The following is a 56,989-nucleotide window of genomic DNA, read 5'->3' as shown; positions in this document are numbered from 1 at the left end:
GGATTCTTACCTTGGACTCATGGCAGACAACAGCGTGCACAGCTACCGGATCGACATCCCCCAGGCCCAGCTGGACGACCTCCACACCCGCCTGGACCTGACCCGCTGGCCTGACGAACTGCCGGACGCGGGCTGGGAGTACGGCGCCTCGCTGCCGTACCTCCGCGACCTCGCGACCCACTGGCGCAGCGGTTACGACTGGCGCAAGCACGAGGCCGCCCTCAACGAACTCCCGCAGTTCGTCACGGAGATCGACGGCGCCCAGGTCCACTTCCTGCACATCCGCTCCGCGAACCCGGACGCCCTGCCGCTGATCCTCACGCACGGCTGGCCGGGCTCGATCGTGGAGTTCCTCGGCGTGATCGAGCGGCTCAGCGACTTCCACCTCGTCATCCCCGCCATCCCCGGCTTCGGCTTCTCCGGCCCGACCCGCGAGAAGGGCTGGAACGTCAACCGGGTCGCCCGCGCCTGGGCCGAGCTGATGCACAGGCTCGGCTACGAGCGGTACGGCGCCCAGGGCGGCGACCTCGGCGCGCTGATCTCGCCCGCGCTCGGCCGGATCGCCCCCGAGTCGGTCGTGGGCATCCATGTGAACGCCGCGTCGGTCGGCTTCATCCCGCTCGGCCCGGTCAGCGACGAGGAACAGGCCGAGCTCACCGGCAAGGAGCGGCAGAGCCTCGCGGCCATCGCGGAGTTCACCACCGACGGCTTCGGCTACAACGCCCTGCAGTCCACCCGCCCGCAGACCCTGTCGTACGCCCTGACCGACTCCCCCGTCGGCCAGCTCGCCTGGATCATGGAGAAGTTCCAGGCGTGGACGCACTCCTCGGCCGCGCTGCCCGAGGACGCGGTCGACCGGGACACGCTGCTGACCAACGTGATGCTGTACTGGCTGACGGGGACAGCCGGTTCGGCGGCCCGGATGTACTACGAGAACAGCCATGTCGGCGACTGGTTCCCGGTCACGAACTCCGGTGTGCCGACCGCCGTGGCCAACTTCGGCGAGGACGTGGCGATCCGCCGCTGGGCCGAGCAGGCCAACACCCTCGTCCGCTGGACGGAGTTCGAGCGCGGCGGCCACTTCGCGGCCCTGGAGGTCCCGGAGCTGCTGGCCGGCGACGTCAGGGAGTTCTTCGCCTCGCTGCGGTGAACCGGGGCCGTCAGTAGGGCAGTTGGGGGACGTCGAAGCAGGTGTCGTCCATGTCGCCCTGTGACACCCATCCCGTACCGTCCTGCCACCGGGCCACCGACAGACACGTCCTGCGGGTCGTCGGTGGCTCGGCCAGCCGCTCGAACCGGACGGGGACGAGCAGCCCGTCGGCGGTGTAGCCCTCGCTGCGATTCAGGTACGCGTCCACGCACGCGCGCGTGACGCCGCGCCCGCCCTCGGCACAGTCCTGGGCGGCCTCCGTGAACCACATGGCGGCCGCCCACCCCTCCAACTGCCACTGGGAGTGCGTCTCGAGCCCCTTCGTGGCGTCCCGGAACTCCCCTACGGCCTCCTGGTCCGTGTCCTCGAAGTTCCGGCTGGACCCGGTCGCCCACAGGGCGTTGCGGCAGGCCGGGGAGTCCCTGTAGTCGTCGGGGACGGCCGAGGTCCAGTTCTGCACGTTGGTGACCTTGGCGGTGACCCGGGCGCCGACGTCGTCCATCGCCTTGCACAGCTGGGCGTTGCCGTGCGCGTCGATCGCGTCGAAGACCAGGTCGGCGCCCTGCTCCTTCAGGTCGGCGGCGACGGCGCGGAAGTTGGGCAGCGCGAAGTCGACCTGCTCGCTGACGACCCGGTATCCCTCGGCCTTGAGCCCCCGCTCGACGAGCCGGGCGTAGGCGGCGGAGGATGCCTGGTTGTACGAGACGACGGCCGCGGTACGGGCCCCGTGCTCGCGCTTGAAGTAGCGGTAGACCTCCGTGCCGCCGTACTGCTTGCCGTCCCATCCGGTGGTGCCGTCGCGGGGCGCGAGGCTGCCGTAGATGCCGTACAGGTGCGGCCAGGTGTCGTAGGCGTTGCCGATGGGCTGGCCGCCGACGTCGGGCACGCGCGCGCGGGAGACGCGGGAGGCGCCCGCGTAGTCGAGGGCGGTGGTGGCGACGAGGGCCACCACCTCGTCCTCGTCGAGCAGTTGGTGCACACAGGTGTTGTTGCCGACGCCGCTGCCGCCGTCGTCGCACTCCCGCACCTCGACCGGCCGCCCGCCGATGCCCCCGCGCGCGTTGAGGCGCTCGAAGTAGGCCTTGGCGCCGTCACGGGGGCCTACGAAGGTGTCGCCGCCGACCGGACTGGTGGCGCTGGTGATGATGCCGACGCGGATCGGTGTGCCGTTGCTCGGCGCGGGACTGGCACGCCCCCGCCCCTCGAAGTCGCTCTCCGGCAGCCGGCTCCCGCAGGCCGCGCTCAGGGCGAGCAACAGCACCGCGGCGACGGCCTCAGCAGCCCGGGAGGGCCGACGCCGACGCATTGCCGCTCAGCGCGACCAGGGCGCACAGCGTGCTGACGGACACCTTCCAGGTGCCGTCGTCCTCGACCGCGGTCCCGGTGGTGTTCGGCAGGGCGGTGGCGCCGTTCATGAGCAGCGCGTACGTCACGGTCGCCTTGGTCGGCGCGGTGAACTCGACCTCGGTGACCTCCGCCTGCACCTGCGCGCCGCGCTCGTCACCGCTGAAGGCCGCCATGACCGGGCCCATCGCCTCGCCGTTCTCCAGGACGGCCTGCTTCTGCTTCGTGGAGGTCTTCGGGTCGAAGAACTTCTCCCAGTTCTCCTTGACCTCCTTCTCGGCCGCCGCCCGGTCGGCCGGCCCACTGGCCGGTGCGCTCGTCTCCGGCGCGCTGCTCGTCATCTCGGGGGTCGGAGTGGGAGGCGTGCTCTCGCTCCCGCCACCGCTGTCGTCGCTGCAGGCCACGAAGGCCGGGGCGAGGAGGAGCACCAGGGCGGCCAGCGCCGCCGTACCCCGTCCCGCCGGCCGTGGGCCGCGGCCCCGCCGTGCGTTCCCCCGCCTGAGGTCGCTCCCGAGAACCATCTGGCTCACCACCGGGTGTCGGTCCGGGCCGTGTGCGCCCGGTGCTTTCAGGGTCAGCTTCCAGAAGGCATAGTGCAAGCGATTGGCGGACTTGGACAGACAGCCAGGCACGCGACATGTGGGAGCCAGAGATGCGGACAGCCCGACTGCGGACCGTGCACCCCGTTCTGTGGGCCGGCTGGGCCGCGCTGGCCGCGGGCGCGGTGCTGTGCGTCATCGGCTGGTACGGCGTCTCCGGCGAGCGCTTCGCGGAACGCCAGCTCCCCTACCTGGCCTCCTGCACGGTCCCGGGCGCCGCGCTGATCATCGCCGGGGCGGTCCTCCTCACCCATGGCCGCAACACGATCGCCGCCCTGCGGGTGGAGGAGCTGTACGGCCTCCTGGTGGCCGCCGAGCCCGCCGACGCCGAGGAGTCGGGGCCGGTGACCGCACCGATCGCCGTCAGCGGCGACCTGCTGATGGTGCCGGGCGGCACGCTGTGGCATCGCGCGGACTGTCCCCTGGTCTCCGGGAAGGCCGAGGCCGTGCCGGTGGACACCAAGCTGGTCGCGAGCGGCGAACTCGGTCCCTGCCCCATCTGTGAGCCCGCCGAAGAAACCGACTGATGTCGTCCCTCACCTACGACCTCACCCTCGCCGGGCTCTCGGTCGGCAGCGCCGCCGCGCTCACCGGAATCGGCCTGATCGTGACGTACCGCGCGACGGGTGTACTGAACTTCGCGCACGGGGCGATCGCGATGGTGTGCGCGTTCGTGCTGCGGCAGTGCGTGGTGGAGTGGGGCTGGCCGCTGTGGGCGGGCGCGACGGTGACGCTGCTGGTCCTGGCGCCAGGCCTTGGCGTGCTGCTGGAGCGTTTCGTCTTCCGTCCCCTCTCGGTGCTGGGCAGCGACCCGGCGCAGACCCTGGTCGCGTCCATCGGGGTGTTCGTGCTGCTGGTGGGCGGGGCGGCGCTGGTGTGGGGGCAGGGGGCGCGGGACGACGCGCCGGAGCTGGTGTCGTCGGACCCGTGGGGCCAGTTGGCGGTCGTCCTGGTGCTTGCGGCGGCCGTCGGAGCGCTGACCCACTGGACCCGCTTCGGCCGGGAGCTGCGGGCCGTGGTGGACGACCGCCAACTGGCCGTCCTGGGCGGCATCGACGCGGACCGGGTGGCCGCGGCGGGCTGGGCGTTCGGTTCGTTCACTGCGGGCCTGACGGGGGTGCTGCTGGCGCCGTACGTGCGCCTGGACCCGTACGGCCTGCCGCTGCTGGTCATGGAGGTCGTGGCGGTGGCGGTCGCGGCCCGGATGCGCAGCCTGCCCGTGGCGGTGCTGGTGGCCCTGGCGATCGGGGTGGCACAGAGCCAGTTGACGCGGCTGCACCCGTCGGGCTGGGGAGAACCGCTGCTGCAGGCGGTCGGCGCGAACCTCTTCGTGGTCGCCCTGCTGATCGCGGCGCTCGCCCTGCCGAGGATCGGCACCCGGGACGCCCTCCCCCGCACGGCGACGGCCCGCGTGCCGACACCCCCCGGCGCGTGGATCGTGGCAACCGTCCTGTTCCTCCTCCCGCTGGGCTTCGCGGGCTCGGACCTGCACACAGCGGTCCAGGTACCGGCGCTGGGGGTGATCCTGCTGTCCCTGGTCGTGGTGACGGGCAGAGGCGGCCAGATCTCACTCGGCCAGGCTGCGTACGCGGGCCTGGGCGCCCTGTTCACGGCATTGCTGGCGGCGGGCCGCTTCCCCGGCCTGCCGCGGCTGCCGGAACTGGCCGCACTGGCGGTGGCGGTGGTCCTGGTCGCCCCGCTGGGCCTCCTGACCGGCTGGCCGGCCATCACCCGCCAGGGCCTGGCACTGGCCCTGGCCACCTTCGCGGTCGGCGTCGGCGTGAGCCGCTTCGTCTTCGCCCAGCCGTACGCCACGTCGGGTCTGACCCTGAGCCGTCCGCCGGGCTTCGACGGCGACCGGGCCTACTACGTCCTGGAGCTGGCGCTGCTGACCGTGGCTCTGCTCGCCACGCGCCTGCTCCGCCGAGGCCGCACGGGCAGAGCCCTGGCAGCGATGCGCGACCACGAGGCCGGCGCCTCGGCGGCCGGCGTCCAGGTCCCGTCCCTGAAACTCCTCGCCTTCGTGGCGGGCGCCGCCCTGGCCGCCCTGGGCGGCGGCATGCTCGGCATGGGCCTGCGCGCCTTCGACCCGGGCGCCTACGACCCCGTCCGCGGGCTCCTGTGGTTCGCGGCGGTGGTGGTCCTCGGCGCGGACAGCACCCTGGGGGCACTGGCGGCAGCGGCACTTCTGGTGGGCCTGGACGCGGGGGCACGGGGAGGCGTGGCGGCGGCGCTGATCGGCGTACTGGCGGTACTGGTGGGCCGCTTCCCGGGCGGCCCGTACGAGGCGCTACGGGCGGCGACGGAGAGACTGCGGCTACGGCGGAACGCGGAGCTGACACCGCTCGGCGAGCGGGTACGGCTCAGCCTGCGGCCGCTCGCGCAAAGGCACGCGCGCGTACCGGGCTCGACAGAGGCGACGGGACAGGACACGACGACGCAGCCGGGACCGACAGCGCAGGCCGGGCAGCCGGCACAGGCGTCGCAGCCGAGCCGGGTACAGCAACCGGCGCAGGCAGGTCGCCCGGCGCCCGCCAACACACCCGCTGCACCCGCGGCGCGCGCCGCAGCCGCCGACGGCGCTCACCCCTCACCAGGGTCACCCGCACCCGACGACGAAGGCAGTACGGCCAGTACGGGCGGTGCGGGCGGTGCGGGTGGGCACACAAACCCGGCCGAAGTACGGGTGGTGCTCAAGGTCCGCCGTCTCAAGGCCCGCTACGACGGCTTCACCGCCCTGGACCACATCGACCTCGACATCCCCCCAGGCCGGGTCACCGCGATCATCGGCCCCAACGGCGCCGGCAAGAGCACCCTCTTCCACTGTCTGGCCGGAACCCTCCGCCCCACCACCGGCTCCATCCACCTCGGCAACCGTGACATCACCCGTCTCCCCGCCCACGCCCGCACCCGTCTCGGCATCGCCCGCACCTTCCAGCAACTGGCGATCTTCCCGTCATTGACCGTGGCCGAAAACGTTCGCATCGGCGCCGAGCAGGGACGCACCCCCGATCCGACGGCAACAGAGCGCGCCCTCAGGCTCCTCGGCCTGGACGGCCCGCTCCGGGACCTCCCCGCCGCCGGCCTCCCCACCGGAACCCTGCGCCGCGTGGAACTCGCCAGAGCCCTCGCCGCCGACCCTCGCGCCCTCCTCCTCGACGAACCCGCCGCCGGCCTGGACACGATGGAGGTGACCGCACTGACCCGCGTCCTGAAGGCCCTGGCGGCCGACGGCACGGCGCTCCTCGTCGTGGAGCACGACCTCGACCTGGTGGCCGACCTGGCGGACGTCGTGCACGTCATGACGGCCGGCCGCATCGTCGCCTCGGGCCCGCCCGACCACGTCCTGGACTCCCTGAGGACGGCCGCCCCATGACGACGTCGACCATCTCCCTCCGCCACGCGCGCGTGCGCTACGGCCCCCTGGAGGCCCTCCACGGCGTCACGATCGCCGCCCCCGCTCCCGGGGTCACCGTTCTGCTGGGCCGCAACGGCAGCGGCCGTACGACGGCTCTGCGCGCCCTCGCGGGCACCGTGCCGCTCTCTGCGGGCGCCGTCGTGTGGGACGGCACCGACGTGACCCGCCTGCCCGCCCACGAGCGTGCCCGCCGCGGCCTGTGCCTGGTCCCGGAGCGGCAGGCGGTGTTCGGCTCCCTCACGGTGCGCGAGAACCTGGAGCTCGCCTCACCGTCGTACGACGAGGTCCTCGACGCCTACCCCCAGCTCGCCGCCCTCCTGCCGCGCCGCGCCGGCACCCTCTCCGGCGGTGAGCAGCGGATGCTCGCCCTCTCCCGCGCGCTGCTGGCACGCGCACGCGTGCTGCTCGTCGACGAACCCACGCAAGGCATGTCACCGTCGGTCGCGGCCCGCACGTACGACCTGCTGAGCGGCCTCCACGCGTGCGTGGTCGTCGCGGAACAGCGGCTGCCGCCCGTGCTGCACGGCCGTCCGGCCCTGGTCCACGAACTGCGCCGCGGCACGGTCGTGTTCAGCGGAGAGGCGGCCGAACTGGACCCGCCGGCAAGGGCGGACCGAACACCGCCACCGCCCGGGTCGCGCCCTTCGGGATGACCAGCAGCGTGCCCACGTTCAGCCGGCCCGGATGACGGCCGATCATCTCCTTGTTGGCCTCGTACAGCGCCCGCCAGCCGCCCCGCACACCGTACCTGCGGGCGATCCCCGACAGTGTGTCGCCGGGCTTCACCGTGTGCATACGGCCCTTGAGCCCGTACCGCTCGGAACAGACCGGCCAGGCCTCCCACCCCTGCACGTCCAGCACCTTCTGAGCGACGGCGATCTGCTGCTCACGGGTGGCGAGATCCGCGCGCGGGGCGTACTTCAGACCGCCGAACTCCTCCCAGGTGGGCTGCCAGAACTGCAGCCCGCCGTAGAAGCCGTTGCCGGTGTCGACGTCCCAGCGTCCGTTGCTCTCGCACAGGGCGACGCAGCTCCAGGGCCACCCGTCACGGGCGCAGTCGTACGCCACGGGGGCGGACGGCGGACCGGCGGCCGGGGGCGGCGGGGACGCGTACGCCAGGGCGGGTGCCGCTCCGGCGAGGAGGCAGGCGGAGAGGAGGAGTCCGATCGGCTTGCGGTACATCGCTCCATGCTGAGCAGGGCCTCACGTGCGGCCGTCGAGACGCGGCGAGAGCGCTCAGGGCCCCACCCGGTCGGCGGACCGACCGGGTGGGGCTCCGTACCCGGGAGGGGGGTGCTGCTCAGAGTTCGAGCCGCTGCCCGGGCACGATCAGATCGGGATCACCGCCGATGACGGCCTTGTTGGCGGCGTAGATCCGCTGCCAGGTGGTCCCGTGCCGGGCGGCGATACCGCTCAGCGTGTCGCCCTTGCGGACGGTGTAGTCGCCACGGGACGCACTGCGGTCCGTGTGGCTCTCGGAGCGGGCCGGCGCCTTCGACGGCTTGGACGGGGCATCCGATGAGGATTCGGCGGCGGCCGAACCGGAGGAGACCGAGGGTGCGCTGCCGTACGCCCCGGCCCGGGCGGAACAGATGGGCCACGCGCCCCACCCCTGGGCGCGCTGGACCTTGGTGGCCACCGCGATCTGCTGGGACTTGGTGGCCTTGTCGGCGGTGGGCGCGTAGGCCGCGCCGCCGTAGGCACGCCAGGTGCCGTAGGAGAACTGCAGGCCGCCGTAGTAGCCGTTGCCGGTGCTGATGTGCCAGTTGCCGCCGCTCTCGCACTGGGCGATGCGGTCCCACACTCCGCTGTCGGCCGCCGCGGCATTGCCGGTCGCGGCCAGCAGTCCGAGAGGGGCGAGCAGGGCCGCCCCGGCGAGGACCGCCGTCGTACGCGTCTTACGAGCGTTGTCGCGAGTGGTATCGGCACATTCGGACATGTAAATCCCTCTCGAAGGACCCGGGATCCCCCAAGGCGGGGCGCTCTCCCTGCACAGGGGCAGGGCCGTCGCGCTCCGCCCCGTCCGCCGGAGGCTGGTGCTGCGAGCTGGCTTGGTGCGGCCGGCGGACGAACCCGAGCGGTGCTCGTTGCACACGGCCGAGGAATCTAGGGAGGGCGACCGCCCGGTATCAACCAACTCCTTGTCATTCCAGGCCAGTTAGACGTTACCGTGGGTATCGGCTTTTTTCGGCCACCCACTTCATTCGCCGATTTCCTGATTTATCGACCACTCGCCTCGGTGATCTGTGACCCACTTCACGCAACCAACTTCCTTGGATTTCCTAGCAATTGACGATGAGTGCCCGATTCCGGACCTGGCGTGACCCTGCGCGCCGGATGGTTCGATTCCGTTCGCCCTGGAGCGTGACTCCCGCCACAGATCGCCCGTTGTCTTCTTCATGAGCCCGGGACCCACCCGGGCACCGCTTCCCGAGGGAGTCACCCGTGCCGCGCATGCTCGACGTCAGCGACGAGGTTCGCGCCGAGATCGGCGACGATGAGGCCGACCGGCTGCTCGCCGGCGACAACGCCCCCGGCAGTTACGACTGCACGTCCTGCCGCACCCCGGGTGACTCCGAGGCGGAGCGCACCAGCACCGTGCTGTTCATCGGCGACGAGACCGCCGTCCTCGCCTTCGCCCACGCCACCTGCCTGCCCTCGCAGGTCGTCCAGGTCACCGAGGAGCAGCTTCAGGGCGCCGTCCGCTCCATCAACGGCGACAGCTCCGACCTGTCCGCCGAGAAGGCCGTACCCGAGCAGGCGGTCCTCGGTGTCACCAGCGGACTCGTCCTGATCGCCGGGGAGTTGCACCCGGCGCTGGTGGTCGAGCCGACGGCGCCCATCGTGCGGCCCGGTTCGGCCGGAGCCGGCGACGACTTCCTGCCGCTGCTCATCGAGCAGGGATTCATGCCGGTGACGGAGCTGACCGAGGTGCCGCCGGTGCTGCACGGGTGGTCGGTGCTGCTGGCGATGGGCCAGCTGCACGCGGTGCTCCAGCCGGGCAGCTCGGGCGGGCAGCCGGTCGCCTGGTGGCAGGCGCATCAGCCGCTGCAGGTGACGGAGAGCTGGCGGGCCGCCGCGAACAAGCACCAGCAGGTGCTCATGTTCGCGGCGCCGGTGGGGTCGATCGGGCGTCAGCCTCGTGAGGATCTGCTGCGGGACGCGATCGACAAGGCCGCGGCGAATGGAAAGTTGGTCGCTTCGGCACTGCCTCTTGCCGGGACGTGAGACGCCTGGCCGAAGGGGACTGCGCGACTGTCGGCGACTGCGGGTGGTTCGCGGTTGCTCGCGCCCGCGCGGCGGAGCCGCAAATCGATGCAGCCCCGCGCCCCTGAAAGCGACCACCGAACCGCATCCCAAGATGCCCGGGGTCGTTTGGACATACGTGCACACCTACGACGTTCCCCGCCGCCAGTCCTTCGCCTCAGTTCCGGCCTCCCGGACCGCCCCGGACCCTCTTGACGGCCCATCGGCCACGCCGATCTACAACGCGCTCTACGCGGAGTACGTCAGGTCGTTCCGGTCCCTTCCGGGTGACCGGAGCGGCGAGGAGGAGCTGGGGTTCACCGCGTTCGGGAGCGTCCCGTACCGGTCCGACTCGTACGGGGGCGGGTACCGGCCGGGGTCGTTCAGCAGCTCGTACAGCGCCTACAGCGCGGGGGCGCACAGTGCCCGGGCCGGGCAGCAGCAGTCGCAGTGGCAGCGGGTCGGGCAGATCGGACAGCACGGGACGATGGTGCAGCATGTGCCCGCCGCGCTGCCGCCCGGCCAACGGCGCGGGTACTGACGTAAGACATCGGAAGGGCGGTCCCGAGCGGGACCGCCCTTCCGATGTCTCGACGGCTACTTCTTCTTCGCGCCGCGCTTCTCGCGCACCCGCACCGAGATGTGGATCGGGGTGCCCTCGAAGCCGAACTCCTCACGCAGCCGGCGTTCGATGAAGCGGCGGTAGCCCGCCTCGATGAAGCCGGAGGCGAAGAGGACGAAGCGCGGGGGCTTGGTGCCGGCCTGGGTGCCGAAGAGGATGCGCGGCTGCTTGCCGCCGCGGATCGGGTGCGGGTGGGCGGCGACGAGCTCGCCGAGGAAGGCGTTGAGGCGGCCCGTCGGGACCCGGGTCTCCCAGCCGGCCAGCGCGGTCTCGATCGCCGGGACCAGCTTCTCCATGTGACGGCCGGTGCGCGCCGAGACGTTGACCCGGGGCGCCCAGGCGACCTGGCCGAACTCGGTCTCGATCTCCCGCTCCAGGTAGTAGCGGCGCTCCTCGTCGAGGGTGTCCCACTTGTTGTAGGCGATGACCATCGCGCGCCCGGCCTCGACGGCCATCGTCACGATCCGCTGGTCCTGCACCGAGATGGACTCGGAGGCGTCGATCAGGATGACCGCCACCTCGGCCTTCTCGACGGCGGCGGCGGTGCGCAGCGAGGCGTAGTAGTCGGCGCCCTGCTGGAGGTGGACGCGCTTGCGGATACCGGCGGTGTCGACGAACTTCCAGGTGACGCCGCCGAGCTCGATCAGCTCGTCGACCGGGTCACGGGTGGTGCCGGCCATCTCGTTGACGACGACGCGCTCCTCGCCCGCCACCTTGTTCAGCAGGGAGGACTTGCCGACGTTCGGGCGGCCGATGAGCGCGATACGGCGGGGGCCGCCGATCCCGGCGCCGCCGAAGCTCTGCTCGGGCGCCTCCGGCAGCGCCTCCAGGACGGCGTCGAGCATGTCGCCGGTGCCGCGGCCGTGCAGCGCGGAGACGGGGTGCGGCTCGCCGAGGCCCAGCGACCACAGATAGGTGGCGTCCGCCTCCCCGCTCGGCCCGTCGACCTTGTTGGCGCACAGCACGACGGGCTTGCCGGCCTTGCGCAGCAGCCGTACGACGGCCTCGTCGGTGTCGGTGGCGCCCACCTTGGCGTCGACGACGAACACGACGGCGTCGGCGGCCTCGATGGCGAACTCGGCCTGCGCGGCCACGGAGGCGTCGATGCCGAAGACGTCCTGCTCCCAGCCGCCGGTGTCGACGACCTTGAAACGGCGGCCCGCCCACTCGGCCTCGTAGGTGACGCGGTCGCGGGTGACGCCCGGCTTGTCCTCCACGACGGCCTCGCGGCGGCCGATGATGCGGTTGACCAGGGTCGACTTGCCGACGTTCGGGCGGCCGACGACGGCGAGGACGGGCAGCGGTCCGTGACCGGCCTCCTCGATCGCGCCCTCGACGTCCTCGAGGTCGAAGCCCTCTTCCGCGGCGAGCTCCATGAACTCCGCGTACTCGGCGTCGCCAAGCGCTCCGTGGTCGTGCTCTGCGGCAGAGCCCTCGGAGTGGATGTGGTCGTTCATGAAGTCCGTACCTCGTCGTTCATCGTGGTGATCGGTGGACCGGTCGGTTTCTGTCCGGCTGATCCACTACTCAGTGTCGCCTAGCGGCCGGTCAGCCGCCTGGCGTTTTCCAGGTGCGCGGTGAGCTGCTTCTGGATGCGCTCGGTCGCCTCGTCGAGCGCCTTGCGGGTGCGCCGCCCGCTTCCGTCGCCCGCCTCGAACGGGTCTCCGAAGACCACGTCGACGCGGCTGCGCAGCGGAGGCAGCCCCTTTATCAACCGTCCCCGCTGCTCGGAACTTCCCAGCACGGCGACCGGGACGATCGGGGCGCCGCCGCGCACGGCGAAGTACGCGAGCCCGGCCCGCAGCGCGGCGAAGTCGCCCTCGCCGCGGGTGCCCTCCGGGAAGATCCCGAGGACACCGCCGGCCGACAGCACGTCGAGCGCCTGGGTGATGGCCGTGCGGTCGGTGCCCGAGCGGTCGACCTTGACCTGCCCGATGCCGAGCAGGAAGGGGTCGAGCGGGCCGATGAACGCTTCCTTCTTGATCAGGAAGTGTGTCGGCCGGGGCGCGACGCCCATGACCATCGGACCGTCGATGTTGTGGGAGTGGTTGACGGCGAGGATCACCGGGCCGGTCGCGGGGACCTTCCAGGCGCCGAGGACGCGCGGCTTCCACAGCCCGTACATCAGGCCGACGCCGATCCGCCGCCCGACCTCGGCGCCCCGCAGGGAGGGCGCCTTCGCCGTGGTGCCCGCGGTCACTTCCCGGCCCGCTTCTCCTCGACGAGGGTGACGACGCACTCGATGACCTGCGCGAGCGTGAGCTCGGTGGTGTCCACCTCGACCGCGTCGTCCGCCTTGGCGAGCGGCGAGGTCTTACGCGTGGAGTCGGCCGCGTCCCGCTTGATCAGGGCCTCGCGGGTGGCGTTGACGTCCGCGCCCTTGAGCTCGCCGCTGCGGCGGGCGGCACGGGCCTCCGGGGAGGCGGTGAGGAAGATCTTGAGGTCGGCGTCGGGCAGCACGGTCGTACCGATGTCCCGGCCCTCGACGACGATGCCCTGCTCCGCGGAGGCCGCGATGGACCGCTGCAGCTCGGTGATCCGCGCCCGCACCTCGGGCACCGCGCTCACGGCGCTGACCTTGGAGGTGACCTCCTGGGTGCGGATCGCTGCGGCCACGTCGGTGCCGTCGACGGTGATCGTCGGGTCGGCCGGGTCGTTCCCTGAGACGATCTCGGGCTTGCCCGCCACCGCGGCGATCGCGCTCGGGTCCTCGATGTCGATCCCGTTGGTCACCATCCACCACGTGATCGCCCGGTACTGGGCGCCGGTGTCCAGGTAGGCCAGACCGAGCTGCGCCGCGACGGCCTTCGACGTGCTCGACTTGCCGGTGCCGGAGGGACCGTCGATGGCGACGATCACGGGCTGGGCGGCGCCGTTTTCCACGGGGGGACACCTTCCTGGTGCGGTGTGGTGGGGAGTGCGGGGCGCGATGGGGCCCCGCACAAGGGTACTGGCTCGCCAGAGGCCTCCTTACGGCCGGAGGGCCGCGGACGGCTACTGCCGGATGGCCCAGCCCCGCTCCCGCAGCGCCGCGCTCAGCACAGGCGCCGCCTGCGGCTCCACCATCAGCTGCACCAGACCCGCCTGCTGCCCGGTCGCGTGCTCGATGCGGACGTCCTCGATGTTGACCCCGGCCCGTCCCGCGTCCGCGAAGATCCGGGCCAGCTGGCCGGGCTGGTCGTCGATGAGCACGGCCACGACCTCGTACGTCCGCGGGGCGGACCCGTGCTTGCCGGGTACCCGCACCTGGCCCGCGTTCCCACGCCGCAGCACATCCTCGATGCCGACGGCGCCCTCACCGCGCTTGGCCTCGTCGGAGGACTGCAGCGCCCGCAGTGCCTGCACCGTCTCCTCCAGGTCGGCGGCGACGTCGGTGAGCAGGTCGGCGACCGGCCCGGGGTTGGCGGAGAGGATGTCGATCCACATCCGGGGGTCGGAGGCGGCGATCCGGGTGACGTCCCGGATGCCCTGCCCGCACAGTCGTACGGCGGCCTCCTCGGCGTTCTCCAGGCGCGCGGCGACCATGCTGGACACCAGGTGGGGCATGTGGGAGACGAGCGCCACGGCACGGTCGTGGGCGTCCGCGTCCATGACGACCGGTACGGCACGACAGTGCGAGACCAGCTCCAGGGCCAGGTTCAGGACCTCGGTGTCGGTGTCCCGGGTCGGGGTCAGCACCCAGGGGCGGCCCTCGAAGAGGTCGCCGGTCGCGGCCAGCGGGCCGGACTTCTCGCGGCCCGACATGGGATGCGTGCCGATGTACGAGGCCAGGTCCAGGCCCATCGCCTCCAGCTCGCGCCGCGGGCCGCCCTTGACGCTGGCCACGTCGATGTAGCCGCGGGCCACGCCCCGGCGCATGGCGTCGGCGAGCACTCCGGCGACATGGGCGGGCGGGGCGGCGACGATCGCGAGGTCGACGGGCCCCTCGGGCGCCTCGTCGGTCCCGGCGCCGAGCGCGGCGGCGGTGCGGGCCTGCTCGGGGTCGTGGTCGGCGAGGTGGACCTGGACGCCCCGGCCGGCCAGCGCCAGCGCGGCGGACGTACCGATGAGGCCGGTGCCGATGACGAGTGCGGTTCTCACTGGGCGATGTCCTTGCGCAGAGCGCCCGCGGCACCCAGGTAGACGTGGTTGATCTCGGCACGGGGCCGGTCGGACTCTATGTGCGCGAGGATCCGCACGACCCGGGGCATGGCGCCCTCGATGTCCAGCTCCTGGGCGCAGATCAGGGGTACGTCGACGATGCCGAGCTTGCGGGCCGCGGCGGCCGGGAAGTCGCTGTGCAGGTCCGGCGTGGCCGTGAACCAGATGCTGATCAGGTCGTCCGTGTTGAGCTCGTTGCGCTCCAGGACGGCGGTGAGCAGGGCTCCGACCTGCTCGTCCATGTGGCCGGCTTCGTCCCGTTCGAGTTGGACGGCGCCCCGGACCGCTCGTACCGCCACGGCTCTGCTCCTCGCTGATGTACGGCTCTTGGTCCATCCAGCCTAGTCAGCCCGCGTCGGACCGGTGTGCGCCGCCCGATCGCTGAGACGCCTGCGCGTCGAGCTCAGACACCTGCGCGTGGAGAGGCCTACAGCTTCTGCTGCCTGACGAGCTCGTCGAGGCTGGCCGGCACCCGGCCGTTCGGGGTCAGCTTGTCGACGGCCTGCGGCAGCACCTGCGCGAGCTCGTCGGCGGCCTGGTCCGTGGAGACGCCCGCGTCCTTGGCGACCTGCTGGAGGGTGTCGTCGGGCAGCGCCTGCTGGATCTGCGCGCCGGTCACGGGCTGATTGGCGCCGCTGCCGACCCAGGAGTCCTTCTGCGCGGCAAGACCGGACTTGGCGAGGATGTCGAGCAGCCCGCCGAGGGACCCGCCCAGGGAGCCACCGCCCTGACCGCCCTGGCTGCCGCCGAGGGCCGAGAGCAGCGCACCGAGCATGTCGGCGCCGCCGCCTCCCTTGCCGCCCCCGAGGAGGCCGCCGAGCAAACCCCCTATGTCGTTGCCCGCCATGGTCACGCCTTTCGCGAGGGGTCGGATCTTTGCCAATGTCACCCAGATTGCCCTAATCCGCTACTTGAGGTGGGAACGCGCCCGTGCGCCTCTGGACTCATGGCCCAAGGTCCGCTCTCATGGCAGGAAGCTCGCCTCGGGGGAGGCCCTTTCATGAAGCGTTCCGGACCGCTGTTCACCCTTCTCGCGGGTCTGCTGGTAGGCCTGTTCATGCTGTCGCTCAACGCGACGACGGGTGAGAAGACGGCATCCACGGCCGTACGGGAATCGCCCAGCACCAAGGCGAGTCCGAGCCCCACCCCGACGGCACAGTCGCCGTCCCCCTCTCCCTCCCCGTCGAAGTCGCCGATCCCGGACGCCGACTACGCGGGCCGCACCGACGACGACTCCTCCGCGATCGCCGTCTCCCTGCGCGACGGCCGGGCGATCGCGTACTTCTGCGACGGCCGCGACAAGGAGTCCTGGCTCAAGGGCGATGTCGAGGACGACGGCACGATGAAGCTCACCGCCAAGGGCGGCGCCGTGCTGAACGGGACCCTCAAGGAGGGCAAGCGGATCAGCGGCACGGTCGACATCGGCGGCGGGCACTACACCTTCACCGCCGACAAGGCGATCAAGCCGTCCGGGCTGTACCGGGCGACCGCCACCGTGCGGGACGCGAAGTTCGACGGCGGCTGGATCGTGCTGAAGGACGGCACCCAGGTCGGCATCCTCAAGAAGGACGGCAAGCCCTCCCCCGCACCCGAGATCGACCCGGAGACCGGCGTGGTGACGGTCGACGGACAGCAGCTCACGGCCCGCCCCGTCACCCCCTGAACTCCAGTCCGTACGAGGGAGCCGACATGACCGTCGACCCGAACGCCGCCACCCAGGGATTCCCGTCCCCCCGGCCCCCCGAGCCACGCCCGCACCCGGCCCGCTATCTGGTCCCGGCGCTGGTGGCCGCGGCGGTGGCCGTCGCCCTCGGCGTCTACGGCAAGGTCCACGACCCGGCGGGCACCGCCTTCAACCTCGCCGGCTTCAGCAGCACCGGCGCGGTGAAGTCGTGGATGGCCACGGTCGCGGTCTTCTTCGCGGTCGTCCAGTTCTTCTCGGCGCTCATGATGTACGGCAGGCTGCCCGGCCCGGGCTGGTCGGGCACCCTGCACCGCTGGTCGGGCCGCGCCGCCTTCCTCGTATCGGTCCCGGTGGCGGTGCACTGTCTGTACGCGCTCGGCTATCAGACGTACGAAACGCGCGTTTTCTGGCACTCCCTCCTGGGTTGTTTCTTCTTCGGTGCATTCAGTGCCAAGATGCTGCTGCTCCGTTCGGAGCGCCTTCCCAACTGGCTGCTGCCGATCGTCGGCGGGCTCGTCTTCACCGCGCTCACGATCGTCTGGCTGACCTCCGCCCTCTGGTTCTTCCGCACCTTCGGAGTTACGACATGACGATGCAAGGCCCGACGCGACGCTCGGTCCTCCTCGCGACGGGCGCGGCGGCGTTCACCGTCGGCTGCGGCGAGTACGGCAACGAAGGCGACTCCGGTTCCGACACGGTCGAGGCCTCCGCCGGTCAGGAACTGGCGAAGACCAGCGACATCCCGGTCGGCGGCGGCAAGATCTTCAAGGACGAGAAGATCGTCGTCACCCAGCCGAAGGAAGGCGAGTTCAAGGCCTTCACCAACATCTGCACCCACCAGCAGTGCCCGGTCGCGAGCGTCGAGGGCGGCACCATCAACTGCACCTGCCACGGCAGCAAGTTCAGCATCACGGACGGCTCGGTCGAGAACCCGCCCGCGACCCAGCCGCTCGCCGAGAAGAAGATCGCGGTCCAGGGCGACTCGATCCGGCTGGCCTAGTCCCAGAGCGCGCCCAGCGTCACCAACTCGCTCTGGTACTCGATCCGGTCGGCCCACTCCACGGGCCATACGTCGGCCCCGTGGTACGCCCCCGCGAAGGCACCCGCGAGACATGCGATCGAGTCGGAGTCACCCGACGTGCAGGCGGCCCTCCGCAGGGCCGTCACCGGCTCGTCGACGAACAGCAGGAAGCACAGCAGCCCGGTCGCCAGCGCCTCCTCCGCGATCCAGCCCGCACCGGTCGCCTGGCACGGATCGGTCTCCGGCGACACCGAACGGACCGCTTCCTGCAGCCGGTTGAGTACCTCCATGCACTCGTCCCACCCCCGCGCGATGAAGTGCTCGGGCGTCGGATCCTGGCTCCGCGTCCACAGATCACCGAGCCAGCGCTCGTGGTACCGGGTGCGGTTCTCGACGGCGTACGACCGCAACTGCCCGACCAGCCCGGTCGGTTCGGCCCCCTGTGCGAGCAGCCGGACGGCGTGCGCGGTGAGGTCGGACGCGGCGAGCGCGGTCGGGTGGCCGTGGGTGAGGGCGGACTGCAACTGGGCGGCGCCGGCGCGCTGTTCGTCGCTGAGTCCGGGGACGAGGCCGACGGGGGCGACGCGCATGTTGGCGCCGCAGCCCTTGGAGTGGATCTGGCTGGCGTCCTGCCACAGCGTGGTGCGCTCCAGCAACTCGCAAGCCCTCAGGCAGGTGTTGCCCGGAGCACGGTTGTTCTCCGGCGAGCGGTTCCAGGCGATGAACTCCTCCCGGAGGGGCTCCACCAGCTCCTGGGGCGAGAGCACACCCCGGTCCGTCGCCGTCCTCAACGCGCGCCCGACGGCCAGCGTCATCTGCGTGTCGTCCGTGACGATCGCCGGCCTCGGCAGCCCCATCTCCCGCCACGGCCCGCACTTCGCGAGGATCGACGGCACGTCGTTGAACTCGGTCGGGAAACCGAGCGCGTCCCCCAGCGCGAGCCCCACCAGGGCCCCGGTGGCAGCGCGCTTCCTGACAGTGGTGGCGGTCATACGGGACGTCCTTCCCGGGACGGTCGGAGCAGAGGCGGATGAAGTGTCGTCGCCGTACCCGCGCGGTACAGCGCGGCCGGTTTGCCGCGGCCGCCGGTCAACCGCGCGGCGCCCGGCACCGGTTCGACGAACCCCGGCGTGGCGAGCACCTTGCGGCGGAAGTTGGGCCGGTCGAGGGCGGTGCCCCACACGGCCTCGTAGACCTGCTGGAGCTCGCCGAGGGTGAACGCCGTCCCACAGAAAGCGGTGGCGAGGCAGGTGTACTCCAGCTTGGCGCCCACGCGTTCCTGCGCGTCGGCGAGGATCCGGTCGTGGTCGAAGGCGAGCGGCCGGGCCTTGTCGTACGGCATCCAGCGGGCGTCGGCCGCGTCGCTGCCGCCGTGCGGCTCGGGCGGGTCGGGCAGCAGCGCTGCGAACGCGACGGACACGACCCGCATCCGGGGGTCGCGGTCGGGCTCGCTGTAGGTGCGCAGTTGCTCCAGGTGCAGCCCGGAGACGTCCGACAGGCCGGTCTCCTCGGCGAGTTCACGCCGGGCGGCCGTCTCGGCGGACTCGTCCGGCTGCACGAAGCCGCCGGGCAGCGCCCAGCACCCGGCGTACGGCTCCTGTCCGCGCTCGACGAGCAGAACGTGCAGGGCGCCCTCGGTGACGGTGAGGACCGCGAGATCGACGGTGACGGCGAAGGGCTCGTAGGCGTACTTGTCGTAAGCGTCGCTCCGGGATTCCATACGCACCCACCCCCTTAATAGTCACTACGACTATAAAGTCGCCGGATGGGATCGCACAACCCGGGTAACCGCATCCGCATGGGCGAGATCCGCGTGGGCACGTGTTCATGGACCGACCGGGCGCTGACCGGCAGCGGCTGGTATCCGCCGGGGCGGCGGGACGCCGAGGGGCGGCTGCGGCACTACGCCGGGCGGTTCCCGGTCGTCGAGGTCGACTCGTCGTACTACGCGCTGCCGAGCCCGCGCACGAGCCTGCTGTGGGCTGAGCGGACGCCGCCGGGGTTCGTGTTCGACGTGAAGGCGTTCTCGCTGCTCACCGGGCATCCGACCCGGGGGTCCACGATGCCGGGCGGGCTGCCCGCCGATCCCGGGGACGCGAAGGTGCTGAACGCGGTGTGGCGGCGGTTCGCCGAGGGGATCGAGCCCCTGCGGGCGGCCGGGCGGCTCGGCAGTGTGCTGTTCCAGTTCCCGCCGTGGTTCCGGCCGGGGCAGCGGGCCGGGGCGTTCCTGCGGGAGTGCGCCGCGCGGACCGCCGGGTGGCCGGTCGCCGTGGAGTTCCGGCACCCCGGCTGGTGGCGCAGCGAGTGGGCGGACGTGACCTGTGCGCTGCTCGCCCGGTACGGCATGGCCGCGGTGGCCGTCGACATGACACAGACACTCCCCGTCTCGATCCCGCCCGTCGCTCCCGTCACCTCGCCACGGCTGTCCGTCGTCCGGTTCCACGGACGCAGCGCCGCCTGGGGTTCGGGGAGCAAGGAGGACCGGTTCCGCTACGAGTACGGCGAGGACGAACTCGCCGAGTGGCTGCCCCGGTTGCACTCGCTCGCCGGACGGGTCGAGCAGCTGCACGTGCTGTTCAACAACTGCTGCGGCACCGCGGCCGTCCGTGCCGCCGAGACGATGCAGCGCCTCCTGTCACACTCGGGCGCCGATCAGACCTTGGCGCGGGACGGCGCGAACACCGCCGCCAGCGCACCGGCCGCGGCGATGCCCGCCGAGACCCACAGCGCGGGCCCGCAGCCGTCGAGGAAGGCGTCCCGGGAGGCGTAACCGCCGTACGTCGTGAAGACCGCCGCGGCGACGGCGATGCCGAAGACCCCGCCGAGCTCACGCAGCGCGTTGTTCACGCCGGCCGCCACACCCGCTTCGCCGAGCGGCACGGAGGAGGTCACGGCGTTGGCCACGCTCGGGAAGACCATGGAGATGCCGACGCCCGCGACGATCAGCGGACCGACGAGACTGCCGTAGCCGACCCCGGGTTCGACCTGCGCGGCGAGCCAGGCCAGGCCCGCCCCTTGCAGCAGCAGGCCCCACAGCATGAACGGACGGGTACCGAAGCGGTCGGCGAGGGCACCGGCGACCGGGGAGACCAGCAGGGGCGTGGCGTTCCAGACGAGGATGCGCACCCCGGCCTCCAGCGGGTCGTAGCCGAGCCCGGTCTGGAAGAACTGCGTGATCATGAACAGGGCGCCGATCAGCGAGGCGAACCCCGCGAATCCGACGATGTTGGCGGCGGAGAAACCGCGCCGCCGGAAGAGGCCGAGCGTCAGCATCGGATACCGGGCGCCCTTGCGCTCCCATGCCAGGAATCCCGCCACGAACACGACCCCGGCCACCAGCGCGGTGAGCACCTCGGTGCTCCCCCAGCCGGCCTCGGGGGCGCGTACGGGCGCCCAGGCCAGCCCGGTCAGACCGACGGCCGCCAGCACCAGGCCGACGATGTCGAGTTGGGGGCGCGGTCCATGGCTCTCGGTGAGTTTGCGGGCGGCGAGCGGCAGCATCACGAGCCCGATCGGCACGTTCAGCCAGAAGATCCACTGCCAGGACATGCCCTCGGTCACGGCCCCGCCCAGCACCGGTCCGGCGGCCACCCCGAGCCCGGTCACCCCGCCCCACACGCCGATCGCCACGCCCCGCTTCTCGGCCGGGAACGCCTCACTGATCAGGGTGAGGGTGAGCGGCAGCAGGACGGCGGCCCCGGCGCCCTGCACCACGCGCGCGGTGATGAGCTGGCCCGAGTTCCCGGCGAGGCCCGCGGCGGCCGAGGCGAGGGTGAAGACGGCGAGTCCGACGACGTACATCCGCCGCCGCCCGAACCGGTCGCCGAGTGCGGCGCCGGTCAGGGTCAGGCAGGCGAAGACGAGGTTGTAGGCGTTGATCGTCCATTCGAGCTCGGACAGGCTCGCCCCGAAGTCGGCCTGGAGGGCGGGCAGGGCGGTGGAGACGACCACGACGTCCAGGGCGCAGAGCAGGGCTCCGAGCCCGGAGAGGATGACGGTCCAGGTGCGGTGGGGTGGTGCGGGTGGAGCGGGGGTCGTCCCCAGGGGGACTTCTGGAGCTCCGGTGGCTTTGATCGCTTCGGTCATCAGGATGCCTTCCGTGAAAGTCGTTCACGCAAGGCAGACCAGGCTCACTCCGGAAAGGAATCGCGGCGCCCCAGGAAGGCCAGCAGCCGGGCGTCGGGCGGCGCGCCGGGCGGCACCGCGACCGGCTCCCCGAACCGCACCCCCCGGTCCTCCTCCGTCACCACGCACCGCGCGATCGGCAGCAGCTCGGCCGCGAGGGCGACCGGGAAGGGCCGCGGCCGCCCGCACGCCTGCGCCACGTCCCACCCGTGCACGGCGATCTCGACGGCTCCGACCGCGCCCATCACCCGTACGTCCAGCGGCCGTTCACCGACCAGCACCGTGCCCTCGGCTCCGGCCGCCCAGGCGCCGAGCACGGCACACGCGCGCGTGCGGAAGCCGCAGACACGGTCGGTCTGCGGCAGCAGTCCGATACGTCCGCCGGTCAGCCCTTCGTGCAAGGCGTCCAGGGAGTCGTCGAGATGCCCGAGCAGGTCCCCCAGATCCCACTCGGCGCAGGGCGTGGCCCGCCCCAGTCCGGCGGGCCCCACCACGGCGACGCTCCCCAGGGCGTACGCGAGCGATCGCTCCAGCAGCTCCCCGGGGTTCACGACAGCACCAGGGGCAGGCCGAAGCGGGTGAACGACCGCCCGTGGTCCAGGAAGGCGGTGATACGCGCGATCTCGCTCCCCTCCCGGGTGATCACCTGCACGGAGTGCGCGCGCAGGACGCCGTCCGCGCCCCGCTCGTACATCGCCACGGCCGGTTGCCCGTTCGCGTGCGTGGGCACCATCCGCAGCGCGCCCGGGGCACGCACGCGTGCCTCGAAGAACCGCAGCACGGCCTTCTTCCCGGCGAACCACTCCAGGTGCGGCGGCATCTCCAGCGAGACCCCGTCCCGCAACAGCCCGAGGAGGGCGTCCAGGTCGGCGTTCTCGAAGGCGGCCATGTACCGGTCGAGCACCGCTCGGTCCGCCGCGCCGTCCGGTTCGACGACGAGGTCCTCGTCCGGGGCGATCTCGTCGAGGCGGGCACGCGCGCGTTGGAGGCTGCTCTTCACGGCCGCCGTGGAGGTGCCGAGGAGGACGGCGACCTCGGGGGCCCGCCAGGCCAGCACCTCCCGCAGGATCAGCACGGCTCGCTGGCGCGCGGGCAGATGCTGCAGAGCGGCGACCAGCGCGAGCCGCAGGCTCCCCCGTGCGGCCACGACCGTCGCGGGGTCGAGCAGCGAGTCCGGCAGCGGCTGGAGCCACGGAACATCCGTCGCAGGGGCCCTCAGCGGCTCCTCAGGCGCCTCTGAGGGCCCCCCGAGCCCGGAGGGCAGCGGACGCCGCGCGCGGCCCTCCAGGGCCGTCAGACACGTGTTGGTGGCGATCCGGTGCAGCCAGGTCCGCAGCGAGGCCCGACCCTCGTAGCCGTCGTAGGCCCGCCAGGCCCGCAGATACGTCTCCTGCACCAGGTCCTCGGCCTCGTCGACCGAGCCGACCATGCGGTAGCAGTGCGCGAGCAGCTCACGCCGGTACGGATCCGTCAGCCGTACGAACTCCTCGCGGTCCGTCGTCGTGGCGGTCATGCCCACTCCCATCACCTGTGTGAGGCCCATGTGAGGTGCCCATGTGAGGTACAGACCGGCGGGAGGGCGAAAACGAATCGGCCGGTCCCGGAGAAAGTTCCGGAACCGGCCGTCGTACGAGCGGGACCTACAGGTCGACTTCCTGCATCAGCATGCCGACCTCGGTGTTGGACAGCCGCCGCAGCCAGCCCGACTTCTGGTCGCCCAGGGTGATCGGCCCGAAGGCGACCCGGACCAGCTTGTCGACGGGGAAGCCGGCCTCGGCCAGCATCCGGCGCACGATGTGCTTGCGGCCCTCGTGGAGGGTGACCTCGACCAGGTAGTTCTTGCCGGTCTGCTCGACGACCCGGAAGTGGTCCGCGCGCGCGTACCCGTCGTCCAGCTGGATGCCGTCCTTGAGCCGCTTGCCCAGGTCGCGCGGGATCGGGCCCACGATGTGCGCGAGGTAGACCTTCTTCACGCCGTACTTGGGGTGGGTCAGCCGGTGGGCCAGCTCGCCGTGGTTGGTGAGCAGGATGACGCCCTCGGTCTCGGTGTCGAGCCGCCCGACGTGGAAGAGCCGCGTCTCACGGTTGGTGACGTAGTCGCCGAGGCACTGCCGGCCCTCGTTGTCCTCCATGGTGGAGACGACACCGGCCGGCTTGTTCAGCGAGAAGAACTGGTACGACTGGGTCGCGACCGTCAGACCGTCGACCTTGACCTCGTCCTTCTCGGGGTCGACGCGCTTGCCCTGCTCCAGGACGATCTCGCCGTTGACCTCGACCCGCGCCTGCTCGATGAGCTCCTCGCAGGCCCGCCGCGAACCGTAGCCCGCGCGCGCGAGGATCTTCTGCAGCCGCTCGCCCTCCTGCTCGGCGCCCGGGAAGGTCTTGGGCAGCTTCACGTCCTTCTTGTTCGCGTACCGCTCGCGGTTGCGCTCCTCGGCCCGGGCCTCGTACTCACGGGAGGTCGCCGGGACCCAACGGCCGCGCCCGGTGTTCTGGCCCTGCTTGGGTCCGCCCTTGGCACCGCCTCGCGCCGAGGCGCCGCGCCCCGACTTCGGGCCCTGCGGAGAGGCGCCGGGGCCCACGTCGTACTGGCGCTCCTCGGGGCGCGGCTTCTTCGGCCGGCCGCCCTGCTTGTCGTCACGGGAGTTACCGGCGCCGCGGTAATTACCGCGGCCACCGCTGCTCCCGCCGCGGCCGCCGCTGTTGCCACCACGGCTCCCGCCGTTGTTTCCGCTGCTGTTCCTGCCGCTGCTGCTTCGCATCACATTTCCGTCGTCGTATGTCCGTCGTGGGCGCCCGGGCCGTCATCGGGGGCGTCCGGGTCGAACGACGGAACCCCTTCCTGGGTCTCGGCCTCGATCGCCTCCGCCTCCGGGAGAAAGGGCGCGAGCTCCGGGAGCTCGTCCAGACCGCGCAGGCCCATCCGCTCCAGGAAATAGTTCGTCGTCGTGTACAGGATCGCACCTGTTTCGGGTTCCGTGCCCGTCTCCTGGACCAGACCGCGCTGCAGCAGGGTCCGCATGACCCCGTCACAGTTGACTCCGCGGACGGCCGAGACCCGGCTGCGGCTCACCGGCTGCCGGTAGGCGACGACCGCGAGCGTCTCCAGCGCGGCCTGCGTGAGCCGGGCCTGCTGCCCGTCCAGGACGAAGCCCTCGACGGCCGCCGCGAACTCGGGCCGGCTGTAGAACCGCCACCCGCCCGCGATGAGCCGCAGCTCGAATCCGCGCCCCTGCACGGTGTACTCGTCGGCCAGCTCCCGCAGCGCGTCCGCGATCTGCCGCTTGGGCCGCTGGAGGATCTTGGAGAGATGCTCCTCGGTCGCCGGCTCGTCCACGACCATGAGCACGGCTTCCAGGGCGGGCTTGAGATCGAGGTCGGCGACGGTACGCAGCCCGGCCGGGACGTCGGTGGTCTCCTCGCTCACGCCTTGTCCTCCTTGGGCGGCTCGGGCGGTCGGTCGAACTCGTCGGTCACCATCGGCTCGGCGTCGCCCTCTCCGCCGGTCCACCGCACGATGAGATCCCCGAGGGCGGTCTCCTGGTCGAGGGCGACGGCCTTCTCCCGGTACAGCTCCAACAGCGCCAGGAAGCGCGCCACGACGGTCAGGGTGTCGTCGGTGTCCTCGACCAGCGCCCGGAAGCTGGCCTCGCCGAGCTCCTTCAGCCGCGCGACGACGATCCCGGCCTGCTCCTGCACACTGACGAGCGGCGCGTGGATGTGATCGACGTACACCTGCGGCTTGGGCTTCGGCTGCATCGCCTTGACGGCGAGCTTCGCGAACCCCTCCGGGCCGATGCTGATGACGACCTCGGGCAGCAGCTCGGCGTGATGCGGTTCGAGCCCGACGGTACGGGGATAGCGGCGGGCCTCTTCGTCGAGCCGCTGGTTGAAGATGTCCGCGATCTGTTTGTACGCGCGGTACTGGAGCAGCCGCGCGAAGAGCAGGTCGCGTGCTTCGAGAAGGGCGAGGTCGGCTTCGTCCTCGACCTCGGCGGAGGGCAGGAGCCGGGCGGCCTTGAGGTCGAGGAGAGTCGCGGCGACGACGAGGAACTCGGTCGTCTGGTCGAGGTCCCAGTCCGGTCCCATGGCCCTGATGTGCGCCATGAACTCGTCGGTGACCTTGGAGAGGGCGACCTCGGTGACGTCCAGCTTGTGCTTGGAGATCAGCTGGAGGAGAAGATCGAAGGGCCCTTCGAAGTTGGCGAGCCGAACCTTGAAGACACCGTCGTCGGGTTCCTGCGGCTCGGCGGGCGCGGGCTCCGGCGGTTCTGCAGCCGGCGGCTCTTCGTTCGACTGGCCGCCGTTGTGCCCACCGGCCTCAGCCGGAGCCACGACCTCGGCCACCGGCTCAGCCCCCGGCCCCCGGCCCAGCGCACGCCGACGACCGGCAGCTGCGCCGGAGAGGGGAACGTCGTTCGAGGTCATGGCCCCCGCAGGCTACCGCTACCGCCCGCGCAGCCGGCGTACGAGGATGCTCGCGTCTCCCCGGGACTCCAGATCGGCCAGCACCACGGCGACCGCCTCACGGACGATCCGCCCGCGGTCGACGGCCAGCCCGTGCTCACCCCGGAGCACCAGACGCGCGTGCTCCAGATCCATGAGCTCCTCGGCGGAGACGTACACGGTGATCTTCTCGTCGTGCCGCTCACGCCCGCTGGGCCGCCGGGAAGCGGCCCTGCCACCACCACGCTGCTTACGCGGCGCGGCCCCGGTCGCGGCAGAACCTTCCTGCGCGTCCTGACGTCGCCCGGAGCGCTCCGCCGCCGCGTCCCGGCTGCGGGACTCACCGGCCGCGGCGGGCTCCGTCGCCACATGCTCCGCCCCGTCGCCGTCGCCGCCCTGTGCGGGCACCGACTGCGGCGCGTCCTCGGGCGACACGGCCGCGGCCCCGTCGCTCTCTCCGGCCGGCGCGGGGACCCGGGCTTCGCCGTTGGCCCCCCGTCGCGGAGTGGACGGCTGGAGCGCCATTCCCCCTGTCGTACGGAAGAGTTCGTCGGCCCCCGGCAGACTCACTCGGCGTGACACCGGGCGAGCACCTCCCTGGCGAGCTGGCGGTAGGCGGCGGCGCCGACGGAGTTGGAGGCGTACGTGGTGATCGGCTCACCGGCGACCGTGGTCTCCGGGAAGCGGACCGTGCGGCCGATGACCGTGTGGTAGACGTGGTCGTCGAACGCCTCGACCACACGGGCCAGCACCTCGCGGCTGTGGACCGTGCGCGAGTCGTACATCGTGGCGAGGATCCCGTCGAGCTCCAGCTCCGGGTTGAGCCGCTCCTGGACCTTCTCGATGGTCTCCGTCAGCAGGGCGACACCGCGCAGCGCGAAGAACTCACACTCCAGAGGCACTATCACCTTGTGCGCGGCCGTCAGCGCGTTGACGGTGAGCAGGCCCAGCGAGGGCTGGCAGTCGATCACGATGTAGTCGTAGTCGGCCATCAGCGGCTTGAGCGCCCGCTGCAGCGTCGACTCGCGCGCGACCTCGGAGACCAGCTGGACCTCCGCCGCCGACAGGTCGATGTTGCTCGGCAGCAGGTCCATGTTGGGGACCGCGGTCTTCAGCAGGACCTCGTCGGCCGCCATGCCCCGCTCCATGAGCAGGTTGTAGACGGTGAGGTCGAGCTCCATCGGGTTGACACCGAGACCCACCGACAGCGCGCCCTGCGGGTCGAAGTCCACGAGCAGCACACGACGGCCGTACTCCGCGAGCGCGGCACCCAGGTTGATGGTCGACGTGGTCTTGCCGACGCCGCCCTTCTGGTTGCACATCGCGATGATCTTCGCGGGTCCGTGATCGGTCAGCGGACCCGGGATCGGGAAGTACGGCAGCGGGCGACCGGTAGGGCCGATGCGCTCACGGCGCTGGCGGGCAGCGTCGGGAGCGAGCGTGGCCGCGTATTCGGGGTCGGGCTCGTACTCGGCGTCGGGGTCGTAGAAGTGCCCCTCGGGCAGTTCGTCGTAGTCGGCGAACTGGTTGTGGGGCGCGCCACTTCCGTCGCCGGCCATGGCGTTCACGTGATGGCCATCCATGCTCTGGTGTGCTGACAGAGTCACTCGGGAGTTCTGGTGACTCTGGTGGGCTGCGAAGGTGCGCACCGCGACGGAGCCGACAGCCTCGAACCCCGCGGGGCCCTCGGCCCGTGCAGGCATTCCTGGTTGACCACCCCCGGGAGTAAATGTCGACTCATTCACAAGTCGTCTTACCTCCTTGGTGACCAGGAAACTTCTAGACAAGGTCAGCGTGGCACCATGCCGACGGTTGGCGACTCTATGGCGTGTCGGGTGTTCACAGCAACACAATCCGCCGGACCCGGCAGGATGTGTCGGCAATCAAACATCGCGCTGTCAAGGGCGTACGGCCGTCGCACGGCAGGTTTCACCGGTGTGCGAATCGACCAAAGGGTTACGTTCGAGGCGAGTTGACCGAGCGTCGCAAAGTGACCATACACACATCTGGCCGGACCTTGTCGGGCAAGGTCCGGCCGTGTGCGAGTGGTTGACACGCCTTGTTGACGTATCGCCTTTACGAAAAGGTGACTTAACCCTCCGGTCGTCCTCAGGCTCAGCCGAGGAGCGTCTCCAGCTCGATGTGCTCCAGGCCGTGCGCCTCCGCGACCTCCTTGTAAACGACCTTGCCGTCATGGGTGTTGAGGCCCTTGGCGAGCGCGGGGTCACGGCGCAGCGCCTCGACCCAGCCCCGGTTGGCCAGCTCCACGATGTACGGCAGCGTCGCGTTGGTGAGCGCGTAGGTGGAGGTGTTGGGCACCGCGCCGGGCATGTTGGCGACGCAGTAGAAGACCGAGTCGTGGACCTGGAAGGTCGGCTCGGCGTGCGTGGTGGGACGGGAGTCCTCGAAGCAGCCGCCCTGGTCGATCGCGATGTCGACAAGGACACTTCCCGGCTTCATCCGGGCGACCAGCTCGTTGGTGACCAGCTTCGGGGCCTTGGCGCCCGGGATGAGCACCGCGCCGATGACGAGGTCGGCGTCCAGGACGGCCTTCTCCAGCTCGAAGGAGTTGGACATGATCGCCCGGACCTTGGTGCCGAAGACCTTGTCGGCCTCGCGCAGCTTGTTGATGTCGCGGTCGAGCAGCGTGACGTGGAAGCCCATGCCGACGGCGATCTGGGTGGCGTTCCAGCCGGAGACACCGCCGCCGATGACGACGGCACGCGCGGGCTGGGTGCCGGGGACACCGCCGGGCAGCACACCGCGGCCGCCGACCGAGCGCATCAGGTGGTAGGCGCCGACCTGCGGGGCGAGCCGACCCGCGACCTCGGACATCGGGGCGAGCAGCGGCAGCGCGCGGGAGGGCAGCTCGACCGTCTCGTAGGCGATCGCGGTGGTGCCGGACTCGATGAGCGCGTCGGTGCACTCCTTGGAGGCGGCCAGGTGCAGGTAGGTGAAGAGCGTCTGGTCCTTGCGGAGGCGGTGGTACTCCTCGGCGATGGGCTCCTTGACCTTGAGCAGCAGATCGGCGGTGGCCCACACCTCGTCGGCCGTGTCCAGGATCCGGGCGCCCGCGGCGACGTACTCGCCGTCCGGGATCGACGAGCCGACACCGGCGTTGTGCTCGATGAAGACCTGGTGGCCGTGGCGCACCAGCTCATGCACACCGGCGGGGGTGATGGCCACCCGGAACTCGTTGTTCTTGACCTCGCGGGGGATGCCGACCTTCACGTCGATCACGGTCCTTGGCTCAGAGGGTGTGGGGTAACACACGGGGTTAATCCAACACATACCCGGCCATGCATGAGCACACCAGGATGCACCGCAGGAGAAGGTGCGGCAGAGCCAGTCTAATGAAGGCGTTCCCGCTGTCTAGCCTTTCATTGCATCAATCTTCTGTGGATGTACTACGGATTTCGCAGGCGTCAGCGGCTTGTTTCGGGTCATCACTCTGTTCGACCCCCGCTTCTTCCTCCGAAACCTCCTCCCCCAGCAGCCGCTCGGCGGCCCCCCGGTGCAGCCGGGCCGCGGCGGGATCGCCCAGGTGCTCCAGCGTGTCCGCGAGCCGCAGCTGCAGCGCCGCCTGCAGCCGCACGTCCTCGGCGCGCCGCGCCCACTCCACGGCCTCCTCGCAGGTGTGCAGCGACTCCTCGGGGCGGCCCGCGTACTCCTGGACCCGCGCGAGTTCGCTCAACGCCCTTGCGTGGGCCGCGACATCACCGTTCTTGCGGTGTCCCGCGACCGCGGCCCGCCAGCCCCGCAGCGCCTCGCCGTAGCGGCCCGCGTAGGTCTGGGCCGCGGCGATACGGCCGTGCAACCGGGCAGCGTCCACGCGCTCGTCCCGGGCCAGCCGCTGGGCGAGGGCGCGGCCGAACCAGTCGGCGGCCCGGTCGTAGTCCCCGAGCTCCAGATGCGCACCGCCTACGGATTCCATCGCGCGACCGGTCGCGTACGGGTCATTCGCCTGGCGTCCGGAGTCCAGCGCGGCCCGATACCGCGCCAGCGCGTCCTGTGTCCGCCCGGTCTGCGCGTCCAGGTCGCCGAGGTTCAGCAGTGCCGCCGCCTTCTCCCGGGGCAGCTCCCGGCGCTCGGCCACGTCCAGGACGAGCCGGTGGACGCCGTACAGGTCAGGGGCGGCGGCCTGGGTGCCGAAGTGCGCGACCATCGCCCTGACCAGCTGGGACATCAGTCGGCGGGCGAGGGTGTCGAGCTCCCCGTCGGCGACGGCGAGGCGGGCGGAGGCCAGCAGGGCGGGCTTGCGGAGGCGCAGCCAGTCCTCGGCGGCCCGGGGGCTGGGAAAGCGCAGGGAGCGGGGCAGGCCCTGGAGCTTCTCGCGGGCCTCGGGGTTGTCCGTCTCGGTGATGGCCCGGGACGACTGGAGCAGCCGTACCGTCCGCTCCAGCATCCGGGCGCGGGCCAGCTGGAGCTCGCCGGGGCGGTCCTGGGTCTCGGTGAGGGCCTTCAGCAGGGGGTGCAGACAGCCGGGCACCTCGTACTCGGGCAGCGGCGACTCCACGGCGTGCAGCAGGCCCAGGGCGACGAAGTCGTCCAGGGTGGTGCGGGCGCCGCCCACCGAGCAGCCGACGAGCGCGGAGGCGGTGTGCGGGTCGACCAGGCCGGCCGGGGCGAGGGCGAGCAGTCGCAGTATCCGGGCGGCGGGGCTGGGCAGGGAGCCGTAGGCGAGGCGGAAGACCCGGCTGAGCGGGGTCCCTTCGTCACCCTCCGTGCGTAGATGCTTGGCGAGGTCGGCGACGGCGGCCTTCGGGCGGGCGGCGAGCCAGCCGCCGGCCAGCCTCAGGGCGGCGGGCTGGGCCTGGCACTCCTCGACGAGACCCTCGGCGGCCCGCGGGTCGACGGTGATGCGGACCGAGCCGGTGTACCGGGTCAGCAGTTCCAGGGCGGACTTGGTGTCGAGACCGCCCAGCGTGCACGGGCGGACGTCGGAGATACCGGTGAGCGGACCGCCGGAGACGGCCACGACCAGGCACTCCGGGGTGTCCGGGAGCAGCGCGTCGACCTGCTCCGCGCTCACCGCGTCGTCGAGCAGGAGCAGGGCGCGCCGGTCGGCGAGGGCCTCGCGGAGCGCCTCCGAGAGGTCGTCCTCGGCGGCGCCTGCCGGGGTCGGCCGGTCCAGGGCGACGAGGAGTTCACGGGCGGCTCGCTCGACGGGGACGGGGGTGCCGTCGGGCTCGCTCAGCCGGACGCGCAGCACTCCGTCGTCGTAACGCTCCGCGACCTGTCGTACGAGCTCCTCGGCGAGCGCGGTGCGGCCGGAGCCGGGCCTGCCCGCGATGAGGAGCACCCGCGCGCGGGGGGCCTTCTTGCCGGAGATGGTGTCGAGGCCCGCTCGCTCGATGTCGGCGAGGAGCTCCTTCAGCTCCCGCGTCCGGCCCAGGAAATGGTCCTCGGCCGACAGCCGGACGCCGCCTGTCTCCACCGCCTGATCCGTCACGGGCCACACTCCCGTCCCACCGCACGCGCAAAGCCCGCCGGGACTCCGGTTCGGGCATTTTCAGAGCCTAGTTCACGCTCTGCAACGTTCTGTGAGGAGCGCGGCGGACACGTCGCCCGATCGGATCAGCCGATGGTCACACCGTAAGTGATCTTCGTGTGCCGAGGACACGGTTCAGGACTCTGTTCAGGACTCGAAGGGACGGGCCGGCCAGGGCGCGTCCGCGGGGCGCAGGGCGTCGAGGCCGTCGCCGTTCTGCGCGGCGACCAGCGAAAGCACGCCCACCACCAGGCAGTTGTTGTGCAGTTCGCCCGCGAGCACGCCCCGTACGAGCTCCTCGACCGGCACGCGCGCGTACTCCAGGTCGATCTCCTCGTGCTCGACCTCGAAACGCTCGCCCTCGGCCTCCGACAGATCGCGGGCCAGGAAGATCCGTACGGCCTCGTCGCAGCCGCCGGCCGTGGTGTAGACGTCGGTCAGCACCCGCCAGTCCTCGGCCTTGACGTGGGCCTCCTCGTACAGCTCGCGCTGGGCGGCGTGCAGCGGGTTCTCGCCGGGCACGTCGAGCAGGCCGGCCGGGATCTCCCAGAGCTTCTGGCGCACGGGGTGGCGGTACTGCCTGATGAGCAGGACACGGCCCTCGTCGTCCAGGGCGAGGACGCCGACCGAGCCGGGGTGGACCTGGTAGTCACGGCGGACGACCTTGCCGTCGGGCATGACCACGTCGTCCGTGCGGACGGAGGTCTTGTTGCCCACGAAGGGGGTCTCCGTCGCCCGGATCTCCCACTCCTCGGGGGTGTCCTTGATCGTCATGCCGTGTCCTTCCAGACGTACAAGAAAAACCGTGTACAAGAAAAAAACCGGGGTGCGACCTTGAAGGTACGCACCCCGGCAACCGTACAACTGACGTGTTACTTGGAATTCTTCCGCGCGCCCTCAGCCCGCTGACGCTCGACAGATGCCTTCACCAGGCCGGCGAACAGCGGGTGCGGACGCGTGGGCCGCGAGCGCAGCTCCGGGTGCGCCTGGGTGGCGACCAGGTAGGGGTGGACCTCGCGCGGGTATTCGACGTACTCGACGAGCTTGCCGTCCGGCGAGGTGCCGGAAAACAGGATGCCCGCCTTCTTTTCGAGCTCCGCGCGGTAGGAGTTGTTGACCTCGTAGCGGTGGCGGTGCCGCTCCTCGATGTACTCCTTGCCGTCGTACACCTCTCGCACGATCGAGCCCTCGGCGAGCTTGGCCGGGTACATGCCGAGCCGCATGGTGCCGCCCATGTCGCCCTCGCCGGCGACGATGTCCAGCTGCTCGGCCATGGTCGAGATGACCGGGTGGCCGGTCGCCGAGTCGAACTCGGTGGAGTTGGCGTCCGGGATGTCGGCGAGGTTGCGCGCGGCCTCGATCACGATGCACTGCAGGCCGAGGCAGAGGCCGAGCAGCGGGATCTTGTTCTCGCGGGCGTAGCGGATCGCGCCGACCTTGCCGAGCACACCGCGGTCACCGAAGCCGCCCGGGATGCAGATGCCGTCGACGTCCTCCAGCTGGGCCTTCGCGCCCGCCGGGGTCTTGCAGTCGTCGGAGGTGACCCACTTGATCTTCACGCGGGCCCGGTTGGCGAAGCCGCCCGCGCGCAGCGCCTCGGTGACCGAGAGGTAGGCGTCGGGCAGGTCGATGTACTTGCCGACCAGGGCGAGGGTGATCTCGTGGTCGGGGTTGTGGACGCGGTCGAGCAGGTCGTCCCAGGTCGTCCAGTCCACGTCGCGGAACGGCAGGTCCAGCTTGCGGACGACGTAGGCGTCCAGGCCCTCGCCGTGCACGGTCTTCGGGATGTCGTAGATCGAGCGGGCGTCGGGGCAGGCGACCACGGCGGCCTCGTCGACGTCGCACATCAGGGAGATCTTGCGCTTGATCGCGGTCGGGACCTCGCGGTCGCAGCGCAGCACGATCGCGTCCGGCTGGATACCGATGTTCCTGAGGGCCGCAACCGAGTGCTGGGTCGGCTTCGTCTTCAGCTCTCCCGACGGGCCGATGTACGGCAGGAGGGAAATGTGGACCACGAAGACGTTGTCACGGCCGACCTCGTGACGGACCTGGCGGACCGTCTCCAGGAACGGCAGGGACTCGATGTCGCCGACGGTGCCGCCGACCTCGGTGATGACGACGTCGACCTCGTCGGTCGCCATGCGCCGGATGCGGTGCTTGATCTCGTTGGTGATGTGCGGGATGACCTGCACGGTGTCACCGAGGTACTCGCCGCGCCGCTCCTTGGCGATCACCGTCGAGTAGACCTGGCCTGTAGTGACGTTGGCGCTGCCGTCCAAGTCGCGGTCGAGGAAGCGCTCGTAGTGTCCGATGTCCAGGTCTGTCTCAGCGCCATCGTTGGTAACGAACACCTCGCCGTGCTGGAAGGGGTTCATCGTGCCCGGGTCGACGTTCAGATACGGGTCGAGCTTCTGCATCACGACCCGCAGACCACGCGCCTTGAGCAGCATGCCGAGGCTGGAGGCGGTCAGGCCCTTGCCGAGAGAGGAGGCGACACCCCCGGTGACGAAGATGTGCTTGGTCGTCGTTGATTTGGGCGTCATGGCCAAAGGGGGGCTCCCGTGGTCTCGGTCTGAGGTGCTGGGCGGCTTCACGACCGGAGATCTCCGGGGTTGCCGTCGCTGCGGTCGGGGGTTTTATCCACCACCGGTCCACGGGCTACCAGGGTATCAGCGCCTCGACGGGATGGCTTCCGGCCACGCTCCGCGCACGCGTCGACACATATGCGTACGCGCCTCGTGTTCCTCACCCATTGCTCACCCGATCGGCCCATCCGCATTGGCCGGAGCGGCACACAGATCATCTACGTGCGTCGTATCCTGCTCGGACATTCGCTGCCGAGCCCGGCCGGCAACACGGCACCACCCCCCGCCCGTAAGCACCGGAACAACGTGAGCTCGTCAGTTCGTTGAGCAGAAATCGTCGTTTTGCCTCCCAGCCGATCGACTGCTTTGCTTCACCGCTCAACGACGCATTACAACGACCCCTTGACCGCAATAGCGACAGCCCCCTTTTTGCTCGGGGGGTGACGTGGCCGTTCGACTGGAGTTGCACGTGGCCGGGCGCATCGAAGACTACGCACTCATCGGAGACATGCAGACCGCCGCTCTGGTCTGCCGGGACGGCACAGTGGACTGGCTGTGCCTGCCCCGCTTCGACTCGCACGCCATCTTCGCCGGCCTGCTGGGCACCGAGGAGCACGGCTTCTGGCGCCTGGGGCCCGCGCACGCCGCCGACGCGCAGCCGCCGACCGCGGCCCGGCGCACCTACCGCGGCGACTCGCTGATCCTGGAGTCCGAGTGGGACACCCCGCGCGGCACGGTCCGGGTCACCGACTTCATGCCCCCACGTGACGGCGCGCCGCAGCTCATCCGGATCGTCGAGGGTGTCTCCGGCCGCGTCCCGATGCGCTCCGCACTGCGTATGCGGTTCTCCTACGGCCGGGTCGTCCCGTGGGTCCACAAGCACGACGGGCGCACGGTCGCCGTCGCGGGCCCGGACTCGGTGTGGTTCGACACCGACTGCGAGACCTACGGCAAGTCCCTGACGACATACTCGGACTTCACCGTCGCCCCCGGTGACCGGATCGCGTTCACGATCTCCTGGGAGCCCTCGCACAAGCAGCCGCCGCCGCTGCCGGAGCCGGAGCAGTCGCTGGAGGCGACGGAGACCTTCTGGCGCGAGTGGGTGGAGCACTGTACGTACCACGGCCCCTACCGCGAGGCCGTCGTCCGCTCCCTCATCACGCTGAAGGCCCTGACGTACGCCCCGACCGGCGGCATCGTCGCCGCGCCGACGACCTCTCTACCGGAGGACATCGGCGGCGTCCGCAACTGGGACTACCGCTACACCTGGCTCCGCGACGCCGCGATCACCCTCTCGTCGCTGCTGCGCACCGGCTACCGCGAGGAGGCCCGCGCCTGGCGCGAGTGGCTGCTGCGCGCGGTCGCGGGCGACCCCGAGAACCTGCAGATCATGTACGGCATCGCAGGCGAACGGGAGCTGGGCGAGGCCGAGCTGGACTGGCTGCCCGGCTACGAGAACTCCGCCCCGGTCCGGGTCGGCAACGGCGCCGCGCACCAGCTCCAGCTGGATGTGTACGGCGAGGTCACCGAGGCCCTGCACCTGGCGCACATGACGGGCCTGGCCCGCAACGACTACGCCTCCCTGCTCCAGCTCAAGCTCATCCGCTACCTGGAGGACCACTGGGACGAGCCCGACGAGGGCATCTGGGAGGTGCGCGGCCCGCGCCGGCACTTCGTGCACTCGAAGGTGATGGCCTGGGTCGCGGTCGACCGCACGATCAAGCTCATCGAGTCCGGGGACGCGGACGGCCCGCTGGAGCGCTGGCGCGAACTGCGCGACGACATCCACCGGGACGTGTGCGAGAAGGGCTACGACAAGGAGCGCAACACCTTCACGCAGTCGTACGGCTCCAAGGAGCTGGACGCCTCGCTGCTGCTGATCCCGCAGATGGGCTTCCTGCCGCCGGACGACAAGCGGGTCATCGGCACCATCGAGGCCATCCAGCGCGAGCTGTCCACCGAGGACGGCTTCATCCTGCGCTACCCGACCGAGGGCGACAGCGAGGGTGTCGACGGCCTCCCCGGTGACGAAGGCGCGTTCCTGGCCTGCTCGTTCTGGATGGCGGACGACCTCGCGATGATCGGCCGCGTGGACGAGGCCCGCAAGCTGTTCGAGAAGCTGCTCGCCCTGCGCAACGACCTCGGGCTCCTCGCCGAGGAGTGGGACCCGCGCCTCCAGCGCCAGGTCGGCAACTTCCCGCAGGCCTTCAGCCACGTCCCGCTCATCGACACCGCGCTGCGGCTGACGGCGTCCGGGGCGTACGGCGGCTGAGTCTTCGGCCGAACCTTACGGATCGATGACGCACGTCGGCTGAACAGGACCGGAGAGCCGGGCCCGCCTACGCTGGAGCCATCAGCCCCTGCACGAAAGGGGGCGCCCCATGGCATCCCCGTCGAAGGCGGGCGCGGCCCTCGCCGCGCTCCGCGAGGATCTGGTCGGCGACGTGTTCGCTCCGGGAGACCCGGGCTATGACGAGGCCCGGATCGTCTTCAACGCCATGATCGACCGCCGTCCCGCGGTGATCGCCCAGTGCGTGGACGAGACCGACGTCGTACGGGCCGTGCGCTTCGGACGTGATCTCGATCTGCCGATCGCGGTACGCGGCGGTGGACACAGCGTGGCGGGCAGTGCGCTCAACGACGGCGGTCTCGTCGTCGACCTGCGCCATATACGCGCGGTCACCGTCCACCCGGCCGCCGGGGCGGTACGGATCGCGGGCGGGGCCACCATGAGCGACCTGGACCGGGCCTGTGAGCCGCACGGTCTCGCGACCACGGGCGGCCGCGCTTCCACCACCGGTGTCGGCGGCTTCGTCCTCGGCGGCGGCTCGGGCTGGCTGGACCGCTGGTGCGGGCTCGCCGTCGACAATCTGCTCGGCGTCGAACTGGTCACCGCGGACGGCTCCGAGGTCCACGCGAGCGCCGACGAGAACCCGGAGCTGTTCTGGGCCCTGCACGGCGGCGGAGGCAACTTCGGCATCGCCACCGCGATCACCCTGAAACTGCACGAGCTGCCCGAGTTCTCCATCGCGCTGCTGCTGTACCTCCCGGAGTACGGCCCCGAGGTCGCCCGCACCTACCGCGACCTGATCTCCGTGGCCCCGGACGAGGCGAGCGGCGGCGTCATCTACCTCACCGGCCCGCCCGAGGAGTTCTGCCCGCCCCACCTCCAGGGCACCCTGCTGTGCGGCGCGCTGCTGACGTACGCCGGGCCCGAGGAGGACATGCGCAAGCTGGCCGAGCCGCTGCTCGCGCTGCCGCACGAGTCGGAGATCGTCGGGGCGATGCCGTACGCCGACGTCCAGTGCATGCTCGACGATCCGCCCGGCATGCGGAACTACTGGTCGGCGGAGTATCTGACCGGCGCCCCCGACGACTTCCTGGACGTCTTCTGCGCCCGCGCCGCGTCCATGCCGGTGCCGACCGGCTCCATCCACGTCCTGTTCCCCCTGGGCGGGGCGATCTCCGCCGGACCGCACGAGTACCCGGTCCCGTACCGGGACGCGCCCTGGGCCGTGCACCCGTTCGCGATGTGGGAGGACCCGGCGGACGACGAGCGGGTCATCCAGTGGGTCCGGGACGTCCGCGCCGACTCCCGGCCGTGGAGCACCGGCGCGGTCTACCTCAACTTCATCGGCGACGAGGGCACCGAGCGCGTCACGGCGGGCCTCGGCCCCGAGAACGCGCGCCGACTGGCCGCGGTCAAACGGGAGTTCGACCCCGACAACGTCTTCCGCTTCAACCACAACATCAAACCGGAGTGAGCGCGGCGTCGGCGAAGACCTCGCTCGAGACAGGTCAACTCACCGCGGCGATCACCTCCCTGGCCGCCCGCTCGCCCTCGGTCGCCCCGCCCTCCATGAACCCCTGGAAGTCGTACGAACAGTGCTCGCCGCCGATGTGGACGTTGCCCTGCGCGACACCCTCGTAGCCGGCGTACCGATGCAGGTAACCCACCGGCCAGTACGAGTACGCGCCCTGCGCATACGGGTTGAGGTGCCACGCCGACAGCTGTGCCGCGCCGGTCCAGGCCGCCGACGTCCCCGGGAAGAAGGCGTCGATGTCGGCGAGATACCTCGTCGCGAGCCTCTTCACATACGGATCGCTCTCGTACGAGAAGGGCGCCGCGGGCGTCAGCGACCGGGCCAGGCTGCCGCCGCCGTACTGGATGAGGATGCCGCCCGTGCCGGGCTGGACCTTGGTGGTGTCCCAGGTCTGCTGCACCTGGCCGTCGGTGAAGCAGTCGCCCGCCGAGACGCCGGGCCAGGGGCCGGTGCCGCGCCAAGGGCGGTTGGAGAACTGCATGTTGAGCTTGGTGCAGTGGCCCATGCGGGCGTCCCGGAGGAGGTTGGTCATCCGGGTGTCGAACCCGGCCCGGGTGAGGTCGAGTTGCTTGAGGACGGACAGCGGGACACAGAGGACGGTGTGGTCGGCGGTGACGGTCCGCGTCGCCCCCGCCTCCTCGAAGGTCAGGGTCTGGGTGCCGTCACTGTTGGCCTTGACCGCCCGCAGCGCCCAGCCCTGCCGGATCGTGCCGTCGGGAAGGTGGTCGGCCATGGCGTACGGGAGTTGGTCGTTGCCGCCGACGATGTGGTAGCGCTCGTTGGACAGCCCCCAGATGTTGAAGTTGCCGGGATTGGTCTGGTAGCCCATGAGCAGCACGAGGGCCAGGGACGACTGTTCGGTCGTGTCGGCGCCGTATTCGACGTTGTAGGCGACGTCGAAGAACTGCCCGAGCGGCGAGTCGTGGCCGCCCGGGACGCGTGACTCGATCCAGTCGTACAGGGACATGGTGTCGAGGGCGGTGCCGGTCGCGGTGGTCTGGTTCCAGAAGACCTCGCCGGAGGCCTGGAGGTCCTTCTTCAGTGCCTGGTAGACGCCCTTGAAGTCCTCGTCGGCCCGGTCGCGCGGGTAGTAGCCGCCGTCGAACCACAGGACTTCCTCGGCCCCGTTGGGTCCGCCGCCGAGGAAGTCCTCGGTGGGCAGCGAGAAGCGGCGGCAGAGTTCCAGCATCTTCTTGTGGCTGGTGTCGATCAGCTCGCCGCCGATCTCCGAGACCTGGCCGTACGCCCAGTGGTCGCGCTGGGAGTACATACGGCCGCCGACACGGTCGGGGTCGGCCTCGTAGACCGTACAGCCGTACCCGGCGTCGTGGAGCGTGAGCGCCGCCGTCAGACCGGCGATTCCCGCGCCCACGACGGCGATTCGGGGCGTGGCGGCCGCGGCGGGTCCGGCCGCGGTGGTGGTGGCGACGGCCGCCGTGGCGACCGCGGCGCCCTTGAGGACCGTACGGCGGCGCACACGGGCGTCGGCGACGGGCAGGACGAGCCGCTCGGCGGCGGCGTGGTCGGCGAAGAGGGAACGCAGTACGTGCATCGAGTGGGTTCGGGACACTGTGCTGCTCCTCAGGCGTTGACGGGGGCTTCCTCGGTACGCTCCGCCGCGTCCTCCAGGACGATCCGGCCGATGATGTCGTAGCGCTCCGGGTGCCTGGTCCTGAGGTAGAGGCCGAGGCCCAGGCCGCCGAAGAAGACCAGGCCCACGATCCACGGGATGGCCTTGAAGAAGAGCGAGTCGGCCGCCGTGCCGGCCGCGGTGTCGAGGTTGGTCACCAGCAGCCCGACGACGGCGATCATGCCGATGCCGCCGAGCAGCGGGGCGGTGAGGGTCCTGAACCAGTGGCGGTCCTCGGGGTGGTTCTTGCGGAAGTAGCCGATGACCGCGAAGGAGCACAGGGTCTGCACGATGAGGATCGCCATCGTGCCGAGGATCGCGAGCAGCGTGTAGAGGTGGATGTAGGGGTCCTGGCCGGTCAGCCAGAAGGCCGCCACGAGCGCGACCGCGATGACCGACTGGACGAACGAGGCGATGTGCGGGGAGCCGTGCTTGGTGTGCGTCCGGCCGAGGGCGGGGTGCAGGAAGCCCTCACGGCCGATCGCGTAGAGGTAGCGGGCCGCGCACTGGTGGAAGGCCATGCCGCAGGCGAAGGAGCCGGTGATCAGCAGCCACTGGAAGGTGTCGACGGCCCAGGCGCCGATGAAGGAGTGTGCCGGGTCGAAGAACAGGTCGAGGGGGCTGGTGGAGGAGGAGACCTTCACCGATCCGGAGAGCCCGTTGCCCGCGATGGTCATCCAGGACACGTAGATGTAGAAGATGCCGACACCGATGACCGAGATCAGGGTCGCGCGCGGGATGACGCGCTTGGGGTCGCGGGACTCCTCGCCGTACATCGCGGTCGACTCGAAGCCCACCCACGACCAGAACGCGAAGAACAGACCGAGCCCGGCGGAGGTGCCGGTGAAGGCGTTCTTCGGGTTGATCGGCTCCATCGGGATGCCGTCGGGGCCGCCGCCCTGGAGGAGTACGGCGGTGGCGACCGCGAAGAGGACGGCGATCTCGGCGATCAGCATCACGCCGAGGGCCTTCGCGGTGAGGTTGATGTCGAAGAACGCCAGGACCGCGGTGACCAGGAGCATGGCGGCCGCGTAGACGATCCACGGGAGGTCCACGCCCAGCTGGTCGTGGACGGTGGTCTTCGCGAAGTAGGAGAAGACGCCGACGATGGACGCCTCGAAGACGATGTACGCCAGCACGGCGAGCATCCCCGAGGCCATGCCCGCGATCCGGCCCAGGCCGTGCGAGATGTAGCCGTAGAAGGCGCCGGCGGCGGTGATCCGCCGGGCCATGGCGACGTATCCGACGGAGAACACCGTCAGGACCAGCGTCGCGAAGAGGTAGCCCGCGGGCGCGCCCGTGCCGTTGCCGAAGCCGACCGCGATCGGCAGGTTGCCGGTCATCGCGGTGATCGGCGCGGCGGTGGCGACCGCCATGAACACGACGCCGACCAGGCCTACGGAATTCGCCTTGAGCCGGTGTACCTCTCGCGTGGGCTTTTCTGTCATTCCCGCCCCCATCAGTGTCATGTGACAACGAAATCCGAAGATCAAAGAGCTCTTCCCTTTCGGATGCGTCAGTGTGGCGGCGGAGTGACGCATGCCACAAGCGACACGCGGTCGTGCAATTCGGCCATGGGCGCGACGGATTGTCGTGCGCGAGGGCCCGGTGATCGTCCCCGTAATCGTCCGGAGATGTCCCCGAAGCATGCGCGCGGGTAGCGTCCGGCTCATGGACAGCAGATTCGACAGCCAGGGTGCGGGCATCACGGTTCAGCGGGCACTGGAGCTGCCCGGCCTGCGCAGCGGCCTCCCCGAGATCCTCGCGGGCGCCGACCGGCTGCAGCGGCCCGTGCGCTGGGTGCACGCGGGCGAGGTACCGAACATCGCCTCCCTCCTCAAGGGCGGCGAGCTCCTGCTGACCACGGGCTACGGACTCGGCACCCGTCCGGCCGAACAGCGGGCGTTCGTCCGCACCCTGGCCGAGCGGGGCATCGCGGCCCTCGTCGTCGAACTCGGCCCGCGTTTCACCCGCCTCCCGGCGGCCCTCGTCGACACGGCCCGCGCGGCGGGGCTGCCGCTGGTCCAACTGCACCGCGAGGTGCCGTTCGTGACGGTGACGGAGGAGATCCACACCGAGATCGTCAACGGCCACTACGCCCTGCTCCAGCGGGCCGAGGAAGTGCACCGCCGATGCACCGAGGCCTTGTTGGGCGGCGGCGGGGTGCCCCAGGTGCTGGGCATCCTGGCCGGCTTCAGCGACAACCCGGTGTTCCTGGAGACGACCGACGGCCAGCTGCTGTACGCCGCCGGTGCGGGCCCCGAGGGCGCTGACCCGCTCCAGGTGTGGGAGGGGCTGCGGGGTCAGCACAAGGACGCCCCGCCGACCGGTTCGGTACTGGTGGACGTGCCCGGGGGCGGCCCGGGCACGGGGTCGGTACGAGCCCGCCTGGTCCTGCTCCCCGTACGCGCTCCCCTCGTCCCGGTGCACCGGATGGCCGCCGAGCGGGCCGCGGGCATCCTCGCCGTGGTGCTGATGCAGGCACGGCAGGAGGAGGAGCTGGCCGCGCGCGGCCGCGGCGACTTCCTGACCGACCTCGCCGAGGGCCGTATCACCGCCGAGGACGCCCCCGCACAGGCGCGCGTCCTCGGCTTCAAGCCGGGCAGCAGCCCCCTGCTCCCGGTGGTGATGCGGCTCGGCGACACCCTGTCCCCGGGCGGCGGCTGGGCGGTACTGGCACGGGCGGTCTCGGAGGAGCTGGCCTCAGTGGGGGTTCCGGTCCTCCTGGGCGTACGACCACTCGAAGGCCGCGTCCTGGTCCTGCTGGGCCTGCGTTCGGAGTCGGAGCGGTCGGCGGTCGCGGACCGGGTCGCGGCGGCACTGCGCGCCGGTGTGGAGCGGGCCGGGATGCAACGGCCCGGCGCACAGCCCCCGGTGGTCGTGGTCGGCGTCGCGGGCGGCTGGGCGGCGGCCTCGGCGGGGCTGCGGCACGCGGCGGAGACGGCGACCGCGGCCCAGGGCCTGTCGGACCGCCCCTGGTACGACGCCCGCCGCCTCGACATCGACCTGCTGCTGTGGCGACTGCGCGACCACCCCGACCTGGCGGCCTTCGTGGACCGCGCGATCGGCCCGGTCCGGGACCACGACCACCGCTCCAGGCCGCCCCTGCTGCCCACCCTGGAGACATATCTGGCGCATGCGGGCCGCAAGGCGGAGACGGCACGCGAACTGCACCTCAACCGGCAGACCCTGTACAACCGCCTCGCACGGATCGGCGACTTGCTGGGTACGGACCTGGACGACCCGCAGACGGTACTGGCGTTGAGCCTCGCCCTGCGGGCGCGCAGGCACGTGGCCTGAACGCCGCTTAGATGAGCGGCCGGGGCTGGGTCAACTCGTCGTAGACGCTGAGCACTTGGGCGACGGTCTCGTCCTCGGTCGGCCAGGTCGCCGCCTGCCGCACACCCTTCTCCCGCAGCTCCTCGCACCGCTCGGGATCACCGAGCAGCCGTACGACGGCGTCGGCGAGGGCCTCCGCGTCTCCGTAGGGCACGAGTTCGGCGGCGTCGCCCACGAGTTCGGGCATGCTGCCGACGTCGGTCGCGACGAGCGGCACGCGCGCGTGGAGGGCTTCCTGGGCGAGGACGGAGCGCGCCTCCCAACTGCTCGGCAGCAGAGCGAGGTCGGCGGCCGCGAGCAGCTCGCTCACATCGTCGCGCCGCCCGATGAGCCGTACCGGCAGCCCCTCGTTCTCGATCCTGCGCTGAAACTCCGTCCGCAGCGGCCCCTCCCCCGCGACCACGACGAGCGGCACGGGGTCGAGGCCCCGCCACGCGCGCGCGGCGTCCAGCAGGACGTCGTACCCCCGATGCCGGTCGAGCGAGCCGACCGCCATCAGCAACGAACGTCCGGTGGCGCCGAGTTCGGCCCGCACCTTGGGCCGCAGCCGGTCGGGGTCCTCCAGCCGTACGGCCTTGCGGGCCCCGGGCAGGGCGACGGCGGCGAGCCGCGCGTCCCTCGCGCCCGTGGTCCGCGCCCGGTCGACCAGAGCCGAACTGGCCCCCAGCACCACGGAGGCGGCCTTCACGACCCGCCGCTCCAACAGACGTACGAGATGGGCCCGCGCGCCCTCGGCCTGCGCCCGGTCGTGCCACGTCACGACGAGCGGGGTGCGCCGGCCGCTGAGCGCGAGCACCGCGCGGAACGAGGCGTGCAGCCCGTGCGCATGGACGAGGTCGGCGTCCGCGCAGGCCGCCCGCAACGCGGCGACGGACCCCGGGTCACTGCTGCGCGGCACATGCACATGTTCGGCACCGGCCCCGCTGAAGTCATAGGTGCGATCGGCCTCGACAGGAGCGCACACGGTCACCCGCACGCCCCTGGCGACCAGCCCGGAGGCCAGGGACCGCACATGCGCGCTGCTGCGGGCGTTGCCGCCGCCGAGCACCTGGACGGTGCGCAACGATGACTGGCCGTGCGGTGAGTGGCTGCTCACGGGGGTCACGTGGCCGGGGCTCCTGGTTCGGCGTCGGGCGGTCACGAGGAAACGTACAGAAGGTATCGAGCGGAGGGGTGTACCGCGCGCTTCCTACGCGTACTGCGTCAAAGGCCAAGGATGCCAGTACGTACGGGTGTTCCGGGAACGCCGGGGGTGTGCGGGCTCGGCAAGGAAAGGGCGCGGGTCACTCACACGGGTGAGAAATGGGGCGCGTTCGGGGCGGACGGGGTCACTCGGGGCCAGTGGAGTCACTTGAAGCGCGTGGGGTCACCTGGCGTGGGCGGGGGCTCAGTGCGAGGGGGACGTCAGGGGGTGTGCGAGATCACTCGGGGAGATCGAGAGCGTTCCGAGGCCGTCCCCGCGAGCAGGTCCGCTCGGCCTGTGCCAAGCCCCCCGCAATCGAGACCTCCGCGGAACGCACGAAGCCGCGCCCCGCGAGCGCGATCACCGGAAGCGCGCGTACCCGCCCGACGCAGGCGGCATCACCGCGAAACCCCCGGCGGCAGCGCCCGCGCGACCTCGCTGACCCTGTCCCCGTACACCGCCGCGGCCACGACAGCGGCAGCGTGGGCCACCAGCCCCGCCCGCCCGTTGCCCGCCACAACGGCCGCCCCCAGAGCCGCGCCCAGCGCGTGCGCCCCCGTGTCGCCGAGCATCGCGCGCTCACCGAGGTCGTCCGGCAGTACGGCGCCGGCGGCCCCCACGGTCGCCGCGGCCAACTCGCCCGCCGGTCCTTTCCGCACCATCCCCGGTACCCCGAGAGCCACCACGGCACCGGCGGCCCGCCCCGGCGCCACATCCACGAGATTGACGAAGTGCGCGGCCCCGGCGATGACGACCCCGGCGAGCACCTTGTCGACGATCCGCTCCTTGAGGAACGCCCCGGCGACGAGCCCGGCGGCCGAGACCCCGAACAACTTGACGGCGCCACTGGTGACTTCACCGTCACGCAGGGCCGAGAGATGCGCCCGGAACCCGCGCCGCGAGTCACCGACGCCGGCGACGTCGTCGTACGCCCCACATGAGCCGGCGGCGGCCACGGCGAACCCGGCGGCCGGGTGGACGCGGGCCGCAGCGAGCGCGACGACGGCCGCGGAGGCGGGCCCGGCGTACAACTCGACCGTGCGCCCGGCGTAGTTCTTCCGCTCCCAACGGTCACGCCCGCCAGAGGCCTTGGCCCGGAGGGCGGTGACGGCGGTACGGGTGACGGCGGCGGCCAGGGCGAGGGAGGCGGGACGGCTGATCATCCGCCCACCCTAATCCGCCCATCGCCACGCCGATCCGCACGCCTCGACGTCGATCCGCCCACCGCAACGCGAACCCGCACGCCTCTCAAAGGACCTACGCGTCCAGCCGCGCCGCCTCCAGCAACTCCTCCGCATGCGCCCGCGCCGTCTCCGAGTCCTCCTGGCCGGCCAGCATCCGGGACAACTCCCGTACCCTCTCCTCGCCTTCGAGCACCTTCACTCCGGACCGCGTGACGGACCCGTCGTTGGTCTTCTCGACGAGCAGCTGCCGGTCGGCGAAGGCCGCGACCTGCGGCAGATGCGTGACGACCACGACCTGCGCGGACTTCGCCAGCTTCGCGAGCCGCCGTCCGATCTCGACAGCCGCCTTGCCACCGACACCGGCGTCGACCTCGTCGAAGAGATAGGTCGGCACAGGGTCGGTCCCGGCGAACACGACCTCGACGGCCAGCATCACGCGCGAGAGCTCACCACCCGACGCACCCTTGGCGATGGGCCGCGGCGGCGCACCGGGATGCGGGGCGAGCAGCAGCTCGACCTCGTCCGCACCCGACGGCCCGTACGCGACGGCCCGCCCCCCGACCTCGACACCGTCCGCGTCCTCGGTCTGCCGAATGTCGAAGGACACCCGCGCGTGCGGCATCGCGAGCGAGGCCAGCTCGGCGGTCACCGCGGCGGCGAACCGCGAGGCGGCCTCCGCCCGCGCATCGGTCAACGCCTGCGCCAGCCCGCCCAGTTCGACCCGCAGCGCATCCCGCTCGGCGGTCAGCTCGCCGATCCGCTCGTCGTCGCCGTCGAGCTCGGTGAGCCGCGCGGCCCCCTGCTCGGCCCACGCGAGAACGGCGGCGATGTCCTCGCCGTACTTCCGCGTGAGCCCCGTCAGAGCCGCCCTGCGCTCCTCGACAGCCGCCAGCCGCAAGGGATCCGCGTCGAGATCGTCGGCGTATCCCGCCAGCTCCCCCGCGACGTCGCCCAGCAGGATCCCGATCTCCCCGAGCCGTTCGGCAAGCGCGGCCAGCGCCGGGTCGTGCGACCGTACGGCGTCCAGGGCCCGCTGAGCGCCCGCGACGAGCGTGGCGGCGTCGATGCCCTCGGGATCCTCGGGGTTCCCGGCGAGGGCCGCGTGTGCGGCCGTAGCAGCCGAGGACAGCGCCTCGGCATGCCCGAGCCGCTCGGCCTCCTCGGCCAGCTCGACATCCTCCCCGGCCCGCGGCTCGACCCCGGCGATCTCGTCGAGCCCGTACCGCAGCATGTCGGCTTCCTGAGCCCGCTCACGCGCGCGCGTGGTGATCTCGTCGAGCTCCACGGAGACAGCCCGCAGCCGCCGATAGGCCTCGGTGTACTTGGCGAGCGGCACGGCGACGGCGTCCCCGGCATACCGGTCGAGCGCCTGCCGCTGCCGGGACAGCTTCAGCAGCCCCTGCTGATCGGTCTGCCCGTGGACGGCCACCAGCTCGTCGGCAAGCTCGGCCAGCACTCCGACCGGCACACTCCGCCCACCCACATGCGCCCGCGACCGCCCTTCGGCGGAAACGGTACGACTGATGAGCAGAGCCCCGTCGTCGAGCTCGGCACCGGCCTCCTCGGCACGCACGACGACGGACGCGCCGGCAGGCACACTGATGCGCCCCTCGACGACCGCCTTCTCGGCCCCGATCCGCACGAGCGCCGGGTCCGCCCGCCCACCGAGCAACAGCCCCAGGCTGGTGACCACCATGGTCTTGCCCGCACCCGTCTCACCCGTGACAGCGGTGAACCCGGGCGACAACTCGACGACGGCGTCGTCGATGACTCCGAGCGACCGTATCCGCATCTCTTCCAGCACGGTGAAGACCTTACGAGGTCGAGCGGACGAGATGCGAGGCCCCCTGTCACTCGGGCGAGTGGAGGTTTGTTGAGGGGCGCGGGACCGGCTAGTGAGGCGCCCCCCGCCACCCGGAGACAGGCAACGCGAACTTCGCCACAAGCCGGTCCGTGAAGGACGCATGATGCAGCCGAGCGAGCCGCACCGGCACAGCCCCCCGCCGCACCTCGACCCGCGCCCCCGCCGGCAGCTCAACAGTCCGCCGCCCGTCGCACCACAGCACACCCGGCGGAATGTGAGGCAGAACCTCCACGGCAAGCACAGAATCCGGCGACGTCACCAACGGCTTCGCGAACAACGCATGCGCACTGATCGGCACCATCAACAACGCCTCGACCTCAGGCCACACCACAGGCCCGCCGGCGGAGAACGCGTACGCGGTGGACCCCGTAGGAGTCGACAGCACGATCCCGTCGCACCCGAACCCGGTCACCGGCCGCCCGTCGATCTCAAGGACGACCTCGAGCAGCTTCTCGGCGCCGGCCTTCTGCACGGCCGCCTCGTTCAGCGCCCAGTCGGTGTGCACGATGTCCCCGTTGCTGTGGACCACCACATCAACGGTCATCCGCTCCTCGACCTCGTACGCCTTCGTCACCACCCGGTCGACGACCTTGTCGAGATCATCCCGCTCGGCCTCGGCGAGGAACCCGACCCGCCCGAGGTTGACGCCCAGCATGGGCACCCCGGAGGCCCGAGCGAACTCGGCGCCGCGCAGCAAGGTTCCGTCCCCGCCCAGCACGATCAGCAGCTCGCACCCGTCGAGGCACTGCGGAGTCGCCTCCTTGACGAGCTCCACTTCCTCCGGAAGCGGCAAGTCCGCGGCCTCGTACTCCAGCACCCGCACGCCGATGCCCTCACGCAGCAGCCCCTTCACCACGAGCTCGGCGCTGCGGATCGCCGCAGGCCGCCCCGTGTGGGCGAGCAGGAAAACAGTACGAGCTCGGTTCTGTGTCAACGAGGCCCCTCCGCCACTGCACGGTCAACGTCGGCCGGGTCCAGGGCGGGCGCCCCGGCACGCAGCCACAGAAAGTATTCGACATTGCCCGAGGGCCCGGGCAACGGACTGGCCGTGACGCCCTTCACCCCGAGCCCCAGCTCCCACGCCTTCTCGGCGACTCCCCGCACGGCCTCCGCCCGCAGCTGCGGACTCCGTACGACTCCCCCACTGCCCAGCCGTTCCTTCCCCACCTCGAACTGCGGCTTGACCATCATCACCAGGTCGGCGTCCGGCTTCACGCACCGCGCCAGGGCGGGCAGCACCAGCCCGAGCGGGATGAAGGACAGATCCCCCACGACAAGATCCACGGGCTCCCCATCAATCGCCTCAAGCGTCAACTCGCGTACGTTCGTACGGTCCTTGACGGTGACGCGTTCATCGCTCTGCAGAGTCCATGCGAGTTGTCCGTACCCGACGTCGACGGCGACGACATGCGCGGCCCCCGACCGCAGCAGCACATCCGTGAACCCACCGGTCGAAGCCCCGGCGTCCAGCGCCCGCCGCCCCTCGACGACAAGCCCCTCCGGCACGAAAGCCGCCAGCGCCCCCGCAAGCTTGTGCCCGCCCCGGGACACGTAGTCGGGATCGCCGTCGTCGTCCTGCACGACGATCGCCGCCGCGGTCTCCACCTGTGTGGCCGGCTTGGTCGCGACGGTCTTCCCGACGGTGACCCGCCCCGCGGCGATCAACTGGCTGGCGTGCTCACGCGACCGCGCGAGCTTCCGCCGTACCAGCTCCGCGTCCAGACGACGGCGTGCGACTCCTGCCACGTTCGGTTCAGCTCCTATTGCCATACGAGGGTGAAGGCGCCCTCTGGTCATACGACGGTGAGGGCGCCGGAGGTCCCGGGCGGGCGTCGAGCGCGGTGAGCGCGTCGCGCAGCCCCCGGTGTACATCCTCGTACACCTCGACGTGTCCGTCCGTGGCGAGGTGGTCGGCGTCGCCGAGCCGGTCCAGATGGGCGTCGACCTCGGCGTTGCCGGTGGGGGTGCGGGGGACGTTCAGGGGCGCCGGGGCGGCCGGGTCCTGCTCCACCGCCTCCGCAAAGGCCTCCGGGCTCTGGGGTACTGCGTCGCTCATGCCCAGACGCTACCCCGAAGGGCCCGTGTACCGTCGAAGGGCCGGTGTACCGTCGATCTCGATGGCCACGATCGAGGAGTGCCGCGCCGCACTCGAAAAGCTCTCGGACAACATGCAGCACGCCGAAGGCGACGTCGCCACGGCGGCGGCCCTGGACCGCTCGGTGAGCTGCCGGATCACCGACCTGGACGTGACGTTCGTCGGCAGGATGACGGACGGGCGGATCGTCGTGCACGACACGATCCAGGGCCCTCCCAAGGAGAAGGCCCAGATCAGACTGACCATGCAGGGCGACGACCTGGTGGCCCTGGTCAACGGAGAGCTGAACTTCGCCAAGGCCTGGGGTTCGGGCCGGGTGAAGCTGGAGGCCGGGCTGCGGGACCTTTTCCAGCTCAGGAAGCTTCTTTAGCTACGACCCTGGCCTCATCAGCCACGACCCTGGCCTCGTCCCGCGCGCGTGCCTTCCGCGCCGCCGGAACCACCAGCGGCGTCCCCGTCTCCGGGTCGTCGATGACCTGGCAGCGCAGCCCGAAGACCTCCTCGACCAGCTCGGCCGTGACGATGTCGTTCGGCGCGCCCTCGGCGATGACCGAGCCGTTCTTGAGCGCGATCAGGTGGGTCGCGTACCGGGCGGCGTGGTTGAGGTCGTGCAGGACGGCCACCAGCGTGCGCCCCTGCTCCTCGTGCAGCTCGGCGCACAGGTCGAGGACGTCGATCTGGTGCTGGATGTCGAGGTAGGTGGTCGGCTCGTCGAGGAGCAGCAGCGGGGTCTGCTGGGCGAGCGCCATCGCGATCCACACGCGCTGCCGCTGACCGCCGGAGAGCTCGTCGACGTACCGGTCGGCCAGCTCGGCGACGCCCGTCTGCGCCATCGACTCCTGCACGACCCGCTCGTCCTCGGTCGACCACTGGCGCAGGATGCCCTGATGCGGGTAGCGGCCTCGGCCGACCAGGTCGGCGACGGTGATCCCGTCGGGTGCGATGGAGGACTGCGGCAACAGGCCCAGCGTCCGCGCGACCTTCTTGGCGGGCATCGACTGGATGACCGCCCCGTCGAGCAGCACCCGCCCCTGGCTCGGCTTCAGCATCCGTGACAGCGCCCGCAGCAGCGTCGACTTGCCGCACGCGTTCGGGCCGACGATCACCGTGAAGGACTTGTCGGGGATCTCCACCGACAGCTGCTCGGCGATGACGCGCTGGTCGTAGGCGAGGGTTACGTTCTCGGCGGAGAGGCGGTTCACGGGGCTCCTTCGGGTGTTCTGGTTCTCTGAACCGCGCTGGTCCGGTTCGGTGGCGGCGCTCATGTCCGGCCCGCTCATATCCGGCCTGCTCATATCCGGCCGGCCTTCCGCTCGGTGACCAGCAGCCACAGCAGATAGACGCCACCGAGGACACCGGTCACCACGCCCACCGGCATCTGGTCGGCGCCGAAGACCTGCTGCGAGACCCAGTCGGCGGTGACCAGCAGGGCGGCGCCCATGCACAGCGACGGCAGCAGGTTCGGTCCGGGCGAGCGGGTCAGGCGGCGGGCGAGCTGCGGCGCGGTGAGCGCCACGAAGCTGACCGGGCCGGCGGCGGCGGTGGCGGTCGCGGTGAGCAGGACGGCGGCCACCAGCAGCAGCCCCCGCGTCCGCTCGACCCGCACCCCGAGGGCGTTCGACACGTCATCGCCCATCTCCATCATCCGCAGCGCCCGCGCACTGCCGAGGACATAGGGCACCAGGACCACGCACAGCCACAGCAGCGGCCAGACCTGGTCCCAGTCACGGCCGCTGAGCGAGCCGGTCATCCAGACCACGGCCTGGGAGGCCTCGGTGATGGTCGACTTGGTCAGCAGATAGCCGTTGACCGCCGTGACGATCGCGGACACCCCGACGCCGACCAGCACCAGCCGGTACCCGTGCACACCCTGCTTCCAGGCGAGCAGATAGATGGCCGCCCCGGTCACCAGACCGCCCACCAGCGCCCCGGCGGTGACCTCGGCCGCGTTCCCGGAGAACACCACGATCACCACGAGCGCCCCGGCCGTGGCCCCCTGCCCGAGCCCGAGAATGTCCGGACTGCCCAGCGGATTCCGGGACACGGCCTGGAACAGCGCCCCACCGAGGCCCAGGGAGGCCCCGACCAGCAGCCCGACGAGCACCCGCGGCAGCCGCAGCTCGTTGACGATGAACTCCTGCCCCGCGTTCCCGTCCCCGAGCAGCGTCTTGAGCACATCCCCGGCGGGGATCGGGAAGTCGCCGGTACCGATCAGCACCACACTCGCGGCGAGTGCTGCGGCCAGCAGCAGGAGTACGACGGTGAGGGCGCGGACGTCGAGCCGGACCGAGAGTCCGCCCGGCGTCCTGATGGCACGGTTGGTCTTCACAGCTGTGCCGTCCTCCGCCGTCGTACGAGAAAGATGAAGACCGGGCCGCCGATGATCGCGGTGACGATGCCGACCTGGACCTCCGAGGGCCGGGCGACGACCCGGCCGATGACATCGGCGCCGAGCAGCAGCACGGGCGACAGGACGGTCGCGTACGGCATGATCCAGCGCAGGTCGGGCCCGGTGAAGGAGCGCACGACGTGCGGCACCATCAGGCCGACGAACACGATCGGTCCGCAGGCGGCGGTCGCGGCCCCGCACAGCACGGTGGCGGCGAGCATCGACAGGGCCCGGGTGCGGTTGAGGTCGGCGCCGAGGGCCTTCGCGGTGTCGTCGCCCATCTCCATGGCGTTCAGCGGCCGGGCGAGCGCGAGGGCGAGCAGGGTGCCCGCCACGAGGAACGGCAGCACCTGCGTGATGGTCGACTCGCTCGCCGAGGACAGCGAACCCACGGTCCAGAAGCGCATCTTGCCGAGCGCCGCCTGGTCGCTGATCATCACGGCCTGGAGATAGCCGTACAGCGCGGCACTGATCGCGGTACCGGCGAGCGCGAGCCGCACGGGCGTCGCCCCGCGGCTCCCGCCGAGGAACCACACGAGCGCCCCGACCGCGGCCGCCCCCAGGAAGGCGAACCAGACATAGCCGCTCAGGCTGGTGACCCCGAAGAACGTCATGGCGGTGACGACGGCTGCGGAGGCACCGGCGTTGATACCGAGCAGCCCGGGGTCGGCCAGCGGATTACGGGTGAGCGCCTGCAGCACGGCCCCCGACAGGCCGAGCGCGGCACCGGCCAGCAGCCCCAGCAGGGTCCGCCACAACCGCTCGCCGACGACGACATCGCCGTACGTCCCCGAGTCCTCGAACAGCCCGTGCCACACCTGCCCCATCGACAGCTCTTTCGCCCCGATCGCGATGCTGGCCAAGGCCACGAGCACCAGGATCACGACGGACACGAGCAACCCGAGGGCGCGTATCGCCCGGCGGGTCGGGGGCGCGGGGGCGGTCTCCGCGCGCTGTTCGGGAGGACTGTCGACCAACACGCAGTTAGGTTAGCCTACCCTCGGATTCGGCCACGCTCCCGCTGTACGGGTTCACAGGCACCCCCTCCGAGAGGCGTCACAGGCCCAGCCGAGCGAGCGCCTTCCCTCCGTCCAGCTCGCACGCTCCCGAGCCGGCCGCCGTCCATGCCGCCGCGCACAGCGCCCGCAGACCGTCCAGGGCCGCCCCCTCACCGTCCAGTTCCAGCCGCTCGGCACCCGCGGTCGCCGTCCAACCCCCGCACCGGAAGCCGCCGTCCACCTCGGTGACCTCCGGCTGCCCGGTGAGCATGCCGCGCAGATCGGCGTCGACATAGGTGGGCCGGTGCTGCGGCGGCGCGGCCAGCAACTGGACACCGTCGGTCACGCCGGTCAGCACGAGCAGCGAGTCGACCTCCCCGTTGAACGCGCCCTCGATGTCGGTGTCCAGCCGGTCCCCGACGACCAGCGGCCGCTCGGCCCCGGTCCGCAGAATGGTCTCGCGGTGCATGGGAGGCAACGGCTTGCCCGCGACCTGCGGTTCGGCTCCCGTGGCGATCCGCACCACCTCGACGGCCGCCCCGTTCCCCGGCGCGATCCCCCGCCCGCTCGGAATGGTGAGATCGGTGTTGGACGCGAACCACGGCACCCCGCGCGCGACGGCGTACGAAGCCTCGGCGAACCGCCCCCAGGGCAGATCGGGCCCCCCGAACCCCTGCACGACGGCCGCCGGATCGTCGTCGGCGGACTCGACGGGCTCAAGACCCCGCTCCCGCAACGCGACCCGCAGCCCCTCCCCACCGATCACGAGCACCCGCGAACCCGCGGGCACCTGCTCACTGATGAGCCGCGCGACCGCCTGCGCCGAGGTGATGACGTCACCGGCCTCCGTCGGTATCCCCAGCTCGGTCAGATGCCCGGCGACGGTGTCCGGCGTCCGCAGCGCGTTGTTGGTGACGTACGCGAGATGCATCCCGCCCGCCCGAGCCGTGGCCAGCGACTCGACGGCGTGCACGATCGCGTTCCCACCCGCGTACACCACTCCGTCGAGGTCGAGCAGCGCGGTGTCGTACGCCTCGCTCAGGGCCTGCCCACTGCCCTCGGGCCTCGTCCTGACGCTCTGGCTCATTACACATCGCTCCTCGCTCGACGGCTTTCCCCCGATCATCCCTCACGCCACTGACACACGTACGATGCCGGGATGAACACCGCAGGTCACTCGGAAGCAATGGCGCGCCGGGGCCTGGAACTCACGCCGTTCCGAGGCCTTCGCTACGACCCCGACCGGGTCGGCAGCCTCGCGGCTGTGACGTCTCCGCCGTACGACGTCGTCGTACGCCCCGACGGCGTGGTCCACCTCCAGTCCGCGGACCCGCACAACATCGTCCGGCTGATCCTGCCCCAGGCGACCACCCCGAACGCCCGCAACGAACAAGCGGCCGACACCCTGCACCACTGGCTCGCGGAAGGCGTCCTGGCCGCCGACCCCGAACCCGGCTTCTACGTCTACGAGCAACGCGGCGACGACGGCATGCTCCAGCGCGGCATCATCGGCACCCTCCGCCTGTCGGACCCGTCGGAGGGCGTGGTCCTGCCGCACGAGGACGTCATGCCCCATGTGATCGCCGACCGCGCGGCCCTCATGCGCGCGACCAACGCGAACCTGGAGCCGCTGCTCCTCACCTACCGCGGCAACGGCTCGGCGGCGGACACCACGGCAGTCGTGGACCGTACGGCCGCACAGGAGCCCCTTCTCTCCACCACGACCGAGGACGGCTACAGTCACCGCCTCTGGTCGATCACCGACGCCGCCGACGTGGCCGCGATCCAGACCGACCTCTCCCGCCACCAGGCCCTCATCGCCGACGGCCACCACCGCTGGGCGACGTACCGCCGTCTACGCGCGGAGCACCCCTCCCCCAGCCCCTGGGACTACGGCCTGGTCCTCCTCGTCGACACCGCCCGCTACCCTCTGCGCGTACGCGCCATCCACCGCCTCCTGCACGGCCTCCCGGTGGCCGACGCCCTGGCCCCCCTGGAGGGCCTGTTCCGCATACGCCGCCTGGCCGTCCCGCTGGCCGAGGCACTGGAAACCCTCGCCGACGCGGCCTGCGCGGGCAACGCCTTCCTGCTCGCCGGAGACGGCGCCTTCCACCTGGTCGACCACCCGGACCCCGGCCTGCTGGCCCGTACGATCCCCGCCGACCGCCCGGCCGCCTGGCGCACCCTGGACGCCACGGTCCTGCACGCCACCCTCCTCGACCACATCTGGCACGTCCCCGAGGACGACCCCACCCGCATCGCCTACATCCACGACACCGCCGCCACGGTCCGCAAGGCCGAACGCGACGGGGGTACGGCCGTCCTGATGCACCCCGTCCGCGAGGAAGTCGTCCGCGACCTGGCCCGCCAGGGCATCACGATGCCCCGCAAGTCGACGTCGTTCGGCCCGAAGCCGGCATCGGGACTGGTACTGCGCGCGCTGGGAATCTGAGCCACGACATGCAAAAGGGCAGGGCCTCCACCTGAGAGGCCCCGCCCTTTTCATTCACGGACGTCAGTCCTTGTCATCACCCTTGCCGTCGCCCTTGGCGTCGTCCTTCTCGGACTCGTCCTCAAGCTCGACCTCGACGACCTGGGCCTCGCCGCCGTTCTCGTCCTCGTCGTCGTCCTCAGCGAACGCATCGACGAACTCGACACCGTCCAGCTCGGCAAGCCGGTCCGAGGCGTCCGTGCTGCCGTCCTTGTCGGACTCCACGGCCTTCGCGAACCACTCCCGCGCCTCACCCTCACGCCCGGCAGCGAGCAGCGCATCGGCGTACGCGTACCGCAGCCGCGCGGTCCACGGCTGTACGGAGTTGGAGGCCAGCTCGGGGCTCTGCAGCGTCACGATGGCCGCGTCCAGCTGCCCCATGTCACGCCGGGCACCGGCAGCGACGAGCCGCATCTCGACCTGCCCGGCCCGGTCCAGCTTGCCCACCTCGGGCGCCCCGGCCATGTCCAGCGCCTTCTCCGGCCGCCCGAGCCCACGCTCACAGTCGGCCATCAGCGGCCACAGCTCCACGCCCCCGGTCATCCGCCGAGCGGCCCGGAACTCGGCGAGCGCCTCGGAGTACTTCTGGTTGGCGTACGCGGCGAACCCGGCGGCCTCCCGTACGGCGGCGACACGCGACGCAAGACGCAGCGCCACCTTGGAGTAGCCGTAGGCACGCTCGGGGTCCTCGTCGATGAGCCGCGCGACCATCACCAGGTTCTTCGCGACATCCTCCGCGAGCGTCTTCGGCAGACTCAGCAGCTCCTGCCGTACGTCGCCGTCGATCTCGTCGCCCGTGACGTCCTCGGCGATCGGCAGCCGCTTGATCGGCTCCCGGTCCCGGTCCCGCTCGTCGCGGAAACGACCGCCACCGCGCTGGTCGTCACGCCGGCCGTAGCCGCCGCCACGGTTGTCATCGCGCCGGTCGTCACGCCCACGGAACCCTCCGGGACGTCCGCCGCGGTCGTCACGGCGGGGCCCACGGCCACCTCGGTCGTCCCGGCCCCGGAAGCCACCGCGCTCGCCGCGGTTGTCTCCCCGGCTGTCGCCTCGGTTGTCGTCCCGACGGAACGCGGGGCGCGGCCCACGGTCGTCGCCACGGCGGTCATCGCGGCGATCGTCACGCCGGTCGTAGCCACCGCCGCGGTTCTCGCCGCGGTTGTCATCGCGACGGAAGCCACCCCGGTCCCCGCGGTCGCCCCGGTCACGGTCGTCACGCCGGAAGCCACGGTCGCGGTCGTCGCTGCGGAATCCGCGGTCGCGGTCACGGTCCCGGTCATCGCGGCGGAATCCGCCACGGTCGTCGCCACGGCGGTCGTCACGTCGCTCGTAGCCACCACCGCGGTTGTCGTCCCGGCGGAAGCCGCCCCGGTCTCCGCGGTCGTCGCCCCGACGGTCATCACGTCGGTCGTCACGTCGGCCGTAGCCACCGCCACGGTTCTCGCCGCGGTTGTCGTCCCGACGGAACGCCGGACGAGGCCCACGGTCGTCGTCGCGACGCTCCCCGCGGTCTCCCCGGTCCCGGTCGTCACGGCGGAAGGCAGGACGGTCCCCGTCCCGACGGAAGCCGCGGTCGCGGTCGTCCCGACGCGGCCCAGCGGGACGGTCGTCACGACGGAACGCGGGGCGCGGCCCACGGTCGCCTTCACGCCGGTCATCGCGGCGATCGTCACGTCGGCCGTAGCCCCCGCCACGGTTCTCGCCGCGGTTGTCACCACGGTTGTCATCGCGACGGAAGCCGCCGCGGTCTCCACGGTCGTCGCGCCGGCCGTAGCCACCGCCACGGTTGTCGCCGCGGTTGTTGTCCCGGCGGAAGCCACCACGGTCGGGACGATCGCCGCCGCGGTATCCGCCCCGGTCACCGCGGTCGTTGCGGTCACCACTGTCCCGTCGCCGCTGGTCGCGCTCCGGTCGGTCGTCGGGAGAGTTGGTGGACATTGGTGACTCCTGTCTCGGTACTGCAAGCATTGTAAAAACAAAAGGACCCCTGGTCCCAGCTGAACGCTGGGACCAGGGGTCCTTCCAAAGATTGTTCGGCGGCGTCCTACTCTCCCACAGGGTCCCCCCTGCAGTACCATCGGCGCTGTAAGGCTTAGCTTCCGGGTTCGGAATGTAACCGGG

The 56,989-nt window shown here is 71.3% G+C and carries 53 protein-coding genes and 1 rRNA gene; 15 read left to right on the top strand and 39 right to left on the bottom strand.

The window, feature by feature from the left end; genetic code table 11:
- Positions 1–19 precede the first annotated feature (19 nt).
- Positions 20–1,150, top strand: coding sequence for an epoxide hydrolase family protein (locus PH203_RS09115; RefSeq protein WP_289918435.1), 1,131 nt, complete (start codon positions 20–22; stop codon positions 1,148–1,150).
- Between the two features lie 10 nt (positions 1,151–1,160).
- On the opposite strand, the gene PH203_RS09110 is transcribed toward PH203_RS09115, so the two are convergent.
- Both PH203_RS09110 and PH203_RS09105 read right to left on the bottom strand, forming a co-directional pair.
- The gene (locus PH203_RS09110) at positions 1,161–2,456 is read right to left on the bottom strand and encodes an ABC transporter substrate-binding protein (RefSeq protein WP_289918434.1); all 1,296 of its coding nucleotides are present in this window, start codon (positions 2,454–2,456) and stop codon (positions 1,161–1,163) included.
- Positions 2,425–3,015, bottom strand: a complete 591-nt coding sequence (locus tag PH203_RS09105) for a hypothetical protein (RefSeq protein ID WP_289918433.1) — start codon at positions 3,013–3,015, stop codon at positions 2,425–2,427. Before PH203_RS09105 ends, PH203_RS09110 begins: the two co-directional genes overlap by 32 nt.
- 131 nt (positions 3,016–3,146) lie before the next feature.
- Between PH203_RS09105 and PH203_RS09100 the strand changes: the two genes are divergently transcribed.
- From PH203_RS09100 to PH203_RS09090, 3 genes are read left to right on the top strand one after another with little or no spacing between them, the layout of a single operon-like run.
- Positions 3,147–3,620, top strand: a complete 474-nt coding sequence (locus PH203_RS09100; RefSeq protein ID WP_289918431.1) for a hypothetical protein — start codon at positions 3,147–3,149, stop codon at positions 3,618–3,620.
- Positions 3,620–6,469, top strand: coding sequence for an ATP-binding cassette domain-containing protein (locus PH203_RS09095; RefSeq protein WP_289918429.1), 2,850 nt, complete (start codon positions 3,620–3,622; stop codon positions 6,467–6,469). Before PH203_RS09100 ends, PH203_RS09095 begins: the two co-directional genes overlap by 1 nt.
- Positions 6,466–7,164, top strand: a complete 699-nt coding sequence (locus PH203_RS09090) for an ATP-binding cassette domain-containing protein (protein WP_289918426.1) — start codon at positions 6,466–6,468, stop codon at positions 7,162–7,164. Before PH203_RS09095 ends, PH203_RS09090 begins: the two co-directional genes overlap by 4 nt.
- Here PH203_RS09090 and PH203_RS09085 read toward each other — a convergent pair.
- Both PH203_RS09085 and PH203_RS09080 read right to left on the bottom strand, forming a co-directional pair.
- The gene (locus PH203_RS09085; protein ID WP_289918424.1) at positions 7,082–7,693 is read right to left on the bottom strand and encodes a transglycosylase family protein; all 612 of its coding nucleotides are present in this window, start codon (positions 7,691–7,693) and stop codon (positions 7,082–7,084) included. The genes PH203_RS09090 and PH203_RS09085 overlap by 83 nt on opposite strands.
- Before the next feature lie 118 nt (positions 7,694–7,811).
- Positions 7,812–8,450 carry a transglycosylase family protein gene (locus PH203_RS09080; protein WP_289918422.1) on the bottom strand — a complete coding sequence of 213 codons (639 nt, stop codon included), beginning with the start codon at positions 8,448–8,450 and terminating at the stop codon, positions 7,812–7,814.
- A gap of 506 nt (positions 8,451–8,956) precedes the next feature.
- Between PH203_RS09080 and PH203_RS09075 the strand changes: the two genes are divergently transcribed.
- Positions 8,957–9,739, top strand: a complete 783-nt coding sequence (locus PH203_RS09075) for a hypothetical protein (RefSeq protein ID WP_289918420.1) — start codon at positions 8,957–8,959, stop codon at positions 9,737–9,739.
- A 157-nt stretch (positions 9,740–9,896) separates the two neighbouring features.
- Entirely contained in the window at positions 9,897–10,298 is a 402-nt protein-coding gene (locus PH203_RS09070; protein WP_289919424.1) for a hypothetical protein, read from the top strand.
- 56 nt (positions 10,299–10,354) lie between these two features.
- Here the strand turns inward: PH203_RS09070 and der are convergent, their stop codons facing one another.
- From der to PH203_RS09040, 6 genes are all read right to left on the bottom strand, one after another.
- Positions 10,355–11,836, bottom strand: a complete 1,482-nt coding sequence (gene der, locus PH203_RS09065; RefSeq protein WP_289918418.1) for a ribosome biogenesis GTPase Der — start codon at positions 11,834–11,836, stop codon at positions 10,355–10,357.
- Positions 11,837–11,916: 80 nt separating this feature from the next.
- On the bottom strand, positions 11,917–12,618 hold the full coding sequence (locus PH203_RS09060; RefSeq protein WP_289918416.1) for a lysophospholipid acyltransferase family protein: 702 nt from the start codon (positions 12,616–12,618) through the stop codon (positions 11,917–11,919).
- On the bottom strand, positions 12,576–13,262 hold the full coding sequence (gene cmk / locus PH203_RS09055) for a (d)CMP kinase (protein WP_289918413.1): 687 nt from the start codon (positions 13,260–13,262) through the stop codon (positions 12,576–12,578). The genes PH203_RS09060 and cmk overlap by 43 nt, the downstream gene beginning before the upstream one ends.
- A 111-nt stretch (positions 13,263–13,373) precedes the next feature.
- On the bottom strand, positions 13,374–14,459 hold the full coding sequence (locus tag PH203_RS09050) for a prephenate dehydrogenase (RefSeq protein ID WP_289918411.1): 1,086 nt from the start codon (positions 14,457–14,459) through the stop codon (positions 13,374–13,376).
- Positions 14,456–14,818: a chorismate mutase gene (aroH, locus tag PH203_RS09045; RefSeq protein WP_289918408.1), complete on the bottom strand. Its 363-nt coding sequence runs from the start codon at positions 14,816–14,818 to the stop codon at positions 14,456–14,458. Before aroH ends, PH203_RS09050 begins: the two co-directional genes overlap by 4 nt.
- 128 nt (positions 14,819–14,946) lie before the next feature.
- Complete coding sequence (locus tag PH203_RS09040; RefSeq protein WP_289918407.1) at positions 14,947–15,366, bottom strand: YidB family protein; 420 nt, start codon at positions 15,364–15,366, stop codon at positions 14,947–14,949.
- Positions 15,367–15,519: 153 nt separating this feature from the next.
- Here PH203_RS09040 and PH203_RS09035 point away from each other — a divergent pair, with 153 nt between their 5' ends.
- Genes PH203_RS09035 through PH203_RS09025 form a run of 3 tightly spaced genes read left to right on the top strand, consistent with a single transcriptional unit; the run spans position 15,520 to position 17,203 of the window.
- A complete protein-coding gene (locus PH203_RS09035) occupies positions 15,520–16,182 on the top strand; it encodes a hypothetical protein (RefSeq protein WP_289918405.1) in 663 nt (220 codons plus the stop codon).
- A 26-nt stretch (positions 16,183–16,208) separates the two neighbouring features.
- Entirely contained in the window at positions 16,209–16,793 is a 585-nt protein-coding gene (locus tag PH203_RS09030) for a DUF6529 family protein (RefSeq protein ID WP_289918403.1), read from the top strand.
- On the top strand, positions 16,790–17,203 hold the full coding sequence (locus tag PH203_RS09025) for a Rieske (2Fe-2S) protein (protein ID WP_289918401.1): 414 nt from the start codon (positions 16,790–16,792) through the stop codon (positions 17,201–17,203). Before PH203_RS09030 ends, PH203_RS09025 begins: the two co-directional genes overlap by 4 nt.
- On the opposite strand, the gene PH203_RS09020 is transcribed toward PH203_RS09025, so the two are convergent.
- Both PH203_RS09020 and PH203_RS09015 read right to left on the bottom strand, forming a co-directional pair.
- Entirely contained in the window at positions 17,200–18,216 is a 1,017-nt protein-coding gene (locus PH203_RS09020; protein ID WP_289918399.1) for an ADP-ribosylglycohydrolase family protein, read from the bottom strand. The two genes, PH203_RS09025 and PH203_RS09020, sit on opposite strands and share 4 nt — an antisense overlap.
- Complete coding sequence (locus tag PH203_RS09015) at positions 18,213–18,944, bottom strand: NUDIX domain-containing protein (protein ID WP_289918397.1); 732 nt, start codon at positions 18,942–18,944, stop codon at positions 18,213–18,215. The genes PH203_RS09020 and PH203_RS09015 overlap by 4 nt, the downstream gene beginning before the upstream one ends.
- Positions 18,945–19,022: 78 nt before the next feature.
- Between PH203_RS09015 and PH203_RS09010 the strand changes: the two genes are divergently transcribed.
- Entirely contained in the window at positions 19,023–19,994 is a 972-nt protein-coding gene (locus tag PH203_RS09010; protein ID WP_289919422.1) for a DUF72 domain-containing protein, read from the top strand.
- On the opposite strand, the gene PH203_RS09005 is transcribed toward PH203_RS09010, so the two are convergent.
- The 12 genes from PH203_RS09005 to PH203_RS08950 form a co-directional block, all read right to left on the bottom strand.
- Positions 19,877–21,310, bottom strand: a complete 1,434-nt coding sequence (locus tag PH203_RS09005) for an MFS transporter (RefSeq protein WP_289918394.1) — start codon at positions 21,308–21,310, stop codon at positions 19,877–19,879. The two genes, PH203_RS09010 and PH203_RS09005, sit on opposite strands and share 118 nt — an antisense overlap.
- A gap of 44 nt (positions 21,311–21,354) precedes the next feature.
- Entirely contained in the window at positions 21,355–21,900 is a 546-nt protein-coding gene (locus tag PH203_RS09000) for a TIGR03086 family metal-binding protein (RefSeq protein WP_289918392.1), read from the bottom strand.
- Positions 21,897–22,862 (bottom strand): sigma-70 family RNA polymerase sigma factor, encoded by a 966-nt coding sequence (locus PH203_RS08995; protein WP_289918390.1) that lies wholly within the window; start codon positions 22,860–22,862, stop codon positions 21,897–21,899. The genes PH203_RS09000 and PH203_RS08995 overlap by 4 nt, the downstream gene beginning before the upstream one ends.
- 127 nt (positions 22,863–22,989) lie before the next feature.
- Positions 22,990–24,111: a pseudouridine synthase gene (locus PH203_RS08990; protein WP_289918388.1), complete on the bottom strand. Its 1,122-nt coding sequence runs from the start codon at positions 24,109–24,111 to the stop codon at positions 22,990–22,992.
- A complete protein-coding gene (gene scpB, locus PH203_RS08985) occupies positions 24,111–24,776 on the bottom strand; it encodes an SMC-Scp complex subunit ScpB (protein ID WP_289918385.1) in 666 nt (221 codons plus the stop codon). Before scpB ends, PH203_RS08990 begins: the two co-directional genes overlap by 1 nt.
- Complete coding sequence (locus PH203_RS08980; RefSeq protein ID WP_289918384.1) at positions 24,773–25,777, bottom strand: segregation/condensation protein A; 1,005 nt, start codon at positions 25,775–25,777, stop codon at positions 24,773–24,775. The genes scpB and PH203_RS08980 overlap by 4 nt, the downstream gene beginning before the upstream one ends.
- Positions 25,778–25,795: 18 nt before the next feature.
- Positions 25,796–26,377: a hypothetical protein gene (locus PH203_RS08975; protein ID WP_289918382.1), complete on the bottom strand. Its 582-nt coding sequence runs from the start codon at positions 26,375–26,377 to the stop codon at positions 25,796–25,798.
- Positions 26,362–27,498 (bottom strand): ParA family protein, encoded by a 1,137-nt coding sequence (locus PH203_RS08970; protein ID WP_289918381.1) that lies wholly within the window; start codon positions 27,496–27,498, stop codon positions 26,362–26,364. The genes PH203_RS08975 and PH203_RS08970 overlap by 16 nt, the downstream gene beginning before the upstream one ends.
- 412 nt (positions 27,499–27,910) lie before the next feature.
- A complete protein-coding gene (ald, locus tag PH203_RS08965; RefSeq protein WP_289919421.1) occupies positions 27,911–29,026 on the bottom strand; it encodes an alanine dehydrogenase in 1,116 nt (371 codons plus the stop codon).
- Positions 29,027–29,183: 157 nt separating this feature from the next.
- The gene (locus PH203_RS08960; protein ID WP_289918379.1) at positions 29,184–31,247 is read right to left on the bottom strand and encodes a tetratricopeptide repeat protein; all 2,064 of its coding nucleotides are present in this window, start codon (positions 31,245–31,247) and stop codon (positions 29,184–29,186) included.
- A gap of 186 nt (positions 31,248–31,433) precedes the next feature.
- A complete protein-coding gene (locus PH203_RS08955) occupies positions 31,434–32,060 on the bottom strand; it encodes an NUDIX hydrolase (protein WP_289918377.1) in 627 nt (208 codons plus the stop codon).
- A gap of 98 nt (positions 32,061–32,158) precedes the next feature.
- Positions 32,159–33,829, bottom strand: a complete 1,671-nt coding sequence (locus PH203_RS08950) for a CTP synthase (protein WP_289918374.1) — start codon at positions 33,827–33,829, stop codon at positions 32,159–32,161.
- A gap of 511 nt (positions 33,830–34,340) precedes the next feature.
- Here PH203_RS08950 and PH203_RS08945 point away from each other — a divergent pair.
- Positions 34,341–36,143 (top strand): glycoside hydrolase family 15 protein, encoded by a 1,803-nt coding sequence (locus PH203_RS08945; RefSeq protein WP_289919419.1) that lies wholly within the window; start codon positions 34,341–34,343, stop codon positions 36,141–36,143.
- A gap of 109 nt (positions 36,144–36,252) precedes the next feature.
- Positions 36,253–37,635 (top strand): FAD-binding oxidoreductase, encoded by a 1,383-nt coding sequence (locus PH203_RS08940; RefSeq protein ID WP_289918372.1) that lies wholly within the window; start codon positions 36,253–36,255, stop codon positions 37,633–37,635.
- Between the two features lie 34 nt (positions 37,636–37,669).
- Here PH203_RS08940 and PH203_RS08935 read toward each other — a convergent pair whose 3' ends face one another.
- On the bottom strand, positions 37,670–39,265 hold the full coding sequence (locus PH203_RS08935; protein ID WP_289918370.1) for an NAD(P)/FAD-dependent oxidoreductase: 1,596 nt from the start codon (positions 39,263–39,265) through the stop codon (positions 37,670–37,672).
- Between the two features lie 11 nt (positions 39,266–39,276).
- Complete coding sequence (locus tag PH203_RS08930) at positions 39,277–40,773, bottom strand: APC family permease (RefSeq protein ID WP_289918368.1); 1,497 nt, start codon at positions 40,771–40,773, stop codon at positions 39,277–39,279.
- Positions 40,774–40,996: 223 nt separating this feature from the next.
- Here PH203_RS08930 and PH203_RS08925 point away from each other — a divergent pair, with 223 nt between their 5' ends.
- A complete protein-coding gene (locus tag PH203_RS08925) occupies positions 40,997–42,625 on the top strand; it encodes a PucR family transcriptional regulator (protein ID WP_289918366.1) in 1,629 nt (542 codons plus the stop codon).
- A gap of 7 nt (positions 42,626–42,632) precedes the next feature.
- Here the strand turns inward: PH203_RS08925 and PH203_RS08920 are convergent, their stop codons facing one another.
- From PH203_RS08920 to PH203_RS08895, 6 genes are all read right to left on the bottom strand, one after another.
- A complete protein-coding gene (locus PH203_RS08920; protein ID WP_289918365.1) occupies positions 42,633–43,769 on the bottom strand; it encodes a glycosyltransferase family 4 protein in 1,137 nt (378 codons plus the stop codon).
- 476 nt (positions 43,770–44,245) lie between these two features.
- Positions 44,246–45,010: a hypothetical protein gene (locus PH203_RS08915; protein WP_289918362.1), complete on the bottom strand. Its 765-nt coding sequence runs from the start codon at positions 45,008–45,010 to the stop codon at positions 44,246–44,248.
- Positions 45,011–45,104: 94 nt separating this feature from the next.
- Positions 45,105–46,823 (bottom strand): DNA repair protein RecN, encoded by a 1,719-nt coding sequence (gene recN / locus PH203_RS08910; protein WP_289919417.1) that lies wholly within the window; start codon positions 46,821–46,823, stop codon positions 45,105–45,107.
- 100 nt (positions 46,824–46,923) lie between these two features.
- The gene (locus tag PH203_RS08905) at positions 46,924–47,829 is read right to left on the bottom strand and encodes an NAD kinase (RefSeq protein WP_289918360.1); all 906 of its coding nucleotides are present in this window, start codon (positions 47,827–47,829) and stop codon (positions 46,924–46,926) included.
- On the bottom strand, positions 47,826–48,641 hold the full coding sequence (locus PH203_RS08900; RefSeq protein ID WP_289918357.1) for a TlyA family RNA methyltransferase: 816 nt from the start codon (positions 48,639–48,641) through the stop codon (positions 47,826–47,828). The genes PH203_RS08905 and PH203_RS08900 overlap by 4 nt, the downstream gene beginning before the upstream one ends.
- 7 nt (positions 48,642–48,648) lie before the next feature.
- Entirely contained in the window at positions 48,649–48,951 is a 303-nt protein-coding gene (locus tag PH203_RS08895) for a hypothetical protein (RefSeq protein ID WP_289918355.1), read from the bottom strand.
- A 61-nt stretch (positions 48,952–49,012) separates the two neighbouring features.
- Here PH203_RS08895 and PH203_RS08890 point away from each other — a divergent pair, with 61 nt between their 5' ends.
- Positions 49,013–49,360, top strand: coding sequence for an SCP2 sterol-binding domain-containing protein (locus tag PH203_RS08890; protein WP_289918353.1), 348 nt, complete (start codon positions 49,013–49,015; stop codon positions 49,358–49,360).
- Here PH203_RS08890 and PH203_RS08885 read toward each other — a convergent pair.
- The 4 genes from PH203_RS08885 to PH203_RS08870 form a co-directional block, all read right to left on the bottom strand.
- Positions 49,344–50,255 carry an ABC transporter ATP-binding protein gene (locus tag PH203_RS08885; protein ID WP_289918350.1) on the bottom strand — a complete coding sequence of 304 codons (912 nt, stop codon included), beginning with the start codon at positions 50,253–50,255 and terminating at the stop codon, positions 49,344–49,346. The two genes, PH203_RS08890 and PH203_RS08885, sit on opposite strands and share 17 nt — an antisense overlap.
- Before the next feature lie 26 nt (positions 50,256–50,281).
- Complete coding sequence (locus tag PH203_RS08880; protein WP_289918347.1) at positions 50,282–51,319, bottom strand: iron chelate uptake ABC transporter family permease subunit; 1,038 nt, start codon at positions 51,317–51,319, stop codon at positions 50,282–50,284.
- The gene (locus PH203_RS08875) at positions 51,316–52,359 is read right to left on the bottom strand and encodes an iron chelate uptake ABC transporter family permease subunit (protein WP_289918344.1); all 1,044 of its coding nucleotides are present in this window, start codon (positions 52,357–52,359) and stop codon (positions 51,316–51,318) included. The genes PH203_RS08880 and PH203_RS08875 overlap by 4 nt, the downstream gene beginning before the upstream one ends.
- A 76-nt stretch (positions 52,360–52,435) precedes the next feature.
- The gene (locus PH203_RS08870; RefSeq protein WP_289918342.1) at positions 52,436–53,464 is read right to left on the bottom strand and encodes an HAD hydrolase-like protein; all 1,029 of its coding nucleotides are present in this window, start codon (positions 53,462–53,464) and stop codon (positions 52,436–52,438) included.
- Between the two features lie 72 nt (positions 53,465–53,536).
- Here PH203_RS08870 and PH203_RS08865 point away from each other — a divergent pair, with 72 nt between their 5' ends.
- Positions 53,537–54,829 (top strand): DUF1015 domain-containing protein, encoded by a 1,293-nt coding sequence (locus tag PH203_RS08865; RefSeq protein ID WP_289918320.1) that lies wholly within the window; start codon positions 53,537–53,539, stop codon positions 54,827–54,829.
- A 63-nt stretch (positions 54,830–54,892) separates the two neighbouring features.
- Here the strand turns inward: PH203_RS08865 and PH203_RS08860 are convergent, their stop codons facing one another.
- The 3 genes from PH203_RS08860 to rrf all read right to left on the bottom strand — a co-directional run.
- Positions 54,893–55,687 carry a tetratricopeptide repeat protein gene (locus tag PH203_RS08860; protein ID WP_289919414.1) on the bottom strand — a complete coding sequence of 265 codons (795 nt, stop codon included), beginning with the start codon at positions 55,685–55,687 and terminating at the stop codon, positions 54,893–54,895.
- A complete protein-coding gene (locus PH203_RS08855; protein WP_289919413.1) occupies positions 55,624–56,748 on the bottom strand; it encodes a hypothetical protein in 1,125 nt (374 codons plus the stop codon). Before PH203_RS08855 ends, PH203_RS08860 begins: the two co-directional genes overlap by 64 nt.
- Positions 56,749–56,899: 151 nt before the next feature.
- Positions 56,900–56,989 (bottom strand): 5S ribosomal RNA (gene rrf, locus PH203_RS08850); the annotation flags it as partial.

The sequence above is a fragment of the Streptomyces sp. S.PB5 genome, assembly GCF_030403745.1.
Lineage (GTDB): Bacteria > Actinomycetota > Actinomycetes > Streptomycetales > Streptomycetaceae > Streptomyces.
The sequence above is the reverse complement of the archived record's forward strand: the minus strand, read 5'-3'. Positions and strand labels throughout refer to the sequence as shown.

Excerpts from the sequence above, each read along its gene's own strand:
- PH203_RS08925 (WP_289918366.1), top strand. The coding sequence starts at position 40,997 with ATGGACAGCAGATTCGACAGCCAGGGTGCGGGCATCACGGTTCAGCGG.
- PH203_RS09085 (WP_289918424.1), bottom strand. The coding sequence starts at position 7,693 with ATGTACCGCAAGCCGATCGGACTCCTCCTCTCCGCCTGCCTCCTCGCC.
- PH203_RS08950 (WP_289918374.1), bottom strand. The coding sequence starts at position 33,829 with ATGACGCCCAAATCAACGACGACCAAGCACATCTTCGTCACCGGGGGT.
- PH203_RS09090 (WP_289918426.1), top strand. The coding sequence starts at position 6,466 with ATGACGACGTCGACCATCTCCCTCCGCCACGCGCGCGTGCGCTACGGC.
- PH203_RS08865 (WP_289918320.1), top strand. The coding sequence starts at position 53,537 with ATGAACACCGCAGGTCACTCGGAAGCAATGGCGCGCCGGGGCCTGGAA.
- PH203_RS08915 (WP_289918362.1), bottom strand. The coding sequence starts at position 45,010 with ATGATCAGCCGTCCCGCCTCCCTCGCCCTGGCCGCCGCCGTCACCCGT.
- PH203_RS09095 (WP_289918429.1), top strand. The coding sequence starts at position 3,620 with ATGTCGTCCCTCACCTACGACCTCACCCTCGCCGGGCTCTCGGTCGGC.
- PH203_RS09020 (WP_289918399.1), bottom strand. The coding sequence starts at position 18,216 with ATGACCGCCACCACTGTCAGGAAGCGCGCTGCCACCGGGGCCCTGGTG.
- PH203_RS09010 (WP_289919422.1), top strand. The coding sequence starts at position 19,023 with ATGGGCGAGATCCGCGTGGGCACGTGTTCATGGACCGACCGGGCGCTG.
- PH203_RS08895 (WP_289918355.1), bottom strand. The coding sequence starts at position 48,951 with ATGAGCGACGCAGTACCCCAGAGCCCGGAGGCCTTTGCGGAGGCGGTG.
- PH203_RS09030 (WP_289918403.1), top strand. The coding sequence starts at position 16,209 with ATGACCGTCGACCCGAACGCCGCCACCCAGGGATTCCCGTCCCCCCGG.
- PH203_RS08955 (WP_289918377.1), bottom strand. The coding sequence starts at position 32,060 with ATGACGATCAAGGACACCCCCGAGGAGTGGGAGATCCGGGCGACGGAG.
- PH203_RS09005 (WP_289918394.1), bottom strand. The coding sequence starts at position 21,310 with ATGACCGAAGCGATCAAAGCCACCGGAGCTCCAGAAGTCCCCCTGGGG.
- PH203_RS09105 (WP_289918433.1), bottom strand. The coding sequence starts at position 3,015 with ATGGTTCTCGGGAGCGACCTCAGGCGGGGGAACGCACGGCGGGGCCGC.
- PH203_RS08890 (WP_289918353.1), top strand. The coding sequence starts at position 49,013 with ATGGCCACGATCGAGGAGTGCCGCGCCGCACTCGAAAAGCTCTCGGAC.
- PH203_RS09080 (WP_289918422.1), bottom strand. The coding sequence starts at position 8,450 with ATGTCCGAATGTGCCGATACCACTCGCGACAACGCTCGTAAGACGCGT.
- PH203_RS09100 (WP_289918431.1), top strand. The coding sequence starts at position 3,147 with ATGCGGACAGCCCGACTGCGGACCGTGCACCCCGTTCTGTGGGCCGGC.
- PH203_RS08995 (WP_289918390.1), bottom strand. The coding sequence starts at position 22,862 with ATGACCGCCACGACGACGGACCGCGAGGAGTTCGTACGGCTGACGGAT.
- PH203_RS08885 (WP_289918350.1), bottom strand. The coding sequence starts at position 50,255 with ATGAGCGCCGCCACCGAACCGGACCAGCGCGGTTCAGAGAACCAGAAC.
- PH203_RS09115 (WP_289918435.1), top strand. The coding sequence starts at position 20 with ATGGCAGACAACAGCGTGCACAGCTACCGGATCGACATCCCCCAGGCC.
- recN (WP_289919417.1), bottom strand. The coding sequence starts at position 46,823 with ATGCGGATACGGTCGCTCGGAGTCATCGACGACGCCGTCGTCGAGTTG.
- PH203_RS09040 (WP_289918407.1), bottom strand. The coding sequence starts at position 15,366 with ATGGCGGGCAACGACATAGGGGGTTTGCTCGGCGGCCTCCTCGGGGGC.
- PH203_RS09025 (WP_289918401.1), top strand. The coding sequence starts at position 16,790 with ATGACGATGCAAGGCCCGACGCGACGCTCGGTCCTCCTCGCGACGGGC.
- der (WP_289918418.1), bottom strand. The coding sequence starts at position 11,836 with ATGAACGACCACATCCACTCCGAGGGCTCTGCCGCAGAGCACGACCAC.
- PH203_RS08940 (WP_289918372.1), top strand. The coding sequence starts at position 36,253 with ATGGCATCCCCGTCGAAGGCGGGCGCGGCCCTCGCCGCGCTCCGCGAG.
- PH203_RS08930 (WP_289918368.1), bottom strand. The coding sequence starts at position 40,773 with ATGACAGAAAAGCCCACGCGAGAGGTACACCGGCTCAAGGCGAATTCC.
- PH203_RS09035 (WP_289918405.1), top strand. The coding sequence starts at position 15,520 with ATGAAGCGTTCCGGACCGCTGTTCACCCTTCTCGCGGGTCTGCTGGTA.
- PH203_RS09015 (WP_289918397.1), bottom strand. The coding sequence starts at position 18,944 with ATGGAATCCCGGAGCGACGCTTACGACAAGTACGCCTACGAGCCCTTC.
- PH203_RS08870 (WP_289918342.1), bottom strand. The coding sequence starts at position 53,464 with ATGAGCCAGAGCGTCAGGACGAGGCCCGAGGGCAGTGGGCAGGCCCTG.
- PH203_RS08970 (WP_289918381.1), bottom strand. The coding sequence starts at position 27,498 with ATGCCTGCACGGGCCGAGGGCCCCGCGGGGTTCGAGGCTGTCGGCTCC.
- PH203_RS09110 (WP_289918434.1), bottom strand. The coding sequence starts at position 2,456 with ATGCGTCGGCGTCGGCCCTCCCGGGCTGCTGAGGCCGTCGCCGCGGTG.
- PH203_RS08980 (WP_289918384.1), bottom strand. The coding sequence starts at position 25,777 with ATGACCTCGAACGACGTTCCCCTCTCCGGCGCAGCTGCCGGTCGTCGG.
- PH203_RS08990 (WP_289918388.1), bottom strand. The coding sequence starts at position 24,111 with ATGCGAAGCAGCAGCGGCAGGAACAGCAGCGGAAACAACGGCGGGAGC.